Here is a 57,064-nt window from a genome sequence, read left to right as displayed (position 1 = left end):
GGTAGGTCCAGCTCTTCTTGCCGGTGGTCGGGTCGATGCCCTGGACCTCGACGGTGCGGTCGGCGTCCTCGCAGGTGGCGAGGCCGATCATCTTGGCGTTGCCGCCGATGTAGGCGCGCGGTTTGCAGCCCTCGGGGACGTTGCCGGTGAAGATCTTGTCACCTGTGCTGATCTTGTAGGCGGTGGTGGAGATGCTCCGGTTCACGGCGACCGTGTCGCCGACGATGCTCGGGTAGGCGCTGATGGCGGTGTCGAAGAGGTTCTGCTGCTCGACGGTCTTCGTCCAGCCCTCCTTGCCCGTCTTGAGGTCGATCAGCTTCATCTGGCTGCAGTCGGCGGTGTCGCTGTCGCCGTCCTTGAGCAGGATGACCGTCTTGCCGTCGCCGGTGGTCTGGTTGGTGCTCCCGCAGACATCGGCGGGGAAGTCGAGCTTCCACTTCTGCTTGCCGTCGGTGACCTGGTAGCCGACGAGGGACTTGCCCACCGTCTTGACGACGGAGTCGCCGACGACCCACTGGCCCTGCGCGGGAACGCCCGCGCCCGGGCCGTCGATCTTCGCGCTCTTGTACCAGAGGACCTTGTCCTCGCCGGGCTTGCGGCCCGCGTTGAGGTCCTCCTGGTCGCCGCTGCCGTTGCCGCTCCCGTCGCCCGTGTCCACGGACGGCGAGCCGGAGGGCTTGTCGTCGGCCGGCGTGCTGCCCTGCGCGACGGGATGTTCGGGGGAGTCGCCGCCGCCGTGGCCGAAGGCGAAGTAACCGCCGACGGCGAGGACGATGGTGGCGCCCACGACGGCGGCGAGGATGACGGCCGGCTTCCGCGGGCGTTGCCCGCCGGGGTGGCCGAGGGCACCGGGCATGCCCTGGGGGGCGCCGGGGACGGTCGGGGGCTGCGGGTAGCCGTAGCCGGGCTGGGGGAACCGGCCGGGTGGCGCCTGGGGTTGCGGGACCGTCGGGGGCTGCTGGGCGTACGGGTTCGCGCCCGGCGGGGGCACGTGGGCGAGCTGCGGCGGACCGGGCAGGTGGCCGTAACCGGAAGGCGGTGGCGGCTGGTTCGGCGGCGGCTGGGGCGGCTCGGTCATCAGCGCATACCTTCGGCGTCGGACGGTCGTGACGGGAGGATGACCTTTCTATCACTGCCGCCGAACATACATCGGGCCGGTCCACGCCCTGTTCCCAAGGGAGGACCGGCCCGTGACGTGGCCGTTATCCGGCCGGCGGGCGGCCGTGCGCGGCACGGATCACGCGTCTTCGGCCAGCTCCAGCCAGCGCATTTCCAACTCGTCCCGTTCTGCGATGAGTCCGCGCAGCTCCGCGTCGAGCTTGGCGACCTTGTCGTAGTCGGTGGAGTTCTCGGCGATCTGCGCGTGCAGGTTCGACTCGCGGTCAGACATCTTGTTGAGCTGCCGCTCGATCTTCTGGAGTTCCTTCTTCGCGGCGCGCGCGTCGCCCGAGGACGACGACTTGACGGCCGCGGGGGCGGGCGCGGGTGCGGCGGCCTCGATCATCGCCCGGCGGCGCTCCAGGTACTCGTCGAGGCCGCGCGGCAGCATCCGCAGGGTCGCGTCGCCGAGGAGCGCCATCACGGTGTCGGTCGTGCGCTCGATGAAGAACCGGTCGTGGGAGATGACGATCATCGAACCGGGCCAGCCGTCGAGGAGGTCCTCCAACTGGGTCAGGGTCTCGATGTCGAGGTCGTTGGTCGGCTCGTCGAGGAACAGGACGTTGGGCTCGTCCATCAGCAGGCGCAGGATCTGCAGGCGTCGCCGCTCGCCGCCGGAGAGGTCGCCGACCGGCGTCCACTGCTTCTCCTTGGTGAACCCGAACTGTTCGCAGAGCTGACCGGCGGTCATCTCGCGGCCTTGGCCGAGGTCGACGCGGTCGCGGACACGCTGGACCGCCTCCAAGACGCGCAGCGAGGGGTCGAGTTCGCCGACCTCCTGGGAGAGGTAGGCCAGTTTGACGGTCTTGCCCACGGTGACGGTGCCGGCCGCGGGCTGCTCCTCGCCCTGGGTGCGTGCGGCAGCGGCGAGGGCGCGCAGCAGGGAGGTCTTGCCGGCGCCGTTGACGCCGACGAGACCGACGCGGTCGCCGGGGCCGAGGTGCCAGGTGAGGTGCTTGAGGAGGATCTTGGGTCCGGCCTGGACGGTGACGTCTTCCATGTCGAAGACGGTCTTGCCGAGGCGGGCGTTGGCGAAGCGCATCAGCGCGGACGTGTCGCGCGGCGGCGGCACGTCCGCGATGAGCTCGTTGGCGGCCTCGATGCGGTAGCGGGGCTTGGAGGTGCGCGCGGGGGCGCCGCGGCGCAGCCAGGCGAGCTCCTTGCGCATGAGGTTCTGCCGCTTGGACTCCTCGGTGGCGGCGATCCGGTCGCGTTCGGCGCGGGCGAAGACGTAGTCGCTGTAGCCGCCCTCGTACTCGTGGACGGCCCCCCGCTGGACGTCCCACATGCGGGTGCAGACCTGGTCGAGGAACCAGCGGTCGTGGGTGACGCAGACGAGTGCGGAGCGGCGTTCCTGGAGGTGCTTGGCCAGCCAGGAGATGCCCTCGACGTCGAGGTGGTTGGTGGGCTCGTCGAGGACGAGGAGGTCCTGCTCGGCGATGAGGAGCTTCGCCAAGGCGATGCGGCGGCGCTCGCCGCCGGAGAGCGGGCCGATGACCGTGTCGAGGCCCTGGCCGAAGCCGGGCAGGTCGAGGCCGCCGAACAGGCCGGTCAGCACGTCGCGGATCTTGGCGTCGCCGGCCCACTCGTGGTCCGCCATGTCGCCGATGATCTCGTGGCGGACGGTGGCCCGCGGGTCGAGGGAGTCGTGCTGGGTGAGGACGCCCATGCGCAGTCCGCCGGACTGGGTGACGCGGCCGGTGTCGGGTTCTTCCAGCTTGGCGAGCATCCGGATGAGGGTGGTCTTGCCGTCGCCGTTGCGGCCGACGACGCCGATGCGGTCTCCCTCGGACACGCCGAGGGAGATGCCGTCGAGCAGGGTACGGGTGCCGTACACCTTGCTGACTGCCTCGACATTGACCAGATTGACGGCCATCAGACGCGCTCCAGGTGGGGGTCCCCCCGGACGGTGTCCGGGAGAGGGTGTGGATCAGCCCCTCAGCCTAACCCTCCGGGAGCGCGGTGGCTCCGGGGGCGGGGCTGGTCGCCACCCGCGTGGTACGGCAGGTCCCGGACGCTTCCAGGGCGGCGGCCACCATGGCGGCGGACTCCGCGTCGCGGACCAGGAACGCGGTGGTGGGGCCGGAGCCGGAGACCAGTGCGGCCAGGGCTCCGGCCCGGGTGCCCGCCGCGAGGGTGTCGGCGAGCCCGGGTCGCAGCGACAGCGCGGCGGGCTGGAGGTCGTTGGCCAAGGTCGCGGCGAGCGCGTCGGGGTCGCCGGAGGCGAGGGCCTCAAGCAGGGCCGGGGACGCCTCGGGCGTGGGGATGTCCCGCCCGGCGGCGAGCCGGTCGAACTCGCGGAACACGGCCGGGGTCGACAGCCCGCCGTCGGCGACGGCGAAGACCCAGTGGAAGGTTCCCGCGGCGACCGGGGTGAGGATCTCCCCGCGCCCCGTGCCCAGCGCCGCCCCGCCGACCAGGCCGAACGGGACGTCGCTGCCCAGCTCGGCGCAGATCTCCAGCAGCTCGGCGCGCGGGGTGTCCAGCCCCCACAGGGCGTCGCAGGCCACGAGGGCCGCCGCGCCGTCGGCGCTGCCGCCGGCCATGCCGCCCGCCACGGGGATCCTCTTCGCGATGTGGAGGTGTACGGACGGGGTGAGGCCGCCCCTCTTGGCGAGGAGTTCGGCGGCGCGCGCGGCGAGGTTGCCGCGGTCCAGGGGCACCTGGTCGGCGTCGGGGCCGTCGCAGGTCACCGTCAGCTCGTCGGCGGGGCTCGCGGTGACCTCGTCGTAGAGGGACACGGCGAGGAAGACGTTCGCCAGGTCGTGGAAGCCGTCGGGGCGGGCGGCGCCCACCGCCAACCGGACGTTGACCTTCGCGGGGACGCGGACGGTCACGGAGCGGCTCACAGCGCGGGCCTCTCGGCGGCCGGCTTGTGCTCGGCGATCGCGGCGAACTCCTCCACGGTCAGCGACTCGCCGCGGGCCTGCGGGGAGACGCCCGCGGCGACCAGCGCGGCCTCGGCGCCGGCGGCGGAGCCGGCCCAGCCGGCGAGGGCGGCGCGCAGGGTCTTGCGGCGCTGCGCGAAGGCCGCGTCGACGACCGCGAAGACCTCCGCCTTGGAGGCGGTGGTCTTGATCGGCTCGGAGCGGCGGACCAGCGAGACCAGACCGGAGTCGACGTTGGGGGCGGGCCAGAACACCTTGCGGCCGATGGACCCGGCCCGCTTGACGTGCGCGTACCAGTTGGCCTTGACGGACGGCACCCCGTACACCTTGTTGCCCGGCTCGGCGGCGAGCCGGTCGGCCACCTCCGCCTGCACCATCACCAACGTCCGCTCGATGCTGGGGAAGCGGTCGAGCATGGTGAGCAGGACGGGCACGGCCACGTTGTAGGGCAGGTTCGCCACGAGCGCGGTCGGCGCGGGGCCCGGCAGTTCGGTGACGAGCATGGCGTCGGAGTGGACGAGCGCGAAGCGGTCCTTGCGGCCCGGCATCCGCGCCTCGATGGTGGCGGGCAGCGCGGCGGCGAGCACGTCGTCGATCTCGACGGCGGTGACCCGGTCGGCGGCCTCCAGCAGCGCGAGCGTGAGCGAGCCCAGCCCCGGCCCGACCTCCACGACCACGTCGTCCGGCCGCACCTCGGCGGTGCGGACGATCCGGCGGACCGTGTTGGCGTCGATGACGAAGTTCTGGCCCTTCTGCTTCGTCGGCCGGACGCCGAGTACGGCGGCCAGTTCCCGGATGTCGGCCGGGCCGAGGAGGGCGTCGGAAGGGGTCTCGTGGGGCTGCTGCTCTGCGGTGCTCACCGGTAAAGCCTACGGCCGCAGTGGGGCCAGGGAGTCGCCCCCCGCTGCACGTAGAGCTTCTTGGCCCGGTACGTCTGCTCCGCGCCCGGGGCGTCCTGGGGGCGGCCGCTGCCGCCGAGGCTCTGCCAGGTGGTCACGTCGAACTGGTACAGCCCGCCGTAGGTGCCGGAGGCGTCGGTGGCGGCGGGCCGGCCGCCGGATTCGCACTGGGCGAGCGCGTCCCAGTCGAGGCCGTCGGCGCCCGCGACGGAGGTCGGCAGCGGTTTCGTGCCGATTTTGACGAGCCGGGTGACGGGTTCGCGGATGACCTCGTCGGCGATCCGGCGGGGCTTCTCGTGTACGCCGTTGACGGTGCGCAGGCTGTAGGTGACCCGGCGGGCGCCGGGCCGGCCGGCGCGTTCCACCACCTCGGTGCCGACGAACAGGCTGTCGTCGTCGGCCTTCTCGGTCTCGAACGGGATGCGTTCCTCGCGGACCTCGCGGGTGCCGGTGATGCGCAGCACGGTGACGGTCTGCCCGTCGCGGGGGAAGGAGTCCGGGGGGACGGAGGTGGTGTCCTGCCCGCGCAGGGTGATGCCGGCCTGGCCGAGGGCTTCCCGGACGGTGGCGGCGTTGGTGCGGATGGTGGTCTCGTGGCCGTCGGCCATGAAGGTGACGCCGCGTTCGGTGCGGACGGTGAGGGTGAGTCCGGTGCGCGGTACGGCGGTGGTGCGGGCGGCGGACAGGTAGGCGCCTTCGGCGCGGACGCCGAGTTGGCGCAGGGCGCCGTCCACGGTGCGGGCGGTGGTCCACACCTGGCGGCGCTGACCGTCGAGGGTGAGGTGGAGGGGGCGCCCGTAGCGGACGACGACGTCCTCGCCGTCTTCGAGGGCCGTGTCCCGGCCGGGGGCGACGAGGTCGTGGGAGCCGACGCCGAGGTGTTCGGCGGCGAGCAGTTCGTCCACGCCGTCGGCGAAGGTGTGGAGGGTGCGGGGTACGCCGTCGACGGTGAGGCGGACCGTCTTGTCGGCGGCGACGAACGCGGTGGTGCCGCCCGCGAGGAAGGCGACGACCAGGGCCTGCGGGACGATGCGGCGCCAGTGGTCGGGGCCGGCGGGGGCGTGGGCGGGCGCCGCTCGGCGTCTTCCGGTGCCGGCGCCGGCCGGGGCCGGCAGGGGCGCCGGCGGCGGGCCCTCGCTCCGGCGGCGGCGCCCGGGCCCGGTCTCGGTGGGGGGCGCGAGGGTGGCGGGACCGGCTTCGGGGCGGCGACGTCGGCCGGGCCCCGGGGGGGCCTCGGTCGGGGTGCGGTACGGGGTCTCGTGCGGGGCGGTGGTACGCCCGCGGGCCTTGCGGCGCCGTGCGGAGCGGGGGGCGGGGACGGCGGCCTCGGGACCGACTCCGGGGTCGGGGCCCGGGCCCGGGTCCGGGTCCCGGTTCCAGGGCGAGGGGGGTTCGGGGTCGCCGTGCGGGCCGAACAGGTCGTCGAGCGGGCCGCCGGGGCGGCTTCCGTACGGCCCGTCGCCATGGCGCTCGTACGGGGTGTCGGGCGGGCGGTCGTACGGGGCGCCGGCGGCGCCGTGGTCCTGACCGTCGTCCGGGGCGCCGGCGGATGCATCGCCCCGGCCGTGGACCGGGCCGTGCCCGTGGCCTGTGTACGGGGCGGGTCCATGACCGTCACGCCGGCCCTCGTCGTGGCCGTGACCGGGGCCGGCCGCGAGGGCGGCGGTGCGCGGGTCCGGGGTCCACGGCACCGGTACGCTCCAGGGTCGGTCGGGGGCGGGGGCGGGGCCGCTGCCGTCGGGCCCCGGCCACAAGACCGGCTCCGCCTTCCGCGCGCCGCGGCCGCCACGGCGGTGTCCGCCACTGCCCTGTGTCTCGCTCACGACGCTCGCTCCACGTGTCCGGCCCCGTTGGTTCGGGCACGGCACCCTAGCGGGAACGGGCGTCACTCATCAAAGTCGGGCCGCTACCCAGCGTGTCGGCGGGTCGGCGGGTCGTACAGATGACCCAGTGGCGCCTCATTGAAGTGCTCTCCCGGCTGAGGCCGGGAGATTCCTGCCTGCCTCGCGGCAGCGGGCTTGACGCGCTTGGCGCGCCTGACGACTGCCCTCCCGGCTGCCGGGACGAGCGCGTGGCCCATCCGGTACAGGTGCAAGACGACCCCGCCCTGAAGGGCGGAACACTGGCCAAGATCAGAGGTAGGCGAAGGCGCGGGCGGTGTTCGCGGCCAGGACCGTGGCCATCGCGTCCTCGTCGATGCCGCGGACCGCGGCCATCGCCCGCACCGTCAGTGGAAGGAGGTAGGGCGCGTTGGGCCGCCCGCGGTACGGCGCGGGGGTGAGGTACGGGGCGTCCGTCTCGACGAGCACCAGCTCCGGCGGCGCCACGGCCAGCGCCTCGCGCAGCGGCGCGGCGTTCTTGAAGGTAACGGTGCCGGCGAAGGACATGTAGTAGCCGGCGGCCGCGCACTCCCGGGCCATGGCCGCGTCCCCGGAGTAGCAGTGGAAGACGGTCCGCTCGGGGGCGCCCTCCTCGCGCAGGACGCGCAACACGTCGGCGTGGGCGTCGCGGTCGTGGATGACCAGGGCCTTGCCCTGGCGCTTGGCGATCTCGATGTGGGCGCGGAAGGAACGCTCCTGCGCGGCCATGCCCTCGGGTCCGGTGCGGAAGTAGTCCAGCCCGGTCTCGCCGACCGCCTTGACGTGCGGGAGCGCGGCGAGGGCCTCGATCTCGGCCAGCGCGTCGTCGAGTGCGCCCTCGCCGCCGCCGGGCCGGGCGCCCTGCCTCGACCAGTTGTCGGCGTCACCGTGCACGATGCGGGGCGCTTCGTTCGGGTGAAGGGCGACGGCCGCGTGGACGTTCTCGTACGCGGCGGCGGTCTCGGCGGCCCAGCGGGAGCCCTTCACGTCGCAGCCGACCTGGACGACGGTGGTCACGCCCACCGAGGCGGCCTTGGCCAGGCCCTCTTCGACGGTTCCGGACTGCATGTCCAGGTGGGTGTGGGAGTCGGCGACCGCCACCCGCAGCGGTTCGGGCAGCGGGGGCGGCGCGTCGTTCGGGGTACGGCTCATGAGGCCGATCTTATGACCGGTGGGATGGGCGGGCCCCGCCGATCACTGTCCATCGCTTCCGGTCACTTCCGGAATAGCCTCCGCAGCCGGGCCAGCGGTCCGCGGCGGGCCGCGGCGTCCTCGACGGGCACGGGGCCCGGCGCGGCGTGGTCGGGGACGCTCTTGCGCTGCTTGGGCGGGCGGGGAGCGTCGTGGGTGGCCGGGACCGGTCCGGCGATGCCGGGGTGGATGGCCTGGTGGTAGAGCTGGTCGAGCATGCCGAGGACCGACTTGACCTGTCCCTCGCGCATGATGCGGACCACGTGGCCGCCGCAGTTCATGCAGGTCGGGTTCGACAGGGGGGAGGGAACCCGCTCGCTGTTGACCGTATACACGATGAAGGGCTCTCCGTGGCCGTTCACGTGGTGTTCGATCTCGTACCCCTGCTCCCAGCCGTATCCGCACTTCATGCAGGCGAACGAGTACGCCTCGTGCACGGTGTGCAGGGCCGGCCTCGACGGGGCGGTGGGTATGGCGGTGGCGGCGGTCGGTGCGGGTGCCGGGGTCTCAGCGATCTCACTCATGCCAGCTCCTCTTGTTCCACTGGTGCATTGCCAGTGGACGCCTCTTCGGGCGGGAGCGCATCAGGCCCTGTCCAGTGTTGGGCGGACTTTGGGCCACTCATGCCCAAAAGGGCCGGTACGCGGTCTGAGCTTTGCTTTTCAGCTTATCTCTTTACCGATCTACGGGACGTTTTGAGCCGCATTCTTTGCCGCGACCACCGCGTCGAAGACCTCGCGCTTGGGTACGCCGGCCTCGGCGGCGACCGCCGCGATGGCCTCCTTGCGTCGCTCCCCCGCCTCCTCCCGCACCCGCACCCTGCGCACCAGCTCCTCGTCGTCCACGTCGCCCGGCGCGGCGGCCGGCGCGCCCCCGACGACGATCGTGATCTCGCCGCGCACGCCCTCGGCGGCCCAGGCCGCCAGCTCGCCGAGACCGCCGCGCTTGACCTCCTCGTACGTCTTGGTCAGCTCGCGGCACACGGCGGCCCGCCGGCCCGCGCCGAACACCTCGGCCATCGCCGCCAGGGTGTCGTCCAGCCGGTGCGGGGCCTCGAAGTAGACGAGCGTGCGCCGCTCGCCCTCGACCTCGCGCAGCCGGCCGAGGCGCTCGCCGGCCTTGCGCGGCAGGAACCCCTCGAAGCAGAACCGGTCCACGGGCAGCCCCGACAGCGCGAGCGCGGTCAGGACGGCGGAGGGCCCGGGGACGGCGGTGACCTTGATGTCCTTGGCCACGGCGGCGGCGACGAGCCGGTAGCCGGGGTCGGAGACCGAGGGCATCCCGGCGTCGGTGACCAGCAGCACGCGCTTGCCGGACTCCAGCGCCTCTACCAGCTCGGGGGTGCGGGCGGACTCATTGCCCTCGAAGTACGACAGCACGCGCCCGGTGGTGTACACGCCGAGGCCCTGGGTCAGCCGGCGCAGCCGCCGGGTGTCCTCGGCGGCGATCACGTCGGCCCGCTCCAGCTCGGCCCCGAGGCGGGGCGGGGCGTCGGCGAGGTCGCCGATCGGGGTCCCGGCGAGCACGAGCACGCCGGCGGTGGAGGGGGCTTCGGCGGCGCGGGGCTGGTCAGTCGTCACCCGCCCATCCTCTCAGCCGCCCCAGGTGACTCGCGCAGCCACTGGGGTTCCCCCAGGCGCGTTCCCTACGATGACCCGGTGACCAGTACCGCGACGCCGCCGCCCAGCCCCGCGGGGGCCCCGCCCGTCCCACCGGGCGGACCCGGCTTCGAACCCGAGCCGCCCGTCTGGCTCCGCCGCCTGCGCGGCTTCGGCTACGCCCCGCGCGCGCGGGGCGCGGACGTCCGTACCCGCCTCGTGCCCCCGTACGCGCGCCCCTCCGAGCAGTTGTGGACGGCGCTCGGTGTGCCCGTCGCCGCGCGCGAGCGTTGGCAGCGCGTCCTGTCGTGGGTGGGGCCGCTGCTGGTGACGCTGGTCGCGGGAGTGCTGCGGTTCGCGCACCTGGGCAGCCCGAAGGCGGTGATATTCGACGAGACGTACTACGCGAAGGACGCGTGGGCCACGATCCGGCAGGGCTACGAGGCGAGCTGGCCCAAGGACGTCGACAAGTCGATCCTCGCCGACCCGAGCGGGGTCGCGCTGCCGCTGGAGCCGGGCTACGTCGTCCATCCGCCGGTCGGGAAGTGGGTGATCGGCCTCGGCGAGTGGATGTTCGGCTTCGATCCGTTCGGCTGGCGGTTCATGACCGCCCTGTTGGGCACCCTGTCCGTTCTGATGCTGTGCCGGATCGGCCGCAGGCTGTTCCGGTCGACGTTCCTGGGCTGCCTGGCGGGCACGCTGCTGGCGGTGGACGGGCTGCACCTGGTGATGAGCCGTACGGCGCTGCTCGACTTGGTGCTGATGTTCTTCGTGTTGGCCGCTTTCGGGGCGCTGGTCATCGACCGGGACCGGACGCGGGCCCGGCTCGCGGCGGCGCTGCCGGTGGACGGCGAGGGCCGCGCCCGGCCGGACCCGCTCGTCGCGCAGACACTGCGGCTCGGGTGGCGCCCGTACCGGCTCCTGGCGGGCGTCTGTCTGGGCCTGGCGTTCGGCACGAAGTGGAACGGCCTGGTGGTGCTGGCCTTCTTCGGCGTCCTGACCGTGCTGTGGGACGCGGCCGCGCGCCGCACGGCGGGCGCGGGCGCCCCGTACGCGGCGATGCTGCGCCGGGACGCGCTGCCCGGCTTCCTGTCGACGGTGCCGGTGGCGATCGCCGTGTACCTGGTGTCCTGGGCGGGCTGGCTCCTGAGCCCCGACAACGGCAAGGGCGGCTACTTCCGCGACTGGGCCGCCAAGCACGACCGGGGCAGTTCGCTGTCCTGGCTGCCGGAGTGGCTGCGGAGCCTGTGGCACTACGAGACCGAGGTGTACAAGTTCCACGTCGGCCTGACCTCGGGTCACACGTACGAGTCGAACCCGTGGAGCTGGCTGGTGCTGGGCCGGCCCGTCTCGTACTTCTACGAGTCGCCCGCGCCCGGTACGGACGGCTGCCCGGCGACCGAGACGGGAAAGTGCGCCCGCGAGGTGTTGGCCCTGGGGACGCCGCTGCTGTGGTGGGCGGGCTGCTTCGCCCTGCTGTACGTGCTGTGGCGGTGGGCCTTCCGCCGCGATTGGCGCGCCGGCGCGATCGCGTGCGCGCTGGGCGCGGGTCTGCTGCCCTGGTTCAACTACCAGGAGCGGACGATCTTCTACTTCTACGCGGTGGTCTTCGTCCCGTACCTGTGCCTGGCGGTGACGATGATGATCGGCGCGTTGCTCGGCCCGGCCGGCTCGTCGGAGCGCCGCCGGGCACTGGGCGCGATCGGAGCGGGCGTCCTGGTTCTGCTGATCATTTGGAACCTCATCTATTTCTGGCCGATCTACACGGGCGAGAGCATCCCGATGGACTCCTGGCGCGGCCGGATGTGGCTGGACACCTGGGTGTAGCGGCCGATGGCGTGTGGGGGCGGGAATCGGCCACGACGTCCCGGTCCGATAACGAGGCGCGTCTCGGTGGTGTGCACCGCGTAAGGTCCACACCACAAGGTTCTTGAACACGTTCAGGGACGGTGTCGGGGAGGGGACGCAAGTGAACGGGGCGGCGAAGGGTGCCATCGTCGGCGGGGTGTTCCTCGCGGTGGTCGGCGGGGGCGGGTACGGCGTCTACATGCTGGTCGGGGAGGACGGCGGCGGGGGCGGCGGGGCGACGGGGGTCACGGCCGCCAAGGACAGCGGGCCGCCGACCGGCAAGGAGGTCGCGCGGACGGCGAAGGACTTCCTCGCCGCCTGGGCCTCGGGCGACGAGCGCGCGGCCGCCGACCTGACGAACAACGCGCAGGAAGCCCAGGGGGCGGTCGCGGACTTCAAGTCCAAGGCGTACGTGTCGAAGGCCGTGATCACCCCCGGCACGCCGAACGGCGCCACCGTGCCGTTCAAGGTCGAGGCCGAGGTCACGTACGAGGGCACCACCAAGCCCTTCGCCTACGAGTCGCAACTGACCGTCGTACGCGGCGTCACCACCGGGAAGGCGCTGGTCGACTGGCAGCCCTCGGTCCTCCACCCGCAGCTACAGAAGGGCGAAAGGCTGCGCGCCGGGGCGCCCGCGAGCCCGCCGGTCAAGGCCGTGGACCACACCGGCGAGGAGCTCACGGCGGAGAAGTACCCCTCGCTGGGCCCGATCCTCGCCGAGCTGCGACAGACCTACGGTGCCAAGGCGGGCGGCAAACCCGGCGCGGAACTGTGGATCGAACCGGCGGTCGCGGGCGCGCCGAAGCGGACGCTGCTGACGTTGGCGGAGGGCGCGCCCGCCACGCTCACGACGTACCTGGACGCGCGGGTGCAGGCGGCGGCGGAGAAGGCCGTCAGCCGTTATCCGGAATCCTCGGTGGTCGCCGTCCAGCCCAGCACCGGACACGTCCTGGCCGTGGCCAACAACCGCAAGGACGGCTTCAACGCGGCCATGCAGGGCGCCCGCGCCCCCGGCTCGACGATGAAGATCGTGACGGCGGCGATGCTGCTCGACCGGGGCAAGGCGGCGGCCGATCGGCCGGCGGAATGCGTCAAGGAAGCGGTCTGGGGCGGCCGCGCCTTCCACAACCTGAACGACTTCGCGCTGCCCGGCGCGACCTTCGCGACCAGCTTCGCCAAGTCCTGCAACACCGCCTTCATCAAGCAGATCGACGACGTCAAGGACGACGCGGCGCTGTCGAAGGAGGCCAAGGAGGTCTTCGGCATCGGCCTGGACTGGAAGACGGGCGTCAAGTCGGTCGACGGCAAGGTCCCCGCCGCCACGGGCGCGGAGGCGGCGGCCGAGTACATCGGCCAGGGCGACATCACCATGAACCCGCTGAACGTCGCGTCCCTCACGGCCACGGCGCGCAGCGGCCGGTTCCACCAGCCGCTGCTGGTCCCGGCGGAGCTGGACGGCCGGCCGATCGCCGAGGCGGCGCGCGGGATGAAGCCGTCGGTGCGGCAGCAGTTGGTCTCGATGATGCGGTTGACCGCGTCCAGCGGGACGGCCTCGGGGGCGATGTCCTCGGTCGGCGGCGACAAGGGCGCCAAGACCGGCTCGGCGGAGGTGGACGGTGTCACCCCGGACAGCTGGTTCACCGGCTTCAGCGACGACGTGGCGGCGGCGGCCATGGTCGAATCGGGCGGCCACGGCGCGGACGCGGCCGGCCCCATCGTGGCGGCCGTGCTGGGCGTTCCCTCTCCTTCTTGACGCGCCCCACTCCTTCTTTCCGCGCCCCACACCTTCTTGACGGTCACCTCGCGCCGCTCGGCCCTGGCGGGCCGCCCGGGCCGAGCGGGCCGAGCGGCGCGAGGGCGCGTCAAGAAGCGAGCGCCGCGCCGAGGGCTCGGACCAGTGCTTGGGCGCGGGGGTCGGCCGTGACCGATGTGGCCAGGGCGTTCGTGACGTAGCCGAAGCCGATGCCCGCCTCCGCGTCCGCGAACGCCAGCGAGCCGCCCCGCCCCGGGTGGCCGAAAGACGCCGGGGACAGCAGCGGCGAGGCCGGCCCGTGCAGCATGTACCCCGGGCCGAAGCGGGTGTTCACCACCAGCACCCGGTCCGGCCCCGCCGACAGCTCGCGGGACGCCAGCGCCGTCGTCCGCGGGTCGAACAGCCGCGCACCGTCCTCGGTGTCCCCGAGCAGCGCCGCGTAGAACCCGGCGAGCGCCCGGGCCGTCCCGATCCCGGCCGAGGCCGGCAGCTCGCCCGCCCGGTACTCGGGGGCGTTCTCGTCCGGCTGCGGGTCGATCGCCGCGAAGGCGCGCCGGGTGAGCGACTCCGGGTCGGCGTACGCCTTCGAAACGTTCCTGCGCGGCCGCGTCCGCAGCCCGCCCGCCGACTCCGGCGGCTCCACCGCCGCCACCCGCCCCACCCGACCGGCCGCCGCCTCCGCTTCCGGCAGACCGATCCAGAAGTCCAGGCCCAGCGGGCCCGTGACCTCCCGCGCCAGCCAGGCCCCGATCGACTCCCCGGTCACCCGCAGCACCAGCTCCGACAGCAGCCAGCTGTACGTCTGCGCGTGGTAGCCGTGCTCGGTGCCGGGTTCCCAGAACGCCCGCTGCTCCGCGACGGCCCGCGCCCCCGACACCCCGTCGACGGCCTCGGCCGGGCTCAGCGGCCGGTCCAGCGCCGGCACCCCCGCGCGGTGGGCCAGCAGGTCCCGGACCAGCGCGCGGTCCTTGCCGCCCGCCTTGAACTCCGGCCAGTACGCCCCCACCGGCGCGTCCAGGTCCAGCAGCCCCCGCTGGTGCAGCAGCAGCGGCACCGCCGCCGCCACGCCCTTGGTCGCGGACCGCACCACCTGCGCGGTCTCCGCCCGCCAGGGGTCGGTCCCGTCCGCGTCCTTCGTCCCGGCCCACAGGTCGACGACCCGGCGCCCGTCCCGGTACACGGCGACGGCCGCGCCCCGGTCCCCGAGCACCTCGAAGTTGCGTACGAAAGCATCGCGGACGGGCTCGAAGCCCTCCGCCACCTCACCCTGGATGTTCACGAGCGGTCCAACAATCGGCCGATGGTACTTATGCCACGGCCGCCGGCAGCGTCACCGACCGCGGGTCGAAGCCGAACGGCAGCTCCAGCCGGTGGGCGCGCATCAGTTCCTCGTCGCCCAGCAGGTCCTGGGTGCGTCCGTCGGCCGCGATGACCCCCTCGCTGAGGACCACCGCGCGCGGGCACAGCTCCAGCGCGTACGGCAGGTCGTGCGTCACCATCAGCACCGTGACGTCCAGCGAGCGCAGGATGTCCGCCAGCTCCCGTCGCGAGGCGGGGTCGAGGTTGGAGGAGGGCTCGTCCAGGACGAGGATCTCCGGCCGCATCGCGAGTACGGTCGCCACCGCCACCCGGCGGCGCTGCCCGAACGACAGGTGGTGCGGCGGCCGGTCGGCGAAGGCGGCCATACCGACCAGTTCCAGGGCCTCCGTCACCCGCGCCCGGAGTTCCGCGCCCCGCATCCCGGCCGCCGCCGGGCCGAAGGCCACGTCCTCGCGCACGGTCGGCATGAAGAGCTGGTCGTCGGGGTCCTGGAAGACGATTCCGACGCGCCGGCGGATCTCGGCGAAGTTCCGCTTCTCCACGGGCAGCCCCGCCACCCGCACCGCGCCGACGCCACCGCCGAGGATGCCGTTGAGGTGGAGGACGAGGGTGGTCTTGCCCGCGCCGTTGGGGCCGAGCAGCGCCACCCGTTCCCCGCGCCCCACGGTCAGGTCGACGCCGAAGAGGGCCTGGTGTCCGTCGGGGTAGGCGTAGGCGAGGCCGGAGACTTCCAGCGAGGGTGCGTCGGTGGTCACAGCGTCCATCCCATCAGACAGACGGCGAGTGCCGTCACCGGGAGTGCGGCCGCGTACGCCCACTGGGCGCGCGAGGCCGCGATGTCGTCGATCACCGGCATCGAGCCGGTGTAGCCGCGGCTGATCATCGCGAGGTAGACCCGCTCGCCGCGCTCGTAGGAACGGATGAAGAGCGAGCCCGCGGTCTTCGCCAGCACCCCCCAGTGCCGGACGCCGCGCGCCTCGAAGCCGCGCGAACGCCGGGCGATGGACATCCGCCGCAGTTCGCCGGTGATCACGTCGCCGTACCGGATCATGAAGGTGGCGATCTGGACCAGCAGCGGCGGCAGTTTCAGCCGCTGCATGCCGAGGAGCAGCGCCCTCAGTTCGGTCGTCGACGCGAGCAGCACGGAGGCGGCCACCCCGAGGGTGCCCTTGGCCAGTACGTTCCACGCGCCCCACAGACCCGAGACGCTCAGCGACACGCCGAGCACCTCCACATGCTCGCCCTCGGCCACGAAGGGCATGAGGACGGCGAAGGCGACGAACGGCACCTCGATCAGCAGTCGCCGCAGCAGGAAGCCGGCGGGGACCCGGGCCGCCGCCGCGACCGCGGCGAGCAGGACGGCGTAGAGCGCGAACGCCCACACGGCCTCGCGCGGCGTGGAAACGACGACCACCACGAAGGTGAAGGCGGCGGCGAGCTTGCACTGCGGCGGCAGCGCGTGCACGGCCGAGTGCCCGTGGCGGTAGAGCTTGTGGCTGTGCCCGGCGCCCATGTCAGCCCGCGGCGGGGTCGGTGGGGGCGGCGGTGGAGCCGGCCGTCAGGTCCTCCGCGCGGCGCCGGCGCACGGTCCAGAAGATCCCGGTGCCGACGACGACGGTCGCGCCGACGCCGATGACGCCCGCGAGGCCGCCGGAGAGACGGGCGTCCGTGACGTCCTTGACACTGTAGTCGGCGAGCGGGGAGTCCGCGGCGGCGTGCTGCCCCACCTTCCGGTCGATGCCCTTGTCGGCGGCGACCTTCTCCAGGCCGTCCGGGCTGGCGGAGGCGTAGTAGGAGACGAAGCCGGCGAGCACGAGGGCGGTGACCAGGCCGGTGATCCACACGGGCTTGGTGGAGCGGGGCCCGGCGACGGGCCTGGCGGCGGCCGGTGCGTCGACCAGTTCGCCGCCGACGCGCAGCTTGAGCGGCGTGCTCAGGCCGCAGGCGCCGTACACCAGGTCGGGGCGTACGGCGAGCACCGCGCCCACCGTCGCGGCGGTGATGACGGCCTCCCCGATGCCGATGAGGACGTGCACGCCGACCATCGCGGTGAACACCTTGCCGAGCGGTACGTCGGTGGTGCCGCCCAGGGCGTAGAGGAGGGTGAACATGACGGCCGCGCCGGGCACGGACAGCAGGGCGCCGGTGAACGCGGCGACGGTGATCGAGCGCCGGGTCTTGGGCAGGACCTTCACCAGGCCGCGGAACACCGCGTAGGCGACGACCACGGTGACGACGGCCATGTTCATGATGTTGACGCCGAGGGCGGTCAGGCCGCCGTCCGCGAACAGCACGCCCTGCATGAGCAGCACCACGGAGACGCACAGCACGCCGGTGTAGGGGCCGACGAGGATCGCGGCGAGGGCGCCGCCGAGCAGGTGTCCGCTGGTGCCGGCGGCGACCGGGAAGTTCAGCATCTGCACGGCGAAGATGAAGGCGGCCACCAGTCCGGCGAGCGGCGCGGCCCGCTCCCCCGCGGAGCCCGCGTCCGCCCGGGAGTGGCCCGCGAGTTCCCGGCGGGCGCCGCGGAGACTGATCGCCACCGCTCCGGCGGCCGCTACACCTGCGGCGACGGAGACGGGGGCATCGATGAAGCCGTCGGGCACGTGCATGGGTTTCGCTCCGCTTCCTGCGGTTGACTCGTCACACTCTTTAACCGTTCAAGAATAGTGCCCAGTTGCAAACCGTTGGCAAGAGCGCCCACAGCACAACTAGAAGCGGGCGGATTCGTGGGAATGTGCGAGGCTGGGGGGAATAAGGACCCATATGTTCCGATATGGAGGAGTCTTGGAGATGTCAGCCACCGCCGAGAATCCCCACGCGACCGCCACCAGGACCGCAGTCGAGGAACGGGTCCGCGCCCGCGTGATCACCGACGATCCGCTCTACCGCGCCGTACCGGTCGCGCTGCGCTTCGCACCCTCCGAGCCGCTCGCCGTCCGGATCGTCTTCCCCGCCGGAGTCTCCCCCGAGGGCACCGACAACGAGTGGGTGCTGCCGCGCGCCCTGCTGGAGGCGGGACTTCTGGCCCCGAGCGGGACCGGCGACGTACGCGTCTGGCCCTGCGGCCGGGTGCAGGTCATCGTCGAGTTCCACGCGCCCGAGGGCGTGGCCGTCGTCCAGTTCGACAGCGCCGCGCTGCGCCGCTTCCTGCGCCGTACGTTCGCCACCGGACGCTAGACACGAACGCGACCGGCCCCGCACCACCTGGGATCAGGCGGTGCGGGGCCGGTCGTTCACCCGTGCGGAGCAAGGTCGGGCGGCGGGTCCGGGCAGCCGGGTCGGAAGCCGGCGGGGTCAGGCGTTGACCAGTTCCCGGTCCTGGTCGGGGCCCTGGGCGGACTCCCCGAGGTGCTTGCGCAGGCTCTCGCCCTCCACGTCCACGTTCGGCAGGATGCGGTCGAGCCACTTCGGCAGCCACCAGGCCTTGTGCCCGAGCAGCGCCAGCACCGCCGGGACGATGGCCATGCGGACCACGAAGGCGTCGAAGAAGACGGCGACGGCCAGACCGAAGCCGATCATCTTGACCATCTGTTCGCCGGCCCCGATGAAGCCCGAGAACACCGCGATCATGATGATGGCGGCGGCCACGACCACCCGCGCGCTGTACTGGAAGCCGGTCACCACGGCCTGCCCCGGGCGCTCGCCGTGGACGTACGCCTCACGCATCCGGGTGACCAGGAAGACCTCGTAGTCCATCGCCAGGCCGAAGACGACGCCCACCATGAAGATCGGCATCATCGACATGATCGGACCGGTCTGCTCCACCCCGAAGAGCGAGCCCAGCCAGCCCCACTGGAAGACCGCGACGACCGCGCCGAGGGCCGCGACGACCGACAGCAGGAAGCCGAAGGCCGCCTTGAGCGGGACGAGGATCGAGCGGAACACCAGCATCAGCAGCAGGAAGGCGAGACCGACGACGAGCGCGAGATAGGGCACCAGCGCGTCGTTCATCTTCTGCGAGAAGTCGATGTTCATCGCGGTCGCGCCGGTGACGAGGACGTCGTCGCCGCTGCCGTCGCGGATCGTGTGGACCAGCTTCTCGGTTTCGGTGGAGGACGGACGGTCCTTCGGGATCACGTTGATGATCGCCGCGTCGCCCGCCTTGTTCGGCATCGGCGGGGTGACCACGGCCACGCCGTCCAGACCCTTGATCCGGTCGACCGTCTTGTCCGCGAGCGCCTTGTCTCCGTCCACGACCACCATCAGCGGGCCGTTGAAGCCGGGGCCGAAGCCGTCGGACAGCAGGTCGTACGCCCGGCGCTGGGTGGTGGAGACGGGCTGGGCCCCGTCGTCCGGAAGGCCCATCTCCAGCTTGCCCGCCGGGATCGCGATCGCGCCGAGGCCGATCACACCGGCCAGCAGCACCAGGATCGGGCGGCGCAGGACGAAGCGGGCCCAGCGGGTACCGCCGTTGGCCTTGGGCTGGGCGCCGGCCGGCTTGCCCTTGCCGAACAGCCTGCTCTTGGTGCCGGCCGGCAGGACCTTCTTGCCCGCGAAGCCGAGGATGGCGGGGACCAGGGTCAGGGCGACGAGCACCGCGATGACGACGGTGCCGGCCGCCGCGAAGCCCATCTTCGTCAGCATAGGGATGTTGACGACGGCCAGGCCCACCAGGGCGATGACCACGGTCAGACCGGCGAACACCACGGCGGATCCGGCGGTTCCGGCGGCCCGGCCCGCGGCCTCGTCGCGCTCGCGGCCCTCGGCGAGCTCCACGCGGTAGCGGGAGACGATGAAGAGGGCGTAGTCGATGCCGACGGCGAGGCCGATCATCATCGCGAGGGTGGAGGTGGTGGAGCCGAGGTCCAGCACGTTGGCGAGCGCCGTGATGGAGGAGACGCCGATGCCCACGCCGATCAGCGCGGTCAGCAGCGGCAGTCCGGCCGCGATCAGCGAGCCGAAGGTGACGACCAGGACGACGGCGGCGATCAGGATGCCGATGACCTCGCCGGAGCCGGTCTCGGGAGCCGTCATCAGCGCGTCACCGCCGATCTCGACGGTCAGCCCGGCGGCCTGGGCGGCCTGGCCGGACTCCTTGAGCGCGTCGCGGGTCGCGTCGGTCAGCTCCATGCCGCTGACCTTGTACTTGGCGCTGATGTAGGCGGTACCGGAGTCCTTGCTGATCGCCTTGGACTGGTACGGGTCGTCGACCGAGGCGATCTGGTCCGCGCCGGCGCCGCCCTTGAGGCCGGAGACGATCTTCTCGACCTGGGCCTTGGGAGCCGGGTCGGTGACCTTGGCGCCGTCCGGTGCCTTGATGACGATGCGGGCGGTCGCGCCGTTGGCGGTCATGCCCGGGAAGCGCTGCTCCAGCAGGTCGAAGGCCTTCTGGGCCTCCGTGCCGGGTATGGAGAACGAGCCTGAGGTGGGGGCGGACGCCGACGCCGCGCCGAAGCCGGCGGCGAACAGCAGTGCCACCCAGACGAGGGCGACGAAGCGACGGCGCCGGAAGGCGCCCCTGCCGAGTCGGTAGAGGAAGGTGGCCACGTCGGTGGTTCTCCCGTTCGGGTCGTGGAATGGGTGGGGGCGCCGTCAGGCACCCCCCGAGGGCATGGAGAGCCGGCCCGACGACGAGAGCGGCGTGTCAGGAGCAGCGGACCCGCCCCGGGGAGGGCGGGGGGAGGATCAGACGCCGAGGGCGGGGAACACCACGGCGTCGATGAAGCGGCCGAGGAAAGCCCGGTCGACCGAGCGGTCCTCGATCAGCGGGAGCGCGATGAACGCCCCGATGAGCATGTGCGGTACGAAGTCGAGCGCCGGACAGTCCGGTTCGATCTCCCCGCGGTCCACCGCGCGCCGCAGCATCACCTGCAGGCCGTTGATCTCGGGGTCCACCAGCAGGTCCCGCAGCGCCTTGTGGAGCTCCGGGCTCTCGTGGACGGCGTGGGCCAGGCCCCGCATCAGGGCGGTGTCCTTGGCCATCTGCGCGTCGTCGGAGTGCTCGACCATGAGGGCGAGGTCCCCGCGCAGGCTGCCGGTGTCGATCTCCCGCAGGGAGACCGGCTGGGTGCACCGCAGGGCCTTCGCGACCAGTTCGGGCTTGCTCCCCCACTGGCGGTAGAGGGTCGCCTTGCTGGACTTCGTACGGGCGGCGACCGCGTCCATGGTCAACGCCTCGTAGCCGACCTCGCGCAGGAGGTCGAGGACCGCCCCGTGGAGTTCGGCTTCCCGTTCGGGGCTGATCCGGGTGCGTCGTGACGAACCCTCTTCGGTCATCTCCACGCCTCCCCGTCCGAACGAAACCGTTTCGTACTCTTCAGACCATACCCCCACCGCCATCGAAACGAAACCGTTCCGTTTCGATGCTGGCGTGGCATGGATCACCTGTACGAGTTGCCAGGGCCCCTCCGCGCGGAAAGCATTGGGGGGTGAGTCACGACGGCGCGTACCTCCGATATCCGCACCTGCACGACGACCTCCTGTGCTTCGCCACCGAAGACGATCTCTGGGTGGCGCCCCTCGTGCCGCCCGGCGCCGCCGCCGGACGGGCCTGGCGCATCACCGTCGACCGGACGCGGGTGGGGCACCCGCGCTTCTCCCCCGACGGACGCCACATCGCCTTCACCACCTGGCGCAGCCTCGACCCCGAGATCCACCTCGCCCCCGTGGACGGCGGGCCCGCCCGCAGACTGAGCTTCTGGGGCTCCACCGACACCCGGGTCTGCGGCTGGGCCCCGCCGGACAAGGAGGGCCGCAGCGACATCCTGGCCGTCTCCTCGCACGGCCAGCCCTTCCCCTACTACTCCTGGGCCTACTCCCTGCCCACCGACGGCAGCCCCGGCCGCCGGCTTCCCTGGGGCCCGGTCTCCGACATCGCCGTCCACGACGTCCCGAACGGGAACGGCTCCCCCGAGCGGCGCACCCTCCTGCTCACCGGCAAACCGCCGCACGAACCGGCGGCCTGGAAGCGCTACCGGGGCGGCGCCACCGGCCGGCTCTGGCTGCACGGCACACGGCTGCTGGAGGACATCGAGGGCCACCTCGACTCCCCCATGTTCGTGGACGGCCGGATCGCCTTCCTCTCCGACCACGAGGGGATCGGCAACCTCTACTCCTGCCTGCCCGACGGCACCGACCTGCGGCGCCACACCGACCACGAGGAGTTCTACGCCCGGCACGCCTCCAGCGACGGCACCCGGGTCGTCTACCAGTGCGCGGGCGACCTCTGGGTCGTCGACTCCCTGGCCGCCGACGCCTCCCCGCGCAAGCTCGACGTCCGCCTCGGCGGCCCGCGCGCCGGCCGGCGCACGTACCAGGTCCCGGCCGCCAGCCACGTCGACTCGCTCTCCGTCGACACGACCGGGCGGGCCAGCGCCGTCGTCGTACGCGGCAGCCTGTACTGGCTCACCCACCGCGACGGCCCGGCCCGCACCATCGCCGACACCCCGGGCGTGCGCGTACGCCTGCCCGAGATGCTCGGCAGCGGCGGGCAGGTCGCGTACGTGACCGACGCCGAGGGCGAGGACGCCATCGAGATCGCCTACCTGCCCCGCGCCTCCGGGCCGCGGCAGCCGCGCCGGCTGGCCTCCGGCAAGCTCGGACGCGTCCTGGAACTGCTCTCCGACCCGGACGGCGAGCGCCTCGCCATCGCCTCCAACGACGGACGGCTGCTGCTCATCGACGCCACCGAGGACTCCGAAGGGGAGGTCACCGAGCTGATCCGGTCCGTCAACGGGCCCGTCAACGACCTGGCGTTCTCCCCCGACGGCTGCTGGCTGACCTGGTCGCACCCCGGCATCGGGCGCTCCCTGCGCCAGATCAAGATGGCGCGGATCTCCGGCCCCGGCGCGCGCACGATCGTCGACGTCACCAACGGCCGCTTCGAGGACGAGAACCCGGTCTTCACCCGGGACGGCCGCTACCTCGCCTTCCTGTCCTGGCGCGGCTTCGACCCCGTCTACGACGTGCACACCGGCGACCTGTCCTTCCCGCTGGGCTGCCGGCCCTACCTGGTACCGCTGTCCTCGGCCACCCCCTCCCCCTTCGCGTTCACCCCCGACGGCAGGCCCGCCGCCGGCGGACTCGACCCGGTGGAAGGCGAGTCCGGCGAGGGCGACGGCGCGGTGACGGTGGAGGTCGAGGGGCTGGAGAGCCGGGTGACGCCCTTCCCGGTGGCGGCGTCGAAGTACTCCGCCCTCTTCCCCGTGCACGGCGGCGGGCTGGTCTGGCTGCGCTGGCCGATCTCCGGCGCGCTCGGCGAGACCTTCGCCAACCCGGCGGACATGACGGGCAAACCGACGTTGGAATACTTCGACATCACCAAGGCGCGCAAGACCGAACTGGCCTCCGGGCTGGACTGGTTCGCGGTCAGCGGCGACGGCACCCGACTGGTCGTCAACGACGACGGCGACCTGCGGGCGGTCCCGGCGACCGAGTCGGGCGACAGCGACTCCACCGTCTACCTGGACCTGCGGCGCATCCTGCACGAGGTCGACCCGGCCGCCGAATGGCGCCAGGCGTTCGAGGAGGCGGGCCGGCTGATCCGTGCCTACTTCTGGGAACCGGACATGTGCGGCATCGACTGGGACGGGGTGCTGCGCCAGTACCGCCCCCTGGTCGAACGGGTCGCCTCCCCCGACGAGTTCGCGGACCTGATGCGCGAGGTGCTCGGCGAACTCGGCACCTCGCACGCCTACGTGTCCCCCGCGCGCCGCAACGAGGGCCCCCCGCACTACCAGCGGGCCATCGGCCTCCTCGGCGCCAACCTCGTCCCGCGCGACGGGGCCTGGACCGTCTCGCGCATCCTGCCCGGCGAGTCCTCGGACTCCAAGGCCCGCTCCCCGCTCGCCGGCACCGGCATCCGCGAGGGCGCGGCCCTCACCCACGTCGACGGGCGTCCCGTCGATCCGGTGGCGGGCCCGTACCCGCTGCTGTCGGCGGCGGGCGGCACCACGGTGGAGCTGACCTTCGAGCCGGCCGAGGGCGAGGGGCCGCCCCGCCGGGTCGCGGTCGTCCCGCTCATCGACGAACGGCCGCTGCGCTACCAGGACTGGGTCTCCAAGCGGCGGGCGGTGGTCCGGGAACTCAGCGGCGGCAGGTGCGGCTACCTGCACATCCCCGACATGGGCGGCTCAGGCTGGGCCCAGTTCAACCGCGACCTGCGGATGGAGATGTCACGGCCCGCGCTGATCGTGGACGTGCGCGGCAACGCGGGCGGGCACATCAGCGAGCTGGTGGTGGAGAAGCTGACCCGTTCGATCCTCGGCTGGGACCTCACGCGGAACGCGCAGCCGGTGTCGTACGCCTCCAACGCTCCACGGGGGCCGATCGTGGCACTGGCCGACGAGGCGACCTCCTCGGACGGCGACATGATCACGGCGGCCTTCAAGCTGCTGGGGCTGGGGCCGGTCGTGGGCCAGCGCACCTGGGGCGGCGTGGTCGGGATGACCGGCCGGCACACCCTGGGCGACGGGACGGTCATCACCGTGCCGATGAACGCGGCGTGGTTCCCGGAGTACGGCTGGTCCGTGGAGAACCACGGCGTGGAGCCGGACCTGGCCATCCTGCGCACCCCGCTCGACTGGGCGGAGGGGCGGCACGCGCAGTTGGACGACGCCGTGCTCCTGGCGCTGGAGCTGTTGGAACAGGACCCGGCGGCGGTCCCACCCGGCTACGAGGACGTCCCGGACCTGCGCCGGCCGAAGCTCCCGCCGAGGCCGTAGACGTACGCGAGGGGCGCGACCCGTCGAAACGGGCCGCGCCCCTCGGTGCGCCTCGCTAGTCCCAGTCGTCGTCGAACTCGCCGCGGACGCCGTCCGTCCGGCGCTGCCCGCGGACCTTCTCGGCCTGGACCGACCCGTCCTGGGCGGGGCCGCCGCGCCGCGACGCCTCGTCCCGCTCCGCCTGCCGCGCCTGGTCGGGTTCGTTCGTCCCGTCCGGGGACCGGTCCTTGATACCCATGCTGTTCACTCCGTGCGGGGTGTCGGTGGTCGGGCATCGACCACACTCGCACGGGCGGACGAAGGCCGCATTTCGATCAGTTGCGCGGGGTCCCCGCCGTCCGTTCCTGCTCGTCGGCGGCTCCGCCGGCGCCGACCAGTCCACGGGGGACACCGGCCAGCCGCGGCTCGAAGCGCCGCATCTCCCGCTGCCCGCCGGCCGCTATGACCGCCGGCAGGTAGCCCCGTACGCCCTGCATGCCCCGCAGCCACCACTGCGCGTACACGTGCGGCGAGCGCCGCTCGATGCCGGCCACGATCCGGTCGACGGCCGGGCCCAGCGGGTACGTGCGGTTCGCCGGCCACGGCAGCCGCCCGCGCAACTCCCGCATGACCTCGTCCCGGTCGGCGCCGCGCACCATGTCGGTGTCGGTCCAGGAGAGGTAACCGACGCCCACCTTGACGCCCTTGTAGCCGACCTCGGCGCGCAGGCAGTGCGCGAACGCCTCGACCCCCGACTTGGAGGCGCAGTACGCCGTCATCATCGGCGCCGGGGTGATCGCCGCGAGGGAGGCGATCTGGAGGAAGTAGCCGCGGCTCTCCGTCAGTACGGGCAGGAACGCGCGGGCGGTCACAGCCCCGCCGATCAGGTTGACCTCGATCACCCGGCGCCAGGCGTCCGGGTCGGAGTCGACGAACGGCCCTCCGGCGGCCACGCCCGCGTTGGCGACGACGACGTCCACCTTGCCGAAGCGCTGCTTGACCTCCTGGGCGACCCGGGCCATGGCCTCGTGGTCGGTGACGTCGGCGTGCCAGTGGGCGCTGTCGGTGTGCAGCCGTTCGGAGACCTCCTTGAGGGCCTCCGGCTCCAGCCCGACCAGGGCGACCTTCGCCCCCCGCGCGGAGAGCTTCCGGGCCAGCAGCTCACCGACCCCGCGGGCGGCGCCGGTGACGACGGCGACCTGGCCTTCCAGACTCCTGCGAGCGCTCACGGCGTCTTCTCCTTCGGGGTGGTGTCGAGCGGGGTGGTGTCGAGCGGGGCGGTGACGGGTCGGCGGGCGGCCGGGAGGCGGGCGGTCAGTTCGCGGATCACGCGGGTGACGGCTTCCGGCGCCTCGATCGGGGTCATGTGGCCCGCGCCGGGCAGCTCGGTGAGACCGGCGCAGTCGGGCAGCGCGGCAGCGAGGGCGCGTGCGTGCGACATCGGGGTCAGGCGGTCGGCCGTGCCGCCGATGACGGCGGTGGGCACGGTCAGCGCGGCCAGATTCGCCTCCAGGTCCAGCCCGGCGAGCACCTGCGACCAGGCGTGCCGGACGGCGGTGGGGCAGCCGTGGACGATGCGGGCACATGCCTCGATCTGGTCGGCCGTGGCACGGGGACCCATGGTGGCGTACCTCAGGACCCGCTTGCCCAGGGGCGTGACGGGCCCGAGGGGAGCGCGGGATCCGAGGATCGCGCCGGTGATACGGGTCCGCGCACGCCCGGCGCGGACCGGCAGGACCAGCGCCTCCGCGACCAGCCGTGCGCTGCCGGTGCTGCACAGCAGGGCGGCCGCGACGTGCTCGGTGAACCCGGCCCGCCCGGCGGCGGCCATGATCGTCATGCCGCCCATGGAGTGGCCCGCGACGACCGCCCGTTCACCGGGGGCGACGGTGGCCTCCAGGACGGCGACGAGGTCGTCGGCGAGCGCGCCGGTGGTGTACCACCGTCCGGCGGGGGTGCGGCCGTGCCCGCGCTGGTCGTAGGCGATGACCCGGTGGTCCTCGGCCAGGTCCCGTACCTGGGCGGCCCAGAACGCGGTGGAGCAGGTCCAGCCGTGGGACAGCACCACGGGCGGGGCGTCCTCGTCGCCGTGGACCTCGACGTGCAGCCGGGCCCCGTCGGCGGAGACGGCGACCAGGTCGCGCCGGGCCGCCGGGGGCGCGTACCGGCCGGAGGTGACGTACGCGGGGCGCCTCATGCCGCGCCCTCCTCGACGGTGGCGGGCGCGGTGGCCGGCGGCGCCGCGGGCGCGGGAACGGCAGCCTCGGCGGCGACGCGCTCCCGCTCCCGCTCCCGGTGCCGCACGCGTACGACCTCGTACTCCGCGAGGTCGACCGAGCGCGTCTCACGCCGGAACTCGCCCGTGGTGCCCGGCCAGACCGTCGTGTTGCGGCCGTTGGCGTCCAGGTACCAACTGGTGCAGCCGCCGGTGTTCCACACGGTGCGCTTCATCCGCTCCTGGACGTGCCGGTTCCAGGCGCCCACCGCCGAGGGCCGGGCGGCGAGGGCGGCCCGGCCCCCGAGCACGTCCAACTGGCGCAGGTAGTCCGCCATGTAGTTGAGCTGCGACTCGATCATCAGGATCATCGAGCTGTTGCCGAGCCCGGTGTTGGGCCCGATGATCGTCATCCAGTTGGGGAAGCCGGCCGCCGTCGCCCCGCGCAGGGCGTGCATGCCGTCCTTCCACGCGTCCGCGAGCGTCTCGCCGCCCGCGCCCACCACCCGGTCGGCGATCGGCATGTCCGTGACGTGGAAGCCGGTGCCGAAAACGATCGCGTCGACCTCGGTCTCGGTCCCGTCCGCCGCGACCAGCGTGCTCCCGCGGATCTCCGTCAGCCCGGAGGCGACCAGGTCCACGTTCGGCCGGGCGAGCGCCGGGTAGTAGTCGCTGGAGAGCAGGATGCGCTTGCAGCCGATCCGGTACGAGGGGGTCAGCTTGGCCCGCAGCTCCGGGTCCTTGATCGAGCGCGCCATGTTGGCCTTCGCCAGGGACTCGATCAGCCCAAGCTGGTTGGGCCGCTTGGTGAAGGCGCTGACCTGGAGTTCGCGGATGCCCCACAGCAGCCCGCGCCGTGCGGCGCGGGTGAAGGGCAGTTGCCGGTGCAGCCAGCGCTCGGCGGTGGAGATCGCCCGGTCCGTGCGCGGCATCACCCACGGCGGGGTGCGCTGGAACAGCGTGAGGCGCTCCACGTCGGGGGCGATGGCGGGGACGATCTGGATGGCCGAGGCGCCGGTGCCGACCATCGCGACGCGCTTGCCGCGCAGGTCGTAGTCGTGGTCCCAGCGGGCGGAGTGGAAGACCTTGCCGGGGAACTCGGCCAGCCCCGGGATCTCCGGCATCTTCGGATCGGACAGCGGCCCGGTCGCCGACACCACCACGTCGGCGGTCAGGTCACCGGCGGAGGTCTCGACCTCCCAGCGCAACCCGTCGGCGTCCCAGCGCATCATCCGCACCTCGGAGTTCAGCCGGATGTGCGGGCGCAGCCCGAAGGTGTCGGCGACGTGTTCCAGGTACGCGCGGATCGCCGGCTGCCCGGAGAAGGTCCGGGGCCAGTCCGGGTTCGGCGCGAAGGAGAAGGAGTACAGGTGCGAGGGAACGTCGCACGCGCACCCGGGATAGCTGTTGTCGCGCCACGTCCCGCCGACGGAGTCGGCCCGTTCCAGTACGACGAAGTCGGTGATCCCCTCGCGCCGCAACCTTACCGCCGCGCCCAACCCGCCGAACCCGGAGCCGATCACCGCCACCCGCACGTGTTCGCGCCCGTCCATGCCGCCCATGCCCGCCCGCCTTCCGCTTCCACTGTCCCAGCCGCACCGTCAAAAAACACTGCCAGCAATCACTGGCACAATCGGGAGGGTAGAGCAGCCCCGTACCCATGGGTAGGGGTCGCGGCGGGAAAATTACCCCGGGTACGCCCTACGCTGCGCATGTGGCGGAAGAAAAGACACGCGAATACCGTACGGAGGAGCTGGCCGAGGCGGCCGGCATCCCGGTGCGCACCCTGCGCTTCTACCGTGAGCGCAAGCTCCTGCCGCCACCCCGCCGCGATGGCCGGATCGCCTGGTACGACGAGCACCACCTCGCCCGGCTGCGCACCATCGCCGCCCTCTTGGAGCGCGGCCACACCCTCGGCGGGATCGCCGAGCTGACGGCCGCCTTCGAGAACGGCCGCGACGTCGGCCAGCTCGGCGAACTGCTCGGCATCGGCTGGTCCGAGGAGACCCCCGTACGCCTGACACCGGAGGCGCTGGCCGACTACTTCGAGGGGGAGGTCACCCCCGAGAACCTGGCGGCCGCCCTGGACCTCGGCTACCTCGCCGTCGACGGCGACGAGATCGTGCACGTCAGCCGCCGCCTGCTGGAGGTCTCCTCGGCGTTGGTCCGCGAGGGCGTCCCGCTGGCGGCGGTGTTGGAGACGGGGCGCCGGGTGCGCGAGCACGCCGACGCCCTGGCGGCCCTCTTCACGGAGCTGATCTCCGCGCACCTGGCGGACGAGGACGCGCTGCCCCGGCTGCGCCCGCTCGCGAAGAGCGTGGTCGAGGCAGAGCTCACCATGGCGATGGACCGCCTGCCGGCCTCCGGGGGTCAGGAGCCCGACGCGTAGACGACCGTCACCGGGGCGTGGTCGGACCACCGCTCGGGGTGCGTCTCGGCCCGCTCCACCCACGCCTTCACGGCACGCTCCGCGAGCCCGGGAGTGGCGACCTGGAGGTCGATGCGCCACCCGGCGTCGTTGTCGAAGGCCCGGCCGCGATAGGACCACCAGGAGTAGGGCCCGTCGGTGTCCGGGTGCAGCACCCGCACCACGTCGACGTAGCCGGCTTCGCGGTACACCTTGCCGAGCCACTCCCGCTCCTCGGGCAGGAACCCGGCGTTCTTGCGGTTGGTCTTCCAGTTCTTGAGGTCGGCTTCCTGGTGGCAGATGTTCCAGTCACCGCAGACCACCACCTCGCGGCCCTCGGCGGCGGCCCGCACCTTCAGCTCGGCGAGGTGGTCCAGGAACTCCTTCATGAACCGGTACTTCTCGTCCTGCTTCGCGGTCCCGGCCTCCCCGGACGGCAGGTACAGGCTCGCCACGGTCACCCCGGGCAGGTCCACCTCGACGTACCGGCCGGAGCCGTCGAACTCGGCGCTCCCGAAGCCGATCCGCACCCGCTCGGGCGCCCGGCGCGTGTAGAGCGCGACCCCGGCCCGCCCCTTGACGGCGGCCGGCGCGAACACGGTGTGCCAACCCTCGGGCTCGCGTGCCTCCACCGGAATCTGCGCCTCCTCGGCCCGTACCTCCTGGAGGCACACGACGTCGGCGTCGGATCCGGCGAGCCACTCGACGAAGCCCTTCTTCGCTGCGGCGCGGATCCCATTCACATTCACGGTGGTCACGGTGAGCATCCCCGCACGATAGCGGGAGCGTTCCGTACGATGTTCCGATGTCTCACGGGATAACCCTCCGCGCCGTGCCGTACGACCACCCGGACGCGGTCAAGCTCAACGACCAGGTCCAGCTCGAATACCAGGCCCGCTACGAGGGCGAGGGCGACGCCACCGTCCTCGACCCGGCGATGTTCGCCTCGCCGAACGGCCTGTACCTCGTGGCGTACGACACATCCGACGCCCCGGTCGCGAGCGGCGGCTGGCGCGCCCGGGACGCGAGCCCGGAGGGCTACCTCGACGGCGACGCGGAACTCAAGCGCATGTACGTCGTCCCGGAGGCCCGCGGCCTGGGCCTGGCCCGCCGCATCCTCGCCCTCCTCGAAGCCGACGCCCGCACGGCCGGCCGCCGCCGCATGGTCCTCGAAACCGGCGACCAACAGCCGGAGGCGATAGCCCTGTACGGCTCCTCGGGCTACGCGAACTGCCCCAAGTTCGGCTACTACCGCGCCTACGAGTCCAGCATCTGCATGTCCAAGCCGCTGACCCGCTGCGCGAACCCGGACGAATAGGTGGCCCCGGGACAAAGTCACGCGCACCACCTGACACAGGGCGTCCGCCTCACCCTCGTCGCCGCCCCGGGTGGCCCTGGACACGCTCTCCATCGGTATCGACGCCCGACGGATCTACGCGGGACAGGGCGGCGGCCGGGTGGGAAAGCAGAAGATCCCGCCCGGTCTTGCGACCGGACGGGATCTCATGACGTTCTCGGGAGCTACCCGGGAACTGTCGTTTGTGGACCTGTGGGGATTTGAACCCCAGACCCCCTCGATGCGAACGAGGTGCGCTACCAGACTGCGCCACAGGCCCTTGCGACGTGTGAAACATTAGCATCCCCGCGCGGGTGCTCCAAAACCGGTTTTCGGGAGCGTCCGCGCAGGTCACCGATCACTCGTTCGCGGCGCGCGGGCGGGACTCGCCCTCGTACTGGTCGAACAGCGGGGTGCGGCCGCGGGGGCGCGGGGTGGACGGGGCCGGGCCGGCCGGGAGCTTCGGTTCCGCCGCGGTCTTCGGGGGGCCCGGCTGGGCGCGCAGGCGGGGTTCCGTCGGCTCGGCGGTGCTGGAGCGGGTCGCGCTCCAGGCGTCGGGGGCCGCCGGACCGGTGGCTCGGGGGGCGACCGGGGCCGTCACGTAGGTCGGCAGCGGGACCGGGACCGGCTCCCAGCTGTCACCCCGCGCCGGACCCCGCTCGCGCTCGCGCTGCTGGTCCACCCACTCGGCGTGGTCGGTCTGCTCCACCACCGCGCGCCGCCCCGCTTCCTGCGGGGACACCGGGGGCGCGGGGTCCGGTTCGGCGCCGGCCTCCGCCTCCGACTCCCGGCGGCGCGAGTGGTGTTCGCGCAGCCGCCGGGCGGCCGCCTCCGCGCGCCGGCGGTCCATGGTGAACTCGTAGCGACGCCGCTCCTGGACCCGCAGGTGCACGATGTACGCGCTGAGCAGCAGCGCGGGAACGGCGGGCACCCACAGCAAGCGCAGGCCGCCGACCGCGGCGACCACCGCCCCCAGGGTAAAGATCAGGAAGAGCAGCGCGGTGGTGCGCCTGCGGCGGGCGAGGACCTGGAGGCGCTGCTCGCGCCGGGCCCGCTCCGCCCGCTCCGCCCGCTGCGCGCCGGCCGACCTGGGTTCCGCCCTGGTCGGGGGCACGACGAAAGCCCGGGCGTCGGCGTCCACGGAATTCACCGTTTCCGTCGCCGCGTCCGGGTCCGCGTGGGGCTGGACTTCCACCTCTTCGGCACCGCGCTCACGCAGTCCCTTGGCGTAACGGCGCTCCATTCCCGCCCGGCCGGAAAGCAGCCGGATGGCAGTGGAGAAGCGTTCCGTCGGACGGGCCTCGTTCAGCTCGTCCTGCCTCCGGAGCCACATGGGCACCAAGTAGGCGGCCCAGGCCCCGACAATGACTGCGTAGATGAGGCCGCTGCTGCTCACACCCCACACCGTAGAGGGACGCGGCTGCGGGTATCGGCCAATTGAGCCGGCGTGTCGCGCGATCTCGCTGATATCACGGACTTTTTTTGTGATTCTTCGGATCAGGTTATGGGCGAATCGGCCAAGAATTCGAACGTCTTTGCGATTTTGCTATTTCGGGAGACCATGGCTGCCCTGGCTGCCCTGGCTGCCCTGGGTGCCCGGGTTCCCCTGGGAACGGCGCCAGCGGCGCAACAGCCCCTCCGGCACCTCCTCTGCCGTGAGCGCGAACACGAGGTGGTCCCGCCAGGCCCCGTCGATGTGGAGGTAGCGCGGCCGCAGCCCCTCCTCGCGGAACCCGAGCTTCTCCACCACCCGGCGGCTCGGGCCGTTCTCCGGCCGGATGCACACCTCGATCCGGTGCAGCCCGACCTTCGCGAAGCAGTGGTCCACCGCGAGCGCGACGGCCGTCGGCATCACCCCGCGGCCCGCGACGTCCCGGTCCACCCAATAGCCCACGTGTCCGGCGCACATCGACCCCCAGGTGATCCCGGCGACCGTCAACTGGCCGACCAAGCGCCCCTGGTACTCGATGACGAACGGCAGCATCCGCCCCGCGTTCGCCTCCGCCCGCAGGTGCCGCACCATCTGACGGTACGTCGGCCGGTGGATTACCGGCCCCCACGGCGCGGGCGGCGGGATCGTGGCCTCCCACGGCCGAAGCCAGTCGCGGTTACGACGGTTGACCTCGCGCCACGCCCGCTGGTCGCGCAGCTTTATCGGACGGAGGGTGACATCGCCGTCCGTCAGCACCACGGGCCAGGACGGGCCGTTCAGCTCGCGCTCCCGGCTGGTCTGGGGTGATCGCCGCCCCGGACCTGGTCGACGGCGTGCAGCAGGATGCGCTCCAGCACCGCGAGTCCGTCGCGCACACCACCCGTCGAACCGGGCAGGTTCACGATCAGGGTGCGGCCCGCCACGCCCGCGAGGCCCCGCGACAGGGCGGCCGTCGCCACCTTCGCCAGGCCCTCGGCGCGAATGGCCTGCGGAATGCCGGGGATCTCGTAGTCCAGTACCCGCGCGGTGGCCTCGGGGGTGCGGTCGGTCGGCGAGAGGCCGGTGCCGCCGGTGGTCAGGATGACGTCGTACCCGGCGGCCACGCCCTCGCGCAGCGCCTCCTCGACGGGATCTCCGTCCGGTACCACGCGCGGCCCGTCCACGGCGAACCCGAGCCGGCCGAGCCCGTCGGCGAGCAGCGGGCCGCCCTTGTCGGCGTAGACGCCCGCCGAGGCCCGGTTCGAGGCGGTGACCACCAGCGCGCGCAGGTCACGTACGGGCTCGCCGGCGCCCGGCTCGGCCGCCCACGCCTCGCCCGGCACCGGCGGGACGTGGCTGTGGCTGTGGCTGTGGCTGTGGCTGTGGCTGTGGCTGAACGCCTCGCCGCCGCGCGGGGCGTTCACGCCCGGCTCCAGTCGCCGGACTTGCCGCCGGTCTTCTCCTCCACCCGGACGTCCGTGATGACGGCGCCCTTGTCGACGGCCTTGACCATGTCGATGACGGTGAGCCCGGCGACGGCGACCGCGGTCAGCGCCTCCATCTCCACGCCGGTGCGGTCGGTCGTCTTGACGGTGGCCAGGATCTCCACGGCGTCGTCGGCGATCGACAGGTCGACCTTCACGCCGGAGACGGCCAGCGGGTGGCAGAGCGGGATCAGGTCGGGGGTCTTCTTCGCCCCCATGATCCCGGCGATCCGCGCGGTGGCGAGGGCGTCGCCCTTCGGTACGCCCTCGCCCCGCAGCAGCTCGATCACCCGGGGGGAGACGAGGACGCGCCCACTGGCGCGGGCGGTCCGGGTGGTGACGTCCTTCGCCGAGACGTCGACCATCCGGGCCGCCCCGGCCTCGTCGATGTGCGTCAGCCTGCTGTGCTGAGGGGGTCGGGGGGGCTCCCCCCGGGAAAACGCTGCCATAGGTTCGTGCCGCTCCCGCTCCGGGCCCCGCAAGGGCCTGTGTGGTGCAACACGCTACCCGCACCCGGCGGTCCTCAGCCGAGCAGGACCACTTCGAGCTCGGCCCCCGGCTCCACCGTGGTGACGTCCTCCGGTACGACGATCAGCGAGTCGGCGTGCGCCAGGGCCGCGATCAGGTGGGACCCCGTACCGCCGACCGGGCTGACCGTCCCGGTCTCCGCGTCGTACGCGCCGCGCAGGAACTGGCGGCGCCCGGTCGGGGAGCCGATCGCCCGGTCCGTCTTGAGCACCGCCCGTACGGCCGGACGGCTGACGTCGGGCAGGCCCATCAGCGCCCGGATCGCGGGACGCACGAACAGCTCGAAGGAGACGTAGGACGACACCGGGTTGCCGGGCAGCGCCAGCAGCGGGGTGTGGTCGGGGCCGATGGTGCCGAAGCCCTGCGGCTTGCCCGGCTGCATGGCCAGCTTGCGGAAGTCGATCCCGCCGCCTTCCACGTCGTCGGAGCCGGTGGAGACCGCCGTCAGCGCCTCCTTGACGACGTCGTACGCCCCGACGCTGACACCGCCCGTGGTGACGAGCAGGTCGGCCCGGACGAGCTGGTCCTCGATGGTGGCGCGCAGCGTGTCCGCGTCGTCGGCGACGGCGCCGACCCGGTAGGCGATGGCCCCGGCGTCCCGCGCGGCCGCCGCGAGGGCGAAGCTGTTGGAGTCGTAGATGGCCCCGGCGGTGAGCGGCTCCCCCGGCTGGACGAGTTCGCTGCCGGTGGACAGGACGACCACCCGGGGCCGCGGCCGGACCCGGACGCTGCCCCGCCCGATGGCGGCCAGCAGCGCGATCTGTGGCGGGCCGAGCACCGTGCCGGCGGCCAGCGCCAGGTCCCCGGCCTGTACGTCGCTGCCGCGCGAGCGGACGTGCGCCCGGACCTCGGCGGCGCGGTGCACCCGTACCTCACCGCCCGCGCCCTCGGGCGCCGCGCTGGCCGGGGTCATCCCCGAGGCCGCGCCGCCCCCCGTGCCGCCGTCGGTCCACTCGACCGGTACGACGGCCTCCGCGCCGGGCGGCAGCGGGGCGCCGGTCATGATGCGGGCGGCCTGACCGGGGCCGACGGTGGGCAGCTCACCGCTGCCCGCCGCGACGTCCCCGATCACCGTCAGCACCGCGGGGAACTCCTCGCTCGCCCCCTGGACGTCGGCCACCCGGACGGCGTAACCGTCCATGGAGCTGTTGTCGAAGGGCGGCAGGGCGACGGGCACGGTGACGTCCTCGACCAGGACACAGCCCTGGGCGTCGAGCAGCTGGAGTTCGATGGGCTCCAGCGGCCGGACGGCGGCGAGGACGTCCGCGAGGTGCTCGTCCACCGACCACAGACGGTGCGGGCCGGTGTCCTGCGGTGCGTCGGGGTTGCTCAAGGTGCTACATCTCCTCCGTGACGTAACGGTGAAGCCAGGTACGGAACTCGGGGCCGAGGTCCTCCCGCTCGCAGGCGAGTCGGACGATGGCCCGCAGGTAGTCACCGCGGTCCCCGGTGTCGTAGCGGCGGCCCCGGAAGACCACGCCGTGCACCGGGCCGCCCACGCTCTCGTCGGCGGCAAGCTTCTGCAGGGCGTCGGTCAGTTGGATCTCGTTGCCGCGGCCCGGCTCGGTCTCCCGCAGTATGCCGAAGATCGCGGGGTTGAGGACGTAGCGTCCGATGACCGCGTAGTTGCTGGGGGCGTCCGCCGGCTCCGGCTTCTCGACGAGTCCGGTGATCCGCACGACGTCGGCCTCGTCGGTCGGCTCGACGGCGGCGCAGCCGTAGAGGTGCACGTTCGCCGGGTCGACCTCCATCAGGGCGATGACGGTGCCGCCGGTGCGGCCGTGGACGTCGACCATCTGGCGCAGCAGAGGGTCGCGGGGGTCGATCAGGTCGTCGCCGAGCAGGACCGCGAAGGGCTCGTCGCCGACGTGCGGCTCGGCGCACAGCACGGCGTGGCCGAGACCGCGCGGGTCGCCCTGGCGGACGTAGTGCATGGTGGCCAGATCGCTGGATTCCTGGACCTTCTTGAGCCGGTCGTCGTCGCCCTTGGCGATGAGGGCGGACTCCAGCTCGTAGTTGCGGTCGAAGTGGTCTTCGAGGGCGCGCTTGTTACGTCCTGTGATCATGAGTACGTCGTCGAGTCCCGCCGAGACGGCCTCTTCGACCACGTATTGGATGGCGGGCTTGTCCACGACCGGAAGCATTTCCTTCGGGGTTGCCTTGGTCGCCGGAAGGAAGCGAGTACCGAGGCCCGCGGCCGGGATGACGGCCTTCTTGATCACGGGGTGCAACTGATTCATGCGCAGAACGATAGTGGGTTACGCGGAAACGCCAGGTCAGATTCCGGGGAGAAGCTCCCGGTCTGCGCCTATTCGGAAGGAAATCTGATTCAGCTGTGGTAGGCAACCGGTCGGACCCGTCCGACGAGAGGCCGGCCCGCGTGGCCGAGAAGGCGGCCTTGCGCCGCGAGCTGCTCGCCGCCCGCCGGGCCCGATCCCCCGAGTCGCGCCGTACGGCGGCCCGCGCGCTGGCCCGCTCGGCCCTCGCACTGTCCGAACTGGCCGGAGCGGCAACGGTGGCGGCGTACGTCTCCGTCGGCACGGAACCCGGCACCCGCGACCTGCTGGACGCGCTGCGGACCGGCGGGAAGCGGGTGCTGCTGCCGCGGCTGCTGCCCGACAACGACCTCGACTGGGCCGAGTACGAGGGCCCCGGCCGTCTCACCGAGATCGCGCACGTCGGGAAGATGGCGCTGCTGGAGCCCTCCGGACCGGCCCTCGGCCCGGACGCGGTGACGTGGGCGGACGCCGTGCTGCTGCCGGGTCTCGCGGTCGACGCGCGCGGGATGCGGCTCGGCCGCGGCGGGGGCTCGTACGACAGGGTGCTGGAGCGACTGGAACGCGCCGGGGCGCGCCCCGCCCTGGTGGTGCTCCTCTACGACGAAGAGGTGGTCGCGCGGGTCCCGGAGGAACCGCACGACCACCCCGTCCGGGCGGTGGCCACCCCGTCGGGGGTGATCCGCTTTTGAGCGCCCGCCGCTACGGCACTACGGCACTACGGCTTGAGCGTCAGGGTGTCGACCGTGGCCTTGTCCACGGCCTCCTTCCCGAACGGCCAGTCCAGCAGCTCGCCCTTGGCCCACAGCGTGGTCTGGTCCGTGTAGTGGGCGTTGTACGCGTGCCCCGAGGCACCCGTCAGGTTGATCCAGCGGGACTTGTCGAGGTCGTTGAGGTTGACGACCATCCGCATCGACGGCACCCAGGTGACCCCGTAGCCGCTGGAGGCGTTCCAGCCGGTGGCGTTGACGGTGGCCTCGCCGCCGCCCAGGTTCCACGGACCGCGGTTCAGCAGCCACTGCATGAAACCGGGGCCCTCGGTGCCGATCGTCTGGTTCTTGAGCGTCAGCTGGTGCAGTCGGCCCCAGCTCCAGGTGGACTGGTCCTTGCCGAGCTTGGCGGTCAGCTCCCAGCGGGCGTCCTTCATGGCCCGCGCGAACAGCTCGTCGCGGGTCGTGGTCGCCTTCTCCCGCACGGTGCCCGGCGACGTCCACCACGGCGACTTCTCGTCCTTGACCAGCCGGCGGACCACCTCGAACCAGCGGTCGCCGCCGTCCGGCTGCGCCGAGTCGGCGCCGCGGGTACCGCATTCGCGGACGACGGCGGCGAGGTCGTCGGCGGGCCCGTTGCCGCTGTCCTGGACGTTCATGCAGCTGTTCGTGACGCGCAGCTCCTTCGGCATCTTGTCGCCGAACGCCCGCTTGAGGATGTTGCGCCACACCGCGTTGAAGTAGGCGGCCGCCGCCGAGTCGGGCTCCTGGGTGTAGTTCCAGTCCTCCAGCAGCTTCTGCGCCGAGCGCACGTCCGGGTCGGAGACCGGGATCTTGGCCAGCATCGGCGTCAGCAGCGCGGCGATCTCGCTGCTGTTGTCCATCTGCATGGTGCGCATGTCATCGGTGGAGATCTTGCCGTTGTCCTTGGTCTTCGCCTCGATGAGGTCGTTGATCCGCTGGCTCCGGGCGCCGTAACCCCAGTCGGTGGTCAGCACGTACGGGTACTTGCCCGCGGCGGTGCCGCTCTCGGTCACGGCCTGGTTGGCCGTCACGATGTAGCCGCGCGCGGGGTTGGAGTCGTACGGCATCTCGTCCTGCGGGACGTAGCCGGTCGCGCCGTCCTTGCCGCCCTTCCAGGCGTACTTCGGGTCCCAGCCGGGCGCCGGCATGCGACCGTCGCCGGCGCCGCGGATCGGGATGCGGCCCGGGGCCTGGTAGCCGATGTTGCCGTTGAGGCCCTTGTTGTCGGCGTAGATCAGGTTCTGCGACGGCACCTCGAAGTCGCGCGCGGCGGCGCGGAAGGCGGCGAAGTCCTTGGCGCGGTCGAGTTTGAAGACCGCCTCCATCGACTTGCCCGGGTCCAGCGCCGTCCAGCGCAGGGCCACGCCGTAGCCGTCGCCGCGGTCGGGTGCGGAGCCGGAGACGGGGGCGCGGGAACCGACGGTGGCGAGTTCGTCGCTGCGGTCGGAGATCAGCGGGCCGTTGTTGGTGGTGCGGACCGTGATGTGCTTGCTCTTGCCGCCCGCGACCTTGATCTCCTCCTCACGGGTCGTGAAGGGGACCACCTTGTTGTCGTAGACGTAGCCGTCGGGCTTGATCTGCTCCAGGTAGAGGTCGGTGACGTCGGCGCCGAGGTTGGTCATGCCCCAGGCGATGTCGGCGTTGTGGCCGATGACCACGCCCGGCATGCCGGAGAACGTGAAGCCGGCGACGTCGTACTGGCACCGGGGCGAGGCGGCACGGCAGTGCAGGCCCATCTGGTACCAGACGGAGGGCAGCTGCGGCGAGAGGTGCGGGTCGTTCGCGAGCAGCGGCTTGCCGGTTGTCGTGTACTTGCCCGCGACGACCCAGGAGTTGGAGCCGATACCGCTGCCGTTGGGGCCGAGGATGGCGGGGATCTCGTCCAGGGTCTTGGCGAGGGAGGACAGCCGGGTGCGCAGGCCGACGCTCGCGCCCTGGGCGGAGGCGTTGTCGGCGAGGCCGGTGGTGATGCCGCCGTTCGGGGTGGCCTGCGAGCCGGTGGTCGTACCCGTGCCCGTGCCCGTACCCCCCGTCGAGCCCGTACCCGTGCCGGTGCCGGTGGAGCCCGTGCCCGTGGAGCCCGCGGACGCCGTGCCCTGGGGCGTGTACTTGCCGCCTGCGACGGAGCCGCCCTCGACGATCGGCTTGTTCCGGTCGAAGGGGTAGGGCGGGTAGAGGTCGTCGATCTGCTGCGGCGTGAGCTTGCCGGCCATCAGCGAACGGTCGATCTCGTCCTGCATGTTGCCGCGCAGGTCCCAGGCCATCGCCTTGAGCCAGGCCACCGAGTCCACCGGCGTCCACGGCTCCGGCGTGTAGTCGCCGGTCAGCTTGAGGGCCGCGTGCTCCACGGAGAGGTCCTTGCCGGACTTCCCCTTGAGGTAGGCGTTGACCCCGTCGGCGTACGCCTGGAGGTACTTCTTCGTCTCCGGTGAGAGCTTGGTGTCGTACTCGGCCTGCGCGACCTGGCGCCAGCCCAGCGTGCGCAGGAAGGCATCGGTCTCGACCTGGCCGGAGCCGAACATCTCGGAGAGCCGCCCGGAGGTCATGTGGCGGCGGACGTCCATCTCCCAGAAGCGGTCCTGCGCGTGGACGAAGCCCTGGGCGCGGAAGAGGTCCTCGTCGTTGTCGGCGTAGAGCTGCGGGATCCCGTGCTCGTCGCGTTTGACGTCGACGGTCCCGGTCAGGCCGGGCAGCTTGAGGGAGCCGGTGGTCTGGGGATGGGAGGCACGGACGCCGTCGACGCTCCAGTACGCCCCGTAGCCGAGTCCCGCCAAGAGCGCCAGGACCATGACGAGCACGATCAGACGTGCGCGTCGTCCCTTCTTCTTGACGGAAGGGCCGGATGAGTTGGCGGGCATCGCTGTCCTTAGAGGGGCAGGGTGGTCCTGGGATTGCTGGAAGCAACCATAGGCGCAGGACCACCCCCGGTGATCCGCCAGGGGTAGCCGTCCTGAGGACAGGGGCGGAGCGGCGTTTCACAATGTGGTTGTCGAGTAAAGACTCCGTCAAAGATTAGGTAAGGTAACGAAAGTGCTTGTCGCGCGTGCCTACGGAGGAACGATCCGTCAGGGGCACATGAGGGAAAGGGCCGCCCGCTGACTGTCCACCTGCTCAATGAGCTCCTGCTGGTCTGCTCGCTCGTGCTGCTCGTCGCGGTAGCGGCGGTACGCGTCTCCTCGCGCAGCGGTCTTCCCAGCCTGCTCATCTACCTCGGCATAGGCATAGCGATAGGCCAGGACGGCATAGGCAATGTCGTGTTCGACAACGCCGAGCTGACCCAGGTCATCGGCTACGCCGCGCTCGTCGTGATCCTCGCCGAGGGTGGTCTGGGCACCAAGTGGAAAGAGATCAAGCCGGCCCTGCCGGCGGCGAGCGTCCTGTCCCTCGTCGGGGTCGCGGTCAGCGTGGGGGTAACGGCGGCGGGGGCGCACTACCTGGTCGGGCTGGAGTGGCGCCAGGCCCTGCTCATCGGCGCGGTCGTCTCCTCGACCGACGCGGCGGCCGTCTTCTCGGTCCTGCGCAAGGTGCCGCTCCCCTCCCGTGTGACGGGTGTGCTGGAAGCGGAGTCCGGCTTCAACGACGCCCCGGTGGTCATCCTGGTGGTGTCCTTCGCGACCGTCGGGCCGGTGGACGAGTGGTACGTCCTGATCGGCAAGATCGCGCTGGAGCTGGCCATCGGCATCGCCATCGGCCTGACGGTGGGCTTCCTCGGCGCGTACGGCCTGCGGCACGTGGCGCTGCCCGCCTCCGGCCTCTACCCGATCGCGGTGATGGCCATCGCCATCACGGCGTACGCGGCCGGCGCGATGGCGCACGGCTCCGGCTTCCTCGCGGTGTACCTGGCCGCGATGGTCCTCGGCAACGCGAAGCTGCCGCACTGGCCCGCCACCAGGGGGTTCGCGGACGGGCTCGGCTGGATCGCCCAGATCGGCATGTTCGTCCTGCTCGGCCTGCTGGTGACCCCGCACGAGCTGGCGGGCGACTTCTGGCCGGCGGTGATCATCGGACTGGTGCTGACGATGGTGGCGCGGCCCCTGGAGGTCTTCGTCAGCCTGCTGCCGTTCCGCATCCCCTGGCAGGAGCAGGCCCTGATGTCGTGGGCGGGCCTGCGCGGCGCGGTGCCCATCATCTTGGCCACGATCCCGATGGTGACCGGGATCGAGGGCAGCGACCGGGTCTTCAACATCGTCTTCGTGCTCGTCGTCGTCTACACGCTGGTCCAGGGGCCGACCCTGCCGTGGCTGGCGCGCAAGCTCGAACTCGGCGACACCGACGAGGCCGCGGCGGACCTGGGCATCGAGTCCGCTCCGTTGGAGAAGCTGCGCGGGCACCTGCTGTCGTTCGCCATACCGTCGGCCTCGCGGATGCACGGGGTGGAGGTCGGCGAGCTGCGGCTGCCGGCCGGGGCGTCGGTGACGTTGGTGGTCCGGGACGCGAAGAGCTTCGTACCGGCGCCCTCCACGGTGCTGCGCCGGGGGGACGAGCTGCTGGTGGTGGCCACGGACCAGGTGCGGGACGCGGCGGAGGCACGGCTGCGGGCGGTCGCTCGCGGCGGCAAGCTCGCCGGATGGCTGGGGACGGGCCCCGACGGGGCGTGAACGGCGGCCGGAAGGGGCCGGGACCGACTGGAACGGAGCGTTAGAGCGACGTTCTAAATCTGTGATTTCGCGGTTTGGTGAGGGATTCTGCCCTGCTTTGGGGGTACATGGAATGCGAACTTCCAGTTAATCGCAGGTAAAGACATGCCTTGTCGCCGGAATCACAGGGCGTCGAAGGCGGTCTGCCTGTACGATTAAGGCACACCACATCGAACCAACTCTGCCTGACGCAGAGCTGGCGCGACCGCAAAGCGGCCGTGGCTCCCTCCCGCAGTGGGCGCCCAGGTATCACTCGGTTCTGCGCAAGAGGACAGCTCTCGGGGCTCCCACATGTACGGGTGCGACTCGCCCACAAGGCGATGCACCGTCCGCAGACGGGGAGTTCTACCAGGCAGCGGAAAGGCAAGGCCGTGACATCCGCGGTCACGACCGACACGTCCGCCCGCCCCGGCTACGGGCAGCTCCTGCGCACGCCCGGCGCCCTCGGCTTCCTGCTCCCGGGATTCGCCGCCCGCCTGCCCTTCGGAATGCTGACCATCAGCATCCTGCTGCTCGTCCAGCACACCACCGGCTCCTACGCCAACGCCGGCATCGTCGCCGCCGTCACCGGCATCTCCATGGCGCTGTGCGCCCCCGTGATGGGCAACCTCACCGACAAGCACGGCCAGAGCGCCGTCCTGCTGCCGGTCGTCCTCGTCCACGCCACCGCCGTGAGCGCCCTGGCCGCGCTCGCCCTGCTCGGCGCGCCCGTCCTGGCCCTCGCGGCCGCCGCGATCCCCGCCGGCGCCTCGGTGCCGCAGGTCGGCCCGATGGTCCGGGCGCGCTGGGCCGCCACGCTCGGTGGGAACGCCGCCCAGGCCGAGGGCTCGCGGGGAAGCTCGCCGCTGCTGGCGACCGCCGCCGCGTTCGAGTCCGTCACCGACGAGTTCACCTTCGTCGTCGGCCCGGTCCTCGCGACCGCGCTGTGCACCGGCCTGCACCCCTCGGCCGGCCTCATCACCGAGGCCGCCCTGTCGCTGATCGGCGGCCTGCTGTTCGCCGCCCAGCGCGCCGGCCAGCCCAAGGCGCACGCGCAGACCGCCACCGGCACCAAGCGCGCCGCGGCCCTGTCCTTCCCCGGTCTGCGCGTCCTGATCGTCGCCTTCCTCGGGATCGGCGCCGTCTTCGGCGGCATGCAGGTCTCGATGGCCGCCTTCTCCAACGAGATGGGCAACCCGGGTGCGAACGGCCTGCTGTACGGAGTCTTCGCGGCGGGCAACATGATCGCCGGCATCGTCTGCGGCGCCGTCGCCTGGAAGATCGGTCCACGCCGCCGGCTGCTGCTCGGCTACATCGGGCTGACCGCCACCGCGTCGCTGCTGTGGACCGCCGACTCGATGGTCCTGCTGGCCGGGCTCGGACTGCTCGTCGGCCTGTGCATCGCCCCGGCCCTGATCACCGGCTACACGATGATCGAGTCGCTGATCCCGGCGAACGCCCGCACCGAGGCGTTCACCTGGCTGACCGGCGCGGTCGCCTTCGGGCAGGCCATCGCCGTGATCGCGGCCGGCCGTCTGACGGACGCGCATGGGTCCGCGTACGGGTTCCTCGTGCCGGCCGCCGCCACGGCGCTGGCGCTGGTCACGCTGCTCTCGCTGCGGGCCAAGCTCGCGCCGAAGGCGGCGAGCCGGATCGTCGGCTCGTCGGGCGCCCAGGAGAACCGGGAGGCCCGCGAGAGCCACGAGAACCGGGTGCAGCAGCGGGACCTCAGCACCGTCTGAGGGTGGTATCGGTCACCGCGCGGCCGAGATCGGTGGACTGTTCCGCCGGAATACGTCACCATGGACCGTCGTTAGCACTCATTGAGTGAGAGTGCCAGGAGGAAATTCGTGCCGACCTACCAGTACCAGTGCACCGAGTGCGGTGAGGGCCTTGAGGCCGTGCAGAAGTTCACCGATGACGCACTGACCGTGTGCCCGAACTGCGACGGACGCCTGAAGAAGGTGTTCTCCGCGGTCGGCATCGTCTTCAAGGGCTCCGGTTTCTACCGGAACGACAGCCGTGGTGCGTCGTCGAGCAGCACGCCGGCAACGAAGCCCGCCGCGTCGTCCACCGCCGCCCCGGCCGCTGCCCCGGCCTCCTCGTCGTCGTCGACTTCGAGCGCGAGCACGAGCACGAGCAGCAGTTCCAGCTCGGCCGCCTGACGCCGTCCGCTTTCCGTAGGCCCCGCCGCCCTCCTGGGCGGCGGGGCCTTACGCGTGCCCGGCTAATGTGACCGTATGGCGAACGCAGAGATCGGTGTCATCGGCGGCTCGGGCTTCTACTCCTTCCTGGAGGACGTCTCCGAAATCCAGGTGGAGACCCCTTACGGGCCCCCGAGCGACTCCCTATACCTGGGCGAGCTGGCCGGCCGGTCAGTGGCGTTCCTGCCGCGGCACGAACGCAGCCACACGGTGCCGCCACACAAGATCAACTACCGGGCCAACCTGTGGGCTCTCCGCTCGGTCGGCGTGCGTCAAGTGCTCGGTCCCTGCGCGGTGGGGGGCCTGCGGGCCGAGTACGGTCCGGGCACGCTGCTGGTGCCGGACCAGCTGGTGGACCGTACGAAGTCCCGCGTGCAGACCTTCTTCGACGGGGAGCCGCTGCCCGACGGGTCGGTGCCCAACGTCGTGCACACGACGTTCGCCGACCCGTACTGCCCGGTGGGCCGGGCGGCGGCGATGGGCGCGGCACGCGGCAGGGGTTGGGAGCCGGTGGACGGCGGCACGATGGTCGTGGTGGAGGGCCCCCGGTTCTCGACGCGCGCCGAGTCGCTCTTCCACGCGGCCATGGGCTGGTCGGTGGTCGGTATGACGGGGCACCCGGAGGCCGTCCTCGCGCGGGAGCTCGGGCTCTGCTACACCTCGATGGCCCTGGTCACGGACCTGGACGCGGGCGCCGAGACGGGCGAGGGCGTCTCCCACACGGAGGTGCTGAAGGTGTTCGGCGAGAACGTCGGGCGGCTGCGGGAGGTCCTGTTCGACGCGGTCGCGGCCCTTCCGGGGACGGAGTCCCGGGACTGCCTGTGCACGCACGCGCACGACGGCTGGGACCTGGGCATCGAGCTGCCGTAGCGAGGCGCCCTCACCCCTGGGGGTGAGGGGGTTTTCCACAACCTGGGGACCGTCCACAGGCACGAGCGGGATACGCCGCCGGGGCGGATCGTGAGGGGTGTCCGGACGCCGGGTCCGGACACCGAACTCACAGCCAGGCGGTGTTCAGCATGTCCGGGTACCTCTCCGCGGCCCCTTCGTCCCTGTCTTCCCCTTCCACGTCCGCGCCCGCGCGGCCCGTGCCGCCCTTCCCGCCGCTGCGGGTGGGGCGGGGCGGGGACCGCCTCAGGCGCGCCCTGCGTCGCCGTCGGCGGGCCGGGGCGGCCGGGCTGGCCGTGGTGGCGGCCGCGCTGGCGGTGGGCGGAACGGAGGCGCGGGCCTCGCGGGGCGCCGGGCCGCCGGAGGCGAAACCGCCGCCGGCGGTGGTGCGGATGGTGTCGGCGCCCGTGCGCATCGCCGACGGGGCCACTGTGCGGCTGCTGCGGCCGGGTGACCGCGTGGATGTGGTGGCGGCGGAGCGGGCGGGGCCGCCCCGGGTGGTGGCGGTCGGGGCTCGGGTCGCCGGGGTGCCGGAGCCGGAGAAGGCGTCGGGCGACGGCGGGGCCCTGGTGGTCCTGTCCGTGCCCCGGGAGACCGCGCGGACCCTCGTGGGCGCGGGCAGTGTGGCGCGGCTGGCGGTGACGTTGTGCTGAATCGGACAAGCGTGCGGTCGGGCCGCCACGGGGCGGGCATCGATTGGACACGCGGGGGCCCGACTGCCGTAGTTTTCGGAACCGTCGGCTCCGTGTTCCGTAGATGCGAGATGAGGCTCAGTCGTGAGCAAGAAGAACGAGAGCGTCCTGGCGGGCTTCAAAGCCTTCCTGATGCGCGGCAACGTGGTCGACCTGGCGGTGGCCGTGGTCATCGGCGCCGCGTTCACCAACATCGTGAACTCCGTGGTGAAGGGGATCATCAGTCCGGTGGTCGGCGCGGTCGGCACGCAGAGCCTGGAGGGCTACTCGTCCTGCCTGAAGGCACCGTGTGGCGTCGACGCGAAGGGGGAGCCGACCGGCGTCAACATCATGTGGGGTTCGGTGCTGAACGCCACGCTGACCTTCCTGATCACCGCGGCGGTGGTCTACTTCCTGATGGTGCTGCCGATGGCCAAGTACCTGGCCCGGATGGAGGACCGGCGCAAGGCGCGGGAAGGCGTGCAGGAAACCATGGAGATCACCGAGCTGGAGGTCCTCAAGGAGATCCGCGACAACCTGGTCGCCCAGCGCACCGGCTCCGGTCCGGCCGGTGGCCACGGCCGGCAAGTCCAGGCGCAGGGGCACGGCCAGGCGCCGGGCTACGGCCAGGGGCACGACGGCTCGATCTGAGCCCGCGCGGTCAGACGTGGTGCGGGGGCTTCTCGTCGAGGAAACGGGCCAGGTCGGCGGCGCTCCCGCCGGCGGGGGCCCGCTCGCCCCAGCCGCGGTCCGTGTCGTCCGAGGACTGCTGGTCCAACGGGTCACCGAAGTCGAGCTTCGGCTTGGGCTTCGGCGCGGGCCTTGCCGCCGGGTCCGGTGCGGGGGTGGCCCCGGGACCGGTCGGGGAACCCGACGGGTCCGCGGGGTCCCGGCGGTCGGAGGAGGGGGTGGCGCTCATTCCTCCAGGGTACGGCGGCCCCCGCCGGCGCCGTCGGTCAGCTGGGGGCTTCCGTGCCCATGCGGGCGTAGAACCACCGGCGCACGCCAAACAGGAGGCGTGGAAGGGCCCTGAGGGCGTCGTGGATACGCCGTCGGGGTGAGGCGTACGGGGCCGCGGGGAGGGCCCGTTTTCGCCGCCGGGTCCGCGCGCCTCGGCTCTCGGCCGCCGTACGGCTGCTGTCCTGAGCGCCATGATCTACGTACAGATGACCGCCCGGCGGCCGGACGAGGCGCACCGGACCGCCACGCCGCTGGAGCTGTTCTTCGACCTCTGCTTCGTCGTCGCCGTCGCGCAGGCCGGTGCCCGGCTGGTCCACGCACTCGTCGAGGGCCACGTCGGCGCCGGCATCACCGGCTACCTCTTCGTCTTCTTCGGGGTCTTCTGGGCCTGGATCAACTTCTCCTGGTTCGCCTCCGCCTACGACTGCGACGACATCCCGTACCGGCTGGCGACCCTCGTCCAGATCTCCGGTGTGCTGATCTACGCGGCCGGGGTGCCGCGCGCCTTCGACCGCCAGGACTGGACCGTCGCGATCCTCGGGTACGTCGTGATGCGCGTCGCACTGACCGCGCAGTGGCTGCGCGCCGCCGCCGGTGAGAGCGGCGCGGGCCGCCGCTCGGCGCTGCTCTACGCCGCCGGTCTGGTGGTGTGCCAGGCGGGGTGGATCGCCCTGCTCGCGGCCCCCGCCGGAGCGCGGCGCTGGCTGTTCCTGGTACTGGTCCTGGCCGAGATCTCCGTCCCGGTGATCGCGGAGAGGAACCACCAGACGTCCTGGCACCCACACCACATCGTGGAGCGGTACGGCCTGTTCACGCTGATCGTCCTCGGCGAGACGGTCTCCGCCAGCACCGTCGCCGTGCAGTCCGCCCTCGACGAGCACGAGGCGCTGGGCGTGCTGCTGCCGATCGCGGCGGGCGGCCTGCTGATCGTGTTCGCCGCCTGGTGGATCTACTTCGCGGTTCCCGCGCACGAACGGCTGTCCACCAACCGGGAGGCGATCCCGTGGGGGTACGGGCACTACGTGATCCTCGGATCGGCGGCGGCCATCGGCGCGGGGATGGAAGTGGCCGTCGAGCACGCGGTGGGCACGGCGCACATCTCGCAGTTGGCGGCCGACCTGGCGGTCACCGTGCCCACCGCCGTCTACCTGGCGGCCGTCTGGTTGCTGCACGCCCGCCACTTCAAGCGCACCACCGCCCAACAACTGCTGCTGCCGCTCTCCGCCCTGGCGATCCTCGCCTGCGCCTGGACCGGGGAGTACGCGGTGCTGTGGGCCGGGCTGCTGATGGCGGCCTCGGTGGCGGTGGGCGTGACCTTGACCGAGCGGACGCGTTCTGGTGCGTGAGTACAGACGGCCGGGGGCGGTACGGCGACTGCGCCGACGACGAGAAAGTAGGTGCGGGCCATGACAGTCCCGGCACAGCGGTACGCGGACCGGCCAGGGCAGGAGCTGGCCGATCCGGCCTTCTGGCAGCTGCCCCCCGGGGAGCGGCTGGCCGCCTTCGCCCGGCTGCGGGCGCTCGACGCCCCGGTGTTCGTGCCCGAGGGCCGCGGGCGCGGCCACTGGGCCCTCGTACGGCACGCGGACGTACAGGAGGCGAGCCGACTTCCGAAGGTGTTCGCCAGCGCGCCCGGCGTCACGACTCCCGAACCGGCCCGCTGGGTGCGGGCGCTGTTCGGCGACTCCATGGTGAACCTGGACGGGCCGGACCACGCGCAGTTGCGCAAGATCGTGCAGCGCGCCTTCACGCCCCGGCTGCTGGCGGCGGCCGAGGCCGACATCCACGCGGTGGCTGCCGGGATCGTGGACGACGTACTGGCGCATCGGCCCGACGAGTTCGTCTCGGCGGTGGCTTCGCGGCTGCCGCTGGAGGTCATCTGCAACATGATGGGCATCCCGGAGCGCTACCGGGCGGAGATCGCCGACCGGGTCAACCACGCCTCCGAGAACATCGGGGTCGAGCGCGGCCTGGCGGCGCGGTTGCGGATGCCCGGTCGGGGACTGCGGGCGCTGGCCCGGATGCAGCGGATGGTCGCGGGCATCGGGCGCGAGCGGCGCAGGAACCCGCAGGACGACCTGATCTCCGCGCTGGTCCGGGCGAACGTGGACGGTCAGGCGCTCGGCGCCCGCCAGTTGGGCGCGTTCTTCTCGCTGCTGATGGTGGCGGGGGTGGAGACCACCCGCAACGCGATCACCCACGGTCTGACGCTGTTGACCGACTTTCCCGACCAACGTGACCTGCTGCTCGGCGACTTCGAGACGTACGCCGACGGGGCGGTGGACGAGATGATCCGCCACTCGACGCCGATCATCCAGTTCCGCCGGACGGTGACCGCCGAACACGAACTGGGCGGCCACGCGTTCCAACCGGGCGACAAGGTCGTGCTGTACTACGCCTCCGCCAACCGCGACGAGGCGGTCTTCCCCGACCCGGACGCCTTCGACATCACCCGCTCGCCCAACCCGCACCTGGGGTTCGGGGGCGGTGGCCCGCACTTCTGCCTGGGCGCGCACCTGGCGCGGGTGGAGATGAAGGCGCTGTTCCGGGAACTGCTGACGCGGCCGGTGGGGCTGCGGGCGGTGGGCCTGCCCGACCTGGCGGGCTCCAACTTCGACAACCGGGTCCGCTCGCTCCGGTTCGCCTTCGACCGCCCCTGACAGGGCGACGACAAGGCGGCGGCAAAGTGGCGGGCGGTCCCCGGGCGGGGGGCCGGCCACCGGGCAGGCTGGGGGCCCGGCGGCCGGGGAGGGGGCGCGCCGCTACTGGCGCAGGCTCTGCACCGTGATGACGCAGTGGGCGCTGCCGGTGAGCACCGCCTCGTCGCCCGCGAACGCCTGGAGGACCTCCGGGCTGACCGGCCGGCCGGGGACGGCCTCGGGCCAGGCGGTGGTGGCGAAGAGGAAGTACGCCTGCCCGCTCTCGTTCGCCGCGGCCACCCACTCGTCGGGGGCGGTGCAGGTGGCGTTCAGGCCGGGCAGTGTCAGCGCGACCTGGTTGCCCGCCAGCAGGATCTGCACCGCGAAGGTGGAGGGGTTGCGGGTGCCGTCCATGACCACGTCGCCGATGGGCAGCCCGATCTCCTCCAGCAGTCCGCGGGCCGCCGCCTCACCGGCCTCCTTGCCCTTCGGGCCGTCGCCGAGGGTGTAGGCGAGGAGGTACGGGATGTCGTGGCCTTCGGAGGGGTCGCCGATCCAGGCGAGCACCGAGAGGGTGCCGAGGTCGGACCGGTCGATTTCGGCTTGGGTTGAAGTCATGCGCCGCACCTTAGTGCTCTCTCCCGCGACCCTTTCACGGCCTTTCACCCGGGCGGGCTACGGGGCCGCTACACCGCCCAGAATCCTCCGCCGGAATTCGCCTGGATGTTCGCGTCCTGGTACTGGAGCCGTACCACGCGCACCTTTTCCGGGATTTCGAACACCACCCACCCTTCGGCCCGCTCCCCGACCTCCAGGGAATCGAAGACGAGCGGTTTGCCCGTGGTCAGCTCACCCGTGGGCACCACCGCGTGCCGCCCGCCGGCGCTGTCGTACGCCCACATGCGCCCGAGCGCCCCGTACGAAGCACCGCCCACGTTGACGAACGACATCGAGGCGCCCACCCAGCGCGTCCCGGCGGCCGGCGCGAAGTTCTTGTCGACGCTGACGGCCGGGTCCACGAACGCGTTCAGCACCACTTGGAGGTGGCGCCCCACCTGGCGCCCCCGCACCCGTACGGACTCACCCACATGAGCGTCCTTCGCGGCGCCGGGCGCGGCCTGCACGCCGGGTCCGGCCGGGTCCTCGCCGGCGCCGGGCGCCCCGTCGTCCACCCGGGCGGGCGCGCCCGCCGGGACCGGGGAGTCCCCCGCGGGCGCGCTCTGGCAGGCGGTGGCACCGAACAGCAGGCAGGGCAGGAGGGCGGCGACGACGAGGGCGGAAGCGGAGTGGCTGCGCATACGGGATCCCTTCGGGGATCTTCGGGGATGTATTCCGGCCAGTTTCACGCGCCCCGCCCGGAAATTGCACACACCGACACGAGCCCGCGCGACGCGTCGGCGCCCAACTGCCAGCACAATGCGTTCCGGCGGAATTCCGTCACCCACATCCACCTGGAGGAATGATGGCCCCGACCGGTCCCCGAACTGCCCTGATCGCGTTCTCCGCATTGGCCGCCGCAGCGGTATTCGCCGCCCCCGCCGCCGCCACCTCTTACCACAATTCTATTTCCGTACAGCCGTACGCCCACATCACTCCGGAGGGCACGATCACCCTTTCCGGGACGTACGTCTGCGACGACCCGTCACCCGCGGGGGCGGTTCAGTTGATGGCCGTGGTCGTCCAGGACTCCGTCCGCCTCGGCGCCAACGCGGACGAGGAGCCTGTCTGCGACGGCGCGGTGCACGAGTGGCAGAGCCACGCCAAGCTCGCCTGGACCCCGGACCTGCACGCCGGTGACGCGGGCGTCGAGGCACGGCTCCAGCGGGTCAACCGGGCCGGCGGCATCATGCCGAAGTCGGTCGACACGCTCGCGGAGGACGTACACGGCGCCGAGGTGGTCGACCACCGGTGACCGGGAACGCATCCCCGGGAGGCATAGCGCCGGCCGGTCCGGTAGCCGCCGCTACCGGACGGGGCCCCCGCGCCTTCCGCGACGCGCCGCGGGCCTCACGGGAGGGGCCGCCGCGCCTTCCGCGACGGCGCCGTCAGCGGCAGTGCGGCGCGACACCCGTCATCGACATGAACGCCACCGTCTGGCAGCCGGGGTCGGCGTGCGGGAGGCCGGTCGTCCAGTCCACGACCGCCGGAATCCCGGCCACCAGCAGGAGCAGGGCCAAGAAGGCGGTGGCGACCCGCCCGTTCAGGCGGCGCACGTCACGATCCCCACGTCACACGTCGGTTCCATGGCCGCATCATCACCCCGGACCCCGCCCACCACAACCCGTGACCTTTAGATCACAGTGCGCCACGCGGGACGCCCGTCGCCTCGAACTCGCACCAGACGGCCTTCCCCTCGCCCCGCGACTCCACCCCCCAGTGCGAGGCCAGGGCGTCCACCAGGAGCAGCCCGCGCCCGGTGGTGGCCGACTCCCCCGGCGTACGCCGGCGCGGCCACACGCTGGAGCGGTCCTTGACCCACAGACGGATCCGTCGGACCGGCTCGGGCAGCACCTCCATCGTCAGCACCGCACCGCCGTCGGTGTGCAGCAGGGCGTTGACCAGCAGCTCCCCCGCGGCCAACTCCACGTCGTCGGCGAGCTCGGGCATGCCCCAGTCGCGCAGCGCCTGCCTCAAGGCGTAGCGGGCCTCCGAGAGGCCTTCCGGGTCGGCCTGGTGGATGTACTGGTGGATTCGGGGTGCGCGGTGCGTGCCCGGGTCGGGGGCCCGTCGCAGCACCAGCAGGGCCACGTCGTCCCCGGAGCCCCAGCGTTCCCAGAGCCGGTCCGAGAGGTGGTCGGCGAGGGCGCCTGCGTCTTCGGGGCCGCTGCGCACCGCGTGGGCGAGCGCCTCCATGCCCTGGGTGATCGCGGTGCCGGGCTCCTCCACGAGTCCGTCGGTGCACAGCACGAGCGTCTCGCCGGGCACCAGGTCGAGGCGGGTCTCGGGGAACTCCTCCTGCTCGAACACGGAAGCCAATCCGAGCGGCAGGCCGCCGCGCACGTTCGGCCAGCCGGTACGGCCGTCCGTGTGCCGGATCAGCGGCCCGAGGTGGCCCGCGCGGACCGCCCGTACGCCTCCCGTCTCCAGGTCCACCTGCGCGTACATGCAGGTCGCGAAGCGTTCGGTGTCGAGTTCGGCGAGGAAGCGGGAGGCCCTGGCCAAGACGGTGGAGGGCGGGTGCCCCTCGCCCGCGTAGGCCCGCAGCGCGATCCGCAACTGGCCCATGATCGCCGCCGCGTGCGTGTCGTGGCCCTGTACGTCGCCCACGACGATGCCGACCCGGTCCCGGGGCAGCGCGATCACGTCGTACCAGTCCCCGCCGACCTCGCGCCCGCTCCAGGCCGAGTGGTAGCGCACGGCGATCTCCCCGCCGCTGATCTCGGGGATTCGGCGCGGCAGCATGGCGGCCTGGAGGCCGGTGGCGAACTCGCGCTCCTGGTCGAAGAGCAGGGCCCGTTGGAGCGACTGGGCCACGATGCCGGCCAGGCCCAGGCACAGGTTGCGTTCCTCGGGGCTGAACTCGCTGCGCCGGCGGTAGAACAGCACCAGCCCGCCGATCGCCTTGGCCTGCGCGATCAGCGGCAGGTAGGCGGCGGCGCCGTACGGGATCCGGTTCAGGTAGTCCGCGAGCAGCGGGAACTCGGCCGCGACCTCGGCCAGCGAGGTGGCGAACCGTGCCTGCCGGGTGACCACCGCGTGCGAGAGCGGCAGCGAACCGTCCAGCCGGGTGAACTGCCGTTCGCTGAGGATCTCCAGGCTCTCCCCGCTCAGCGCGATGATCTTGATGGCGTCGTTCTCGACCAGCCCCAGCGCCAGCCCGTCCGCGCCGAGCCGCTCCAGCGCGCCCGCGCCGGTCAGGCTCGCCGTCACGTCGTCGACGGTGACCGCCCGCGACAGGGCCTCCGTGGTGCGCTGCACGATGGTCGCCTGGTGGGCGCGGGCCGTCTCCAGCTTCCGCAGCACGGTCAGGTGGGCGAGTTCGGCCGTGGCGTCCCGGACGATCCCGATGATCCGCAGGGGCCTGCCGCCCGGATCGCGCAGGACCCGCCCCTGGGTGTGGGTCCACTGGTCGCGCCCGTCACGCCGGCGGACAGTGAAGTACGCGCCGTACGTCTCGTCCCCGCCGTCCAGGACGCCCTGCACGGTGTCCGCCAGGCGGGCGCTGTCATCGGCCGGGATCCGCAGCCCGAGGCCCTCCGGGGTGTCGTCGAACTCCTCCCGCTCCAGGTCGAAGACGGCCAGGCCGGGGTCGTCCAGCACCAACACCCCGGTGCCCAGGTTCCAGTCGAAACTGCCCATGCCGTTCAGGGCGAGCCGCTCCCCGGGGCCGGTCAGGGGCTCCCGTGCTTCCGGACCGTCCGGCCCGGGTCCGTCGGATCGCTCCGCCGCTGCCAAGAGACACACACCACCTAACGGCCTGGCCAGCACGGCTGGGAGATGAGCCGCTCCCACTCCTCGTCAGGATGCCCCGGAAGGGTCCGCCCGGCCTCTCGCCAGCGCGAGAGGAGGGACAGGTAGATCGTGTACGGCTCGCCGGCACCCGCGCCTGATCCGGGTCCCGGGCCCGGCCCCGGACCCCCCGGGCCCGAGCCGGGCGCCGGGCCCTTGACGGCGGCCCTCCCGGCCGGAGGCTGTTCCCCGCGGCTCGCCGGAATGCGTACCCAGCCACGGCCGCCGCCCTGTGCTCGCTCCGCGCCCATCACGACCCCTTCTCAGCGCACCGACGTCGCTCACCGCAGATACGTCTTGGGATACCCCGCGGTCGCCCGGTCGACCCGGGTACCACCGGAGGAGCCCGGCAACGGTCCCCGGCCGGCGAGGCGCCCCAGGACTCCCTTGACCAGTCTCCCCGCCGTGAAGCCGGCGCCGTGCACGAATCGCATGGAAGGGCCGAACGAGGGAGCGGTCAGCAGCCCGGCGAAGAAGAGGCCGGGCCACGACGACTCGAAGCGGGGGCCCAGCTCCGGCGTGCCACCGTCGCCCACGGTCGCCAGCGCGGCCCGCAGCCCCGCGTCGAGCAGCTCCAGCCGGCGCAGCTCCGGGGTGAAGCCGGTCGCGGCGATCACGTGCGCGACATCCAGGACGACGGACTCCCCGGCCGCCGTGGTCAGCCCCAGCCTCGTCCGCCCGCCGACCGCGACCGCCCGGTGCAGGTGGTGCCCGAGCAGTACGGGGACCCGCTGCTCGAAGCGGTCCCTCAGCCACCAGGCCCCGGCCGGCCCCAGCGCCGTGGCGGCGATCCGCTCCCGGGTCGCGGCCGGCAGCCTCCGTACCGCCCAGGGCAACTCCGACCACACCCAGCTGCGCCAGCCGGTGCCCAGCCCGCTGTGCGGGTCGCGCAGCGCCCGGGTCAGGGGCCGCTCCAGGGGCTGGGGGGCGGTGTTCCAGTTCAGCCGCGACCGCCGGGCCACCAGACACGGCCGGGCCCCCGCCTCGGCCAGCAGCGCGGCCGTCTCCAGGGCCGCCTGCCCGGCGCCGAGGACGGCCACCTCACGACCGGCGAACCGGCTCAGGTCGCGGTGGCCGCTGCTGTGCGAGTAGTGGCCCGGCGGGAGGTCGCGCAGCGCCGGGGGGAAGTTCACGAACGGCATCACGCCGACGGCGAGCGCGACCGTACGGGCGAGCCGCGGCGGGCCCTCCGCCGTCCTGACCACGAACCCGTCACCGCGCGGGGCCACCTCGGTGACGGTGACCTCCTCCACCTCGGGGCCGCCGGCGTGCCGGGCGAACCACAGCCCGTACTCGCTGAACGTGCCGATCGGCAGCGGGCTGCCGTGCTCGGCGGCCCGCCCGCGGGTGGCGCAGTAGTCGGCCAGGGTGTGCCGCCCCCCGGGCGCCGAAAGGTTGGACGACCAGGGCTCGGACTTCAGGTACATGCCCTGGGGCATGTGGTCCCGCCACGACGCCATGGGCCGTCCCAGGACCCGTACCCCGAGCCCGGCGGCCGCCGCGTGTGCGGCGATCGACAGCCCGTACGGTCCCGCGCCGACCACCACGAGATCGTCCATCCGCGTCATCGCTGTCCTTCCAGTCCCATGGGTACCCGGCCGCGCCTCGTGCGGGCGGCCCCTCGCCCCGGCCCCTGAACGCCCCGCGCGGCACGCCGGGCGGGGCGGGGGGCCGGACGGCTCACCGGTTCACCGGGTCACCGGGTCACCGGGTCACCGGGTCACCGGGTCACCGGGTCACCAGCTCATCCGGTTCCGCCGGGGCCTCCGGCGGCGGGGCGGGGTGGGCGGTCGGGCCGCCCGAGGCGGCCGGCGGCTGCTGCCGGCCGCGCTGGCGGGGGGCCCGGACCACGGCGCGGGCGGTGCGCCGACCCCGCGCGGGGACCGCGCGCAGCAGCCCCGCGCCCTTGTCCGCGCCCCGCCCGAGGAACGCGGCCAGCATCGCCAGGAACGGTCGCAGGTCGTCCGCGGCGAACCAGGCAGTTTCCACCCGGCCCCGCCCCGGACCCCGGCCCCGCGGCGGCGCCCCGGGGGCGGCCGGGCAGCCGGCCGCCGCGACCCGCGCCACGCCCGGGGCGAACGGCAGGCGCCGCCCCCGTACCGCCGCCAGCAGCGCGTAGTTCTCGGCGAGGAAGACCCGGCCGGGGCCGCCGGACGGCTCCGGTACCCGTTGCCCCGTCAGGTCCATGTACATCGCCTGGACCACGTCCAGTCCGTTCGCGTCCGTGAACAGCCGGAACTGCGCCCCGGGGCGCGGGTTGAAGTCCACCAGCCGGAAGCAGCCCCGCTCGTCGCGCCGGAAGTCGAGGTCGAGGATGCCCTGGTAGCCCAGCCGTTCGGCGAGCCGCAGCCCCGCCTCCTCCACCGCCGGGTCCGGCAGCCACCGCCCGACCGCCGTCAGTCCCGTCCGCACCGGCCAGGACAGTTCCTTGCGGCCCGAGCCGACCAGCAATGGCCGGCCGCCCCGGGTGAAGGCGCCGTGGAAGAACCAGTCCGTGTCCGTACCGGCGGGCAGGAACCGCTGGAGCAGCAGCCGGCTCCCCGCCTCCGTCGAGCGCTCGTACAGCCGCCGTGCCTCGGCGGCGCCGTGCACCAGGGTGGTGCTCCGCAGCCCCGCGCCCGCCGGCAGCAGCCAGGGCCGGCTCCACTTCGCCACCACCGGCAGGCCCAGCCGCCAGGCGGCCTCCGCCGCCTCGGCCCCGCTCGCCGGGATCACCGTCTCCGGGTGCGGGATGTCCCAGCGCGCGCACAGCCGGGACAGCTCCGCCTTGTCGGCCACCCGTGCCGGCAGGCCGTCGGGCTGATGGGGGATCCGGTAACGGCCCTTCAGCATCGGTGCGAGCCGGGCGACCGCGATGGCGCTCAGGTCGTCCATCGCGACCAGTACCGCCGGCCGCCCGATCCGCTCGGACACCCCGACGAGACACTCCAGCAACGCCTCCGGCGCCTCCGGGTCCAGCCCGCCCTCGGGCCCCGGGTGCGTGGCGCGCAGGTACCGCGAACGCCCCATGGGACCTCCCCCGGCCTCGACGACGGCATGGACCTCCACGCCCCTGCGGCCAAGGGATCTGACGGCGCCGAGGGTTCCGTGGTGGAACGGATTGCGATCGAGTCTGAGCAGAACAGCGGGCACATGGTTGGCGAACGCGTGCATGGCAGCGGTGTCTTTCACCTAGTCGGACCAAGCGGGAAGGGTACGCACCTGCGAATGGACTACTGATGGGTCATCGGACAGGCCATTCGTCGGATGTGATGTCTAACGTCGTTGGTGACCACACCGGTTCAGGAAGCTCGGGAGACGCCATGCGCAGACCACACCGCCGATTGGCGAGCACCTGCATCGGTACGGTCACGGCCGGGCTCCTCGCGTCCGGCGCCGCGCTGGCGGCGCCGGAACCGGGGCCGCCGGCCGGTTCCGGCTCCGGCTCCGACATCGCCATGGGTGCCTACCTCGACTACGGGCCGCCGGGGGTCGCCCGGATCCCGTACCTGTCGCGCTGGCTGGGCGGCAAGGAGATCCGCGTCGGGCACACCTATCTGCCCGGCGACCGGTGGGCCGGGATCGAGGGGTCCGTCGACTTCCTGGAGGACTGGGCCGAATGGCGCCAGGCCCGGGACGACCGGATGTTCGTCCTCAACGTGCCCATGCAGGCGCGCAACGAGGACCGGGTGTCCGACTGGCAGGTGGCCCGGCTGATCAGGGCGGGCGCGCGGGGCGACTACGACGGCCACTTCCGCAAGCTCGCCGAGCGGCTGGTGGAGCTGGGCCTTCCGGACACCGTCGTGGTGCTCGGATGGGAGATGAACGGCTCCACCTACACCCACCGCTGCGGTCCCGACCCGGAGAACTGGAAGGCGTACTGGAAGCGCGTCGTCAACGCGATGCGCGCCGTCCCCGGACAGAAGTTCAAGTTCGATTTCGCCCCGAACAGGGGTGCGGACGCGATCGGCTGGACCCGCTGCTACCCGGGTGACGACGTGGTCGACATCATCGGGATGGATTCGTACGACCAGTCCCCCGGCCGGACGTTCGACGACCAGGTCACCCAGCCGTACGGGCTCCAGCAGCACATCGACTTCGCGAAAGCA

General features: G+C 72.6%; 50 protein-coding genes and 1 tRNA gene (2 of these 51 running past the window's edge). 17 read left to right on the top strand and 34 right to left on the bottom strand.

What is annotated here, in order from left to right:
• From ABZ934_RS16760 to rsmI, 8 genes are all read right to left on the bottom strand, one after another.
• Window positions 1–1,078: the 5' portion of a PQQ-binding-like beta-propeller repeat protein gene (locus ABZ934_RS16760; RefSeq protein ID WP_361313206.1), read on the bottom strand. The gene continues 596 nt to the left of window position 1, outside the view; only the first 1,078 of its 1,674 coding nucleotides appear in the window; the start codon lies at window positions 1,076–1,078; its stop codon lies beyond the left edge, outside the window.
• Window positions 1,079–1,237: 159 nt separating this feature from the next.
• A complete protein-coding gene (locus tag ABZ934_RS16755) occupies window positions 1,238–3,034 on the bottom strand; it encodes an ABC-F family ATP-binding cassette domain-containing protein (protein ID WP_361313204.1) in 1,797 nt (598 codons plus the stop codon).
• Window positions 3,035–3,101: 67 nt separating this feature from the next.
• A complete protein-coding gene (locus ABZ934_RS16750) occupies window positions 3,102–4,007 on the bottom strand; it encodes a 4-(cytidine 5'-diphospho)-2-C-methyl-D-erythritol kinase (protein WP_361313202.1) in 906 nt (301 codons plus the stop codon).
• Window positions 4,004–4,906 carry a 16S rRNA (adenine(1518)-N(6)/adenine(1519)-N(6))-dimethyltransferase RsmA gene (rsmA, locus tag ABZ934_RS16745; RefSeq protein WP_361313200.1) on the bottom strand — a complete coding sequence of 301 codons (903 nt, stop codon included), beginning with the start codon at window positions 4,904–4,906 and terminating at the stop codon, window positions 4,004–4,006. The genes ABZ934_RS16750 and rsmA overlap by 4 nt, the downstream gene beginning before the upstream one ends.
• The gene (locus tag ABZ934_RS16740) at window positions 4,903–6,363 is read right to left on the bottom strand and encodes a ubiquitin-like domain-containing protein (protein ID WP_361313356.1); all 1,461 of its coding nucleotides are present in this window, start codon (window positions 6,361–6,363) and stop codon (window positions 4,903–4,905) included. The genes rsmA and ABZ934_RS16740 overlap by 4 nt, the downstream gene beginning before the upstream one ends.
• Window positions 6,364–7,077: 714 nt before the next feature.
• Complete coding sequence (locus ABZ934_RS16735) at window positions 7,078–7,956, bottom strand: TatD family hydrolase (RefSeq protein ID WP_361313198.1); 879 nt, start codon at window positions 7,954–7,956, stop codon at window positions 7,078–7,080.
• Window positions 7,957–8,018: 62 nt separating this feature from the next.
• Entirely contained in the window at window positions 8,019–8,405 is a 387-nt protein-coding gene (locus ABZ934_RS16730) for a hypothetical protein (protein WP_361313353.1), read from the bottom strand.
• A gap of 273 nt (window positions 8,406–8,678) precedes the next feature.
• Entirely contained in the window at window positions 8,679–9,575 is an 897-nt protein-coding gene (gene rsmI / locus ABZ934_RS16725; RefSeq protein WP_361313196.1) for a 16S rRNA (cytidine(1402)-2'-O)-methyltransferase, read from the bottom strand.
• 180 nt (window positions 9,576–9,755) lie between these two features.
• Here rsmI and ABZ934_RS16720 point away from each other — a divergent pair, with 180 nt between their 5' ends.
• Both ABZ934_RS16720 and ABZ934_RS16715 read left to right on the top strand, forming a co-directional pair.
• Window positions 9,756–11,420 (top strand): phospholipid carrier-dependent glycosyltransferase, encoded by a 1,665-nt coding sequence (locus ABZ934_RS16720; protein WP_361313351.1) that lies wholly within the window; start codon window positions 9,756–9,758, stop codon window positions 11,418–11,420.
• 142 nt (window positions 11,421–11,562) lie between these two features.
• Window positions 11,563–13,194, top strand: a complete 1,632-nt coding sequence (locus tag ABZ934_RS16715; RefSeq protein WP_361313193.1) for a penicillin-binding transpeptidase domain-containing protein — start codon at window positions 11,563–11,565, stop codon at window positions 13,192–13,194.
• A 109-nt stretch (window positions 13,195–13,303) separates the two neighbouring features.
• Here ABZ934_RS16715 and ABZ934_RS16710 read toward each other — a convergent pair whose 3' ends face one another.
• Genes ABZ934_RS16710 through ABZ934_RS16695 form a run of 4 tightly spaced genes read right to left on the bottom strand, consistent with a single transcriptional unit; the run spans window position 13,304 to window position 17,126 of the window.
• Window positions 13,304–14,473 (bottom strand): serine hydrolase domain-containing protein, encoded by a 1,170-nt coding sequence (locus ABZ934_RS16710; RefSeq protein ID WP_361313191.1) that lies wholly within the window; start codon window positions 14,471–14,473, stop codon window positions 13,304–13,306.
• Between the two features lie 28 nt (window positions 14,474–14,501).
• Window positions 14,502–15,278: an ABC transporter ATP-binding protein gene (locus ABZ934_RS16705; RefSeq protein ID WP_361313188.1), complete on the bottom strand. Its 777-nt coding sequence runs from the start codon at window positions 15,276–15,278 to the stop codon at window positions 14,502–14,504.
• On the bottom strand, window positions 15,266–16,027 hold the full coding sequence (gene cbiQ, locus ABZ934_RS16700; protein WP_361313185.1) for a cobalt ECF transporter T component CbiQ: 762 nt from the start codon (window positions 16,025–16,027) through the stop codon (window positions 15,266–15,268). The genes ABZ934_RS16705 and cbiQ overlap by 13 nt, the downstream gene beginning before the upstream one ends.
• 1 nt (window position 16,028) lies before the next feature.
• The gene (locus ABZ934_RS16695; RefSeq protein WP_361313183.1) at window positions 16,029–17,126 is read right to left on the bottom strand and encodes an energy-coupling factor ABC transporter permease; all 1,098 of its coding nucleotides are present in this window, start codon (window positions 17,124–17,126) and stop codon (window positions 16,029–16,031) included.
• A 181-nt stretch (window positions 17,127–17,307) separates the two neighbouring features.
• On the opposite strand from ABZ934_RS16695, the gene ABZ934_RS16690 reads away from it, so the two are divergent.
• On the top strand, window positions 17,308–17,694 hold the full coding sequence (locus ABZ934_RS16690; RefSeq protein ID WP_361313180.1) for an SsgA family sporulation/cell division regulator: 387 nt from the start codon (window positions 17,308–17,310) through the stop codon (window positions 17,692–17,694).
• Window positions 17,695–17,811: 117 nt separating this feature from the next.
• Here the strand turns inward: ABZ934_RS16690 and ABZ934_RS16685 are convergent, their stop codons facing one another.
• Window positions 17,812–20,004, bottom strand: a complete 2,193-nt coding sequence (locus ABZ934_RS16685; protein WP_361313178.1) for an MMPL family transporter — start codon at window positions 20,002–20,004, stop codon at window positions 17,812–17,814.
• A gap of 138 nt (window positions 20,005–20,142) precedes the next feature.
• Window positions 20,143–20,733, bottom strand: a complete 591-nt coding sequence (locus ABZ934_RS16680; RefSeq protein ID WP_361313175.1) for a TetR/AcrR family transcriptional regulator — start codon at window positions 20,731–20,733, stop codon at window positions 20,143–20,145.
• A gap of 152 nt (window positions 20,734–20,885) precedes the next feature.
• Here ABZ934_RS16680 and ABZ934_RS16675 point away from each other — a divergent pair, with 152 nt between their 5' ends.
• The gene (locus tag ABZ934_RS16675) at window positions 20,886–24,179 is read left to right on the top strand and encodes a S41 family peptidase (protein ID WP_361313173.1); all 3,294 of its coding nucleotides are present in this window, start codon (window positions 20,886–20,888) and stop codon (window positions 24,177–24,179) included.
• Between the two features lie 55 nt (window positions 24,180–24,234).
• On the opposite strand, the gene ABZ934_RS16670 is transcribed toward ABZ934_RS16675, so the two are convergent.
• The 4 genes from ABZ934_RS16670 to ABZ934_RS16655 form a co-directional block, all read right to left on the bottom strand.
• On the bottom strand, window positions 24,235–24,417 hold the full coding sequence (locus ABZ934_RS16670) for a hypothetical protein (RefSeq protein WP_361313170.1): 183 nt from the start codon (window positions 24,415–24,417) through the stop codon (window positions 24,235–24,237).
• Window positions 24,418–24,493: 76 nt separating this feature from the next.
• Window positions 24,494–25,387, bottom strand: coding sequence for an SDR family oxidoreductase (locus tag ABZ934_RS16665; protein WP_361313168.1), 894 nt, complete (start codon window positions 25,385–25,387; stop codon window positions 24,494–24,496).
• The gene (locus ABZ934_RS16660) at window positions 25,384–26,355 is read right to left on the bottom strand and encodes an alpha/beta hydrolase (RefSeq protein ID WP_361313166.1); all 972 of its coding nucleotides are present in this window, start codon (window positions 26,353–26,355) and stop codon (window positions 25,384–25,386) included. Before ABZ934_RS16660 ends, ABZ934_RS16665 begins: the two co-directional genes overlap by 4 nt.
• Window positions 26,352–27,926: an NAD(P)/FAD-dependent oxidoreductase gene (locus ABZ934_RS16655; RefSeq protein ID WP_361313349.1), complete on the bottom strand. Its 1,575-nt coding sequence runs from the start codon at window positions 27,924–27,926 to the stop codon at window positions 26,352–26,354. Before ABZ934_RS16655 ends, ABZ934_RS16660 begins: the two co-directional genes overlap by 4 nt.
• A gap of 161 nt (window positions 27,927–28,087) precedes the next feature.
• Here ABZ934_RS16655 and ABZ934_RS16650 point away from each other — a divergent pair, with 161 nt between their 5' ends.
• The gene (locus ABZ934_RS16650) at window positions 28,088–28,762 is read left to right on the top strand and encodes a MerR family transcriptional regulator (RefSeq protein WP_361313165.1); all 675 of its coding nucleotides are present in this window, start codon (window positions 28,088–28,090) and stop codon (window positions 28,760–28,762) included.
• Here the strand turns inward: ABZ934_RS16650 and ABZ934_RS16645 are convergent.
• The gene (locus tag ABZ934_RS16645) at window positions 28,744–29,547 is read right to left on the bottom strand and encodes an exodeoxyribonuclease III (protein WP_361313163.1); all 804 of its coding nucleotides are present in this window, start codon (window positions 29,545–29,547) and stop codon (window positions 28,744–28,746) included. The two genes, ABZ934_RS16650 and ABZ934_RS16645, sit on opposite strands and share 19 nt — an antisense overlap.
• A gap of 38 nt (window positions 29,548–29,585) precedes the next feature.
• On the opposite strand from ABZ934_RS16645, the gene ABZ934_RS16640 reads away from it, so the two are divergent.
• Window positions 29,586–30,098, top strand: a complete 513-nt coding sequence (locus ABZ934_RS16640) for a GNAT family N-acetyltransferase (protein ID WP_361313162.1) — start codon at window positions 29,586–29,588, stop codon at window positions 30,096–30,098.
• A gap of 224 nt (window positions 30,099–30,322) precedes the next feature.
• On the opposite strand, the gene ABZ934_RS16635 is transcribed toward ABZ934_RS16640, so the two are convergent.
• The 7 genes from ABZ934_RS16635 to galU form a co-directional block, all read right to left on the bottom strand.
• Window positions 30,323–30,396 (bottom strand) — tRNA-Ala (locus ABZ934_RS16635).
• Window positions 30,397–30,474: 78 nt separating this feature from the next.
• Window positions 30,475–31,512: a hypothetical protein gene (locus tag ABZ934_RS16630; RefSeq protein ID WP_361313160.1), complete on the bottom strand. Its 1,038-nt coding sequence runs from the start codon at window positions 31,510–31,512 to the stop codon at window positions 30,475–30,477.
• A gap of 150 nt (window positions 31,513–31,662) precedes the next feature.
• The gene (locus ABZ934_RS16625) at window positions 31,663–32,307 is read right to left on the bottom strand and encodes a GNAT family protein (protein WP_361313158.1); all 645 of its coding nucleotides are present in this window, start codon (window positions 32,305–32,307) and stop codon (window positions 31,663–31,665) included.
• Window positions 32,308–32,324: 17 nt separating this feature from the next.
• Window positions 32,325–32,816 carry a MogA/MoaB family molybdenum cofactor biosynthesis protein gene (locus tag ABZ934_RS16620; protein WP_361313347.1) on the bottom strand — a complete coding sequence of 164 codons (492 nt, stop codon included), beginning with the start codon at window positions 32,814–32,816 and terminating at the stop codon, window positions 32,325–32,327.
• A gap of 131 nt (window positions 32,817–32,947) precedes the next feature.
• Complete coding sequence (gene moaC, locus ABZ934_RS16615; RefSeq protein WP_361313156.1) at window positions 32,948–33,460, bottom strand: cyclic pyranopterin monophosphate synthase MoaC; 513 nt, start codon at window positions 33,458–33,460, stop codon at window positions 32,948–32,950.
• Window positions 33,461–33,534: 74 nt separating this feature from the next.
• The gene (gene glp / locus ABZ934_RS16610) at window positions 33,535–34,872 is read right to left on the bottom strand and encodes a gephyrin-like molybdotransferase Glp (protein WP_361313155.1); all 1,338 of its coding nucleotides are present in this window, start codon (window positions 34,870–34,872) and stop codon (window positions 33,535–33,537) included.
• A gap of 4 nt (window positions 34,873–34,876) precedes the next feature.
• Window positions 34,877–35,779: a UTP--glucose-1-phosphate uridylyltransferase GalU gene (galU, locus tag ABZ934_RS16605; RefSeq protein WP_361313154.1), complete on the bottom strand. Its 903-nt coding sequence runs from the start codon at window positions 35,777–35,779 to the stop codon at window positions 34,877–34,879.
• A gap of 140 nt (window positions 35,780–35,919) precedes the next feature.
• Between galU and ABZ934_RS16600 the strand changes: the two genes are divergently transcribed.
• Window positions 35,920–36,507 (top strand): 5-formyltetrahydrofolate cyclo-ligase, encoded by a 588-nt coding sequence (locus tag ABZ934_RS16600; protein ID WP_361313153.1) that lies wholly within the window; start codon window positions 35,920–35,922, stop codon window positions 36,505–36,507.
• A gap of 26 nt (window positions 36,508–36,533) precedes the next feature.
• On the opposite strand, the gene ABZ934_RS16595 is transcribed toward ABZ934_RS16600, so the two are convergent.
• Entirely contained in the window at window positions 36,534–39,407 is a 2,874-nt protein-coding gene (locus ABZ934_RS16595) for a penicillin acylase family protein (RefSeq protein ID WP_361313152.1), read from the bottom strand.
• A gap of 249 nt (window positions 39,408–39,656) precedes the next feature.
• On the opposite strand from ABZ934_RS16595, the gene ABZ934_RS16590 reads away from it, so the two are divergent.
• From ABZ934_RS16590 to mscL, 6 genes are all read left to right on the top strand, one after another.
• On the top strand, window positions 39,657–41,147 hold the full coding sequence (locus ABZ934_RS16590) for a potassium/proton antiporter (protein WP_361313344.1): 1,491 nt from the start codon (window positions 39,657–39,659) through the stop codon (window positions 41,145–41,147).
• A gap of 410 nt (window positions 41,148–41,557) precedes the next feature.
• A complete protein-coding gene (locus ABZ934_RS16585) occupies window positions 41,558–42,907 on the top strand; it encodes an MFS transporter (protein ID WP_361313151.1) in 1,350 nt (449 codons plus the stop codon).
• Window positions 42,908–43,015: 108 nt separating this feature from the next.
• Window positions 43,016–43,330 (top strand): FmdB family zinc ribbon protein, encoded by a 315-nt coding sequence (locus tag ABZ934_RS16580; protein ID WP_361313150.1) that lies wholly within the window; start codon window positions 43,016–43,018, stop codon window positions 43,328–43,330.
• A gap of 75 nt (window positions 43,331–43,405) precedes the next feature.
• A complete protein-coding gene (locus ABZ934_RS16575) occupies window positions 43,406–44,239 on the top strand; it encodes an S-methyl-5'-thioadenosine phosphorylase (protein ID WP_361313148.1) in 834 nt (277 codons plus the stop codon).
• A 149-nt stretch (window positions 44,240–44,388) separates the two neighbouring features.
• Window positions 44,389–44,910 carry a hypothetical protein gene (locus ABZ934_RS16570; protein WP_361313146.1) on the top strand — a complete coding sequence of 174 codons (522 nt, stop codon included), beginning with the start codon at window positions 44,389–44,391 and terminating at the stop codon, window positions 44,908–44,910.
• Between the two features lie 123 nt (window positions 44,911–45,033).
• Window positions 45,034–45,579: a large conductance mechanosensitive channel protein MscL gene (gene mscL, locus ABZ934_RS16565; RefSeq protein WP_361313144.1), complete on the top strand. Its 546-nt coding sequence runs from the start codon at window positions 45,034–45,036 to the stop codon at window positions 45,577–45,579.
• Between the two features lie 10 nt (window positions 45,580–45,589).
• On the opposite strand, the gene ABZ934_RS16560 is transcribed toward mscL, so the two are convergent.
• The gene (locus tag ABZ934_RS16560) at window positions 45,590–45,847 is read right to left on the bottom strand and encodes a hypothetical protein (RefSeq protein WP_361313142.1); all 258 of its coding nucleotides are present in this window, start codon (window positions 45,845–45,847) and stop codon (window positions 45,590–45,592) included.
• 232 nt (window positions 45,848–46,079) lie between these two features.
• Between ABZ934_RS16560 and ABZ934_RS16555 the strand changes: the two genes are divergently transcribed.
• Window positions 46,080–47,234 (top strand): low temperature requirement protein A, encoded by a 1,155-nt coding sequence (locus tag ABZ934_RS16555; RefSeq protein WP_361313140.1) that lies wholly within the window; start codon window positions 46,080–46,082, stop codon window positions 47,232–47,234.
• Window positions 47,235–47,294: 60 nt separating this feature from the next.
• Entirely contained in the window at window positions 47,295–48,548 is a 1,254-nt protein-coding gene (locus tag ABZ934_RS16550; protein ID WP_361313139.1) for a cytochrome P450, read from the top strand.
• Window positions 48,549–48,650: 102 nt separating this feature from the next.
• Here the strand turns inward: ABZ934_RS16550 and ABZ934_RS16545 are convergent, their stop codons facing one another.
• A complete protein-coding gene (locus tag ABZ934_RS16545) occupies window positions 48,651–49,145 on the bottom strand; it encodes a DUF5949 family protein (protein ID WP_361313137.1) in 495 nt (164 codons plus the stop codon).
• Window positions 49,146–49,213: 68 nt separating this feature from the next.
• Entirely contained in the window at window positions 49,214–49,825 is a 612-nt protein-coding gene (locus ABZ934_RS16540) for a hypothetical protein (RefSeq protein WP_361313136.1), read from the bottom strand.
• Window positions 49,826–49,986: 161 nt separating this feature from the next.
• Between ABZ934_RS16540 and ABZ934_RS16535 the strand changes: the two genes are divergently transcribed.
• The gene (locus ABZ934_RS16535) at window positions 49,987–50,439 is read left to right on the top strand and encodes a DUF6299 family protein (RefSeq protein ID WP_361313134.1); all 453 of its coding nucleotides are present in this window, start codon (window positions 49,987–49,989) and stop codon (window positions 50,437–50,439) included.
• Window positions 50,440–50,572: 133 nt separating this feature from the next.
• Here the strand turns inward: ABZ934_RS16535 and ABZ934_RS16530 are convergent, their stop codons facing one another.
• The 4 genes from ABZ934_RS16530 to ABZ934_RS16515 form a co-directional block, all read right to left on the bottom strand.
• Window positions 50,573–50,740, bottom strand: coding sequence for a hypothetical protein (locus ABZ934_RS16530; protein ID WP_361313133.1), 168 nt, complete (start codon window positions 50,738–50,740; stop codon window positions 50,573–50,575).
• Between the two features lie 82 nt (window positions 50,741–50,822).
• The gene (locus tag ABZ934_RS16525) at window positions 50,823–52,862 is read right to left on the bottom strand and encodes a SpoIIE family protein phosphatase (protein ID WP_361313341.1); all 2,040 of its coding nucleotides are present in this window, start codon (window positions 52,860–52,862) and stop codon (window positions 50,823–50,825) included.
• Between the two features lie 395 nt (window positions 52,863–53,257).
• Entirely contained in the window at window positions 53,258–54,535 is a 1,278-nt protein-coding gene (locus ABZ934_RS16520; protein ID WP_361313338.1) for an NAD(P)-binding domain-containing protein, read from the bottom strand.
• A gap of 169 nt (window positions 54,536–54,704) precedes the next feature.
• Window positions 54,705–56,129 carry an ATP-grasp domain-containing protein gene (locus ABZ934_RS16515; RefSeq protein ID WP_361313131.1) on the bottom strand — a complete coding sequence of 475 codons (1,425 nt, stop codon included), beginning with the start codon at window positions 56,127–56,129 and terminating at the stop codon, window positions 54,705–54,707.
• A gap of 149 nt (window positions 56,130–56,278) precedes the next feature.
• Here ABZ934_RS16515 and ABZ934_RS16510 point away from each other — a divergent pair, with 149 nt between their 5' ends.
• Window positions 56,279–57,064, top strand: the start of a protein-coding gene (locus ABZ934_RS16510) for a glycosyl hydrolase (protein WP_361313130.1). Its footprint extends 831 nt past the window's final position; 786 of the gene's 1,617 nt are visible here — the first part of the coding sequence; its start codon is at window positions 56,279–56,281; its stop codon lies off the right edge, out of view.

It is taken from the genome of Streptomyces sp. NPDC046557, from assembly GCF_040645975.1.
GTDB lineage: Bacteria > Actinomycetota > Actinomycetes > Streptomycetales > Streptomycetaceae > Streptomyces.
The sequence above is the reverse complement of the archived record's forward strand: the minus strand, read 5'-3'. Positions and strand labels throughout refer to the sequence as shown.

What these genes read in the sequence shown, in the direction of transcription:
- ABZ934_RS16755 (WP_361313204.1), bottom strand. Translation starts at nt 3,034, where the DNA reads ATGGCCGTCAATCTGGTCAATGTCGAGGCAGTCAGCAAGGTGTACGGC.
- ABZ934_RS16535 (WP_361313134.1), top strand. Translation starts at nt 49,987, where the DNA reads ATGATGGCCCCGACCGGTCCCCGAACTGCCCTGATCGCGTTCTCCGCA.
- moaC (WP_361313156.1), bottom strand. Translation starts at nt 33,460, where the DNA reads ATGGCAGCGTTTTCCCGGGGGGAGCCCCCCCGACCCCCTCAGCACAGC.
- ABZ934_RS16695 (WP_361313183.1), bottom strand. Translation starts at nt 17,126, where the DNA reads ATGCACGTGCCCGACGGCTTCATCGATGCCCCCGTCTCCGTCGCCGCA.
- ABZ934_RS16680 (WP_361313175.1), bottom strand. Translation starts at nt 20,733, where the DNA reads ATGACCGAAGAGGGTTCGTCACGACGCACCCGGATCAGCCCCGAACGG.
- ABZ934_RS16730 (WP_361313353.1), bottom strand. Translation starts at nt 8,405, where the DNA reads ATGAAGTGCGGATACGGCTGGGAGCAGGGGTACGAGATCGAACACCAC.
- ABZ934_RS16520 (WP_361313338.1), bottom strand. Translation starts at nt 54,535, where the DNA reads ATGGACGATCTCGTGGTGGTCGGCGCGGGACCGTACGGGCTGTCGATC.
- cbiQ (WP_361313185.1), bottom strand. Translation starts at nt 16,027, where the DNA reads ATGGGCGCCGGGCACAGCCACAAGCTCTACCGCCACGGGCACTCGGCC.
- ABZ934_RS16595 (WP_361313152.1), bottom strand. Translation starts at nt 39,407, where the DNA reads ATGCCCGCCAACTCATCCGGCCCTTCCGTCAAGAAGAAGGGACGACGC.
- ABZ934_RS16570 (WP_361313146.1), top strand. Translation starts at nt 44,389, where the DNA reads ATGTCCGGGTACCTCTCCGCGGCCCCTTCGTCCCTGTCTTCCCCTTCC.
- ABZ934_RS16555 (WP_361313140.1), top strand. Translation starts at nt 46,080, where the DNA reads ATGATCTACGTACAGATGACCGCCCGGCGGCCGGACGAGGCGCACCGG.
- ABZ934_RS16705 (WP_361313188.1), bottom strand. Translation starts at nt 15,278, where the DNA reads ATGGACGCTGTGACCACCGACGCACCCTCGCTGGAAGTCTCCGGCCTC.
- galU (WP_361313154.1), bottom strand. Translation starts at nt 35,779, where the DNA reads ATGAATCAGTTGCACCCCGTGATCAAGAAGGCCGTCATCCCGGCCGCG.
- ABZ934_RS16640 (WP_361313162.1), top strand. Translation starts at nt 29,586, where the DNA reads ATGTCTCACGGGATAACCCTCCGCGCCGTGCCGTACGACCACCCGGAC.
- ABZ934_RS16515 (WP_361313131.1), bottom strand. Translation starts at nt 56,129, where the DNA reads ATGCACGCGTTCGCCAACCATGTGCCCGCTGTTCTGCTCAGACTCGAT.
- ABZ934_RS16655 (WP_361313349.1), bottom strand. Translation starts at nt 27,926, where the DNA reads ATGGACGGGCGCGAACACGTGCGGGTGGCGGTGATCGGCTCCGGGTTC.
- ABZ934_RS16540 (WP_361313136.1), bottom strand. Translation starts at nt 49,825, where the DNA reads ATGCGCAGCCACTCCGCTTCCGCCCTCGTCGTCGCCGCCCTCCTGCCC.
- ABZ934_RS16670 (WP_361313170.1), bottom strand. Translation starts at nt 24,417, where the DNA reads ATGGGTATCAAGGACCGGTCCCCGGACGGGACGAACGAACCCGACCAG.
- ABZ934_RS16560 (WP_361313142.1), bottom strand. Translation starts at nt 45,847, where the DNA reads ATGAGCGCCACCCCCTCCTCCGACCGCCGGGACCCCGCGGACCCGTCG.
- ABZ934_RS16545 (WP_361313137.1), bottom strand. Translation starts at nt 49,145, where the DNA reads ATGACTTCAACCCAAGCCGAAATCGACCGGTCCGACCTCGGCACCCTC.
- ABZ934_RS16660 (WP_361313166.1), bottom strand. Translation starts at nt 26,355, where the DNA reads ATGAGGCGCCCCGCGTACGTCACCTCCGGCCGGTACGCGCCCCCGGCG.
- ABZ934_RS16690 (WP_361313180.1), top strand. Translation starts at nt 17,308, where the DNA reads ATGTCAGCCACCGCCGAGAATCCCCACGCGACCGCCACCAGGACCGCA.
- ABZ934_RS16735 (WP_361313198.1), bottom strand. Translation starts at nt 7,956, where the DNA reads ATGAGCCGTACCCCGAACGACGCGCCGCCCCCGCTGCCCGAACCGCTG.
- ABZ934_RS16550 (WP_361313139.1), top strand. Translation starts at nt 47,295, where the DNA reads ATGACAGTCCCGGCACAGCGGTACGCGGACCGGCCAGGGCAGGAGCTG.
- ABZ934_RS16575 (WP_361313148.1), top strand. Translation starts at nt 43,406, where the DNA reads ATGGCGAACGCAGAGATCGGTGTCATCGGCGGCTCGGGCTTCTACTCC.
- ABZ934_RS16645 (WP_361313163.1), bottom strand. Translation starts at nt 29,547, where the DNA reads ATGCTCACCGTGACCACCGTGAATGTGAATGGGATCCGCGCCGCAGCG.